This is a genomic window from Methylobacterium sp. NPDC080182, from assembly GCF_050281105.1.
Taxonomy (GTDB): Bacteria; Pseudomonadota; Alphaproteobacteria; order Rhizobiales; family Beijerinckiaceae; genus Methylobacterium.
This window is the reverse complement of sequence record NZ_JBNNWO010000001.1, coordinates 329,110-384,638: the sequence shown is the minus strand read 5'-3', so window position 1 is coordinate 384,638 and position 55,529 is coordinate 329,110. Positions and strand designations below refer to the sequence as shown.

Annotated in this window: 50 protein-coding genes and 3 tRNA genes (2 of these 53 only partly in view); 21 read left to right on the top strand and 32 right to left on the bottom strand. The window is 70.5% G+C overall.

Annotated features, from left to right (window positions below; all coding sequences use genetic code 11):
- From ACQKQD_RS01920 to aroQ, 11 genes are all read right to left on the bottom strand, one after another.
- A protein-coding gene (locus tag ACQKQD_RS01920; RefSeq protein WP_427507343.1) for a methyl-accepting chemotaxis protein crosses the window boundary here: on the bottom strand, window positions 1-1,887 show its 5' portion. Its footprint begins 189 nt before the window's first position; only the first 1,887 of its 2,076 coding nucleotides appear in the window; it begins with the start codon at window positions 1,885-1,887; the stop codon falls past the left edge of the window.
- Window positions 1,888-2,109: 222 nt separating this feature from the next.
- Complete coding sequence (locus tag ACQKQD_RS01915) at window positions 2,110-2,763, bottom strand: pyridoxamine 5'-phosphate oxidase family protein (RefSeq protein ID WP_427507342.1); 654 nt, start codon at window positions 2,761-2,763, stop codon at window positions 2,110-2,112.
- A 166-nt stretch (window positions 2,764-2,929) separates the two neighbouring features.
- Entirely contained in the window at window positions 2,930-3,949 is a 1,020-nt protein-coding gene (ilvC, locus tag ACQKQD_RS01910; protein WP_091679273.1) for a ketol-acid reductoisomerase, read from the bottom strand.
- Between the two features lie 12 nt (window positions 3,950-3,961).
- On the bottom strand, window positions 3,962-4,615 hold the full coding sequence (locus ACQKQD_RS01905; RefSeq protein WP_331294134.1) for a TetR/AcrR family transcriptional regulator C-terminal domain-containing protein: 654 nt from the start codon (window positions 4,613-4,615) through the stop codon (window positions 3,962-3,964).
- Between the two features lie 87 nt (window positions 4,616-4,702).
- Window positions 4,703-5,347: a glutathione S-transferase family protein gene (locus tag ACQKQD_RS01900; RefSeq protein WP_427507341.1), complete on the bottom strand. Its 645-nt coding sequence runs from the start codon at window positions 5,345-5,347 to the stop codon at window positions 4,703-4,705.
- Between the two features lie 120 nt (window positions 5,348-5,467).
- Entirely contained in the window at window positions 5,468-6,010 is a 543-nt protein-coding gene (gene ilvN / locus ACQKQD_RS01895) for an acetolactate synthase small subunit (protein ID WP_020090724.1), read from the bottom strand.
- Window positions 6,011-6,092: 82 nt separating this feature from the next.
- A complete protein-coding gene (locus tag ACQKQD_RS01890) occupies window positions 6,093-7,868 on the bottom strand; it encodes an acetolactate synthase 3 large subunit (protein WP_331294138.1) in 1,776 nt (591 codons plus the stop codon).
- A gap of 434 nt (window positions 7,869-8,302) precedes the next feature.
- Window positions 8,303-9,748: an amidase gene (locus ACQKQD_RS01885; protein ID WP_427507340.1), complete on the bottom strand. Its 1,446-nt coding sequence runs from the start codon at window positions 9,746-9,748 to the stop codon at window positions 8,303-8,305.
- Between the two features lie 207 nt (window positions 9,749-9,955).
- On the bottom strand, window positions 9,956-11,035 hold the full coding sequence (gene pyrC, locus ACQKQD_RS01880; RefSeq protein ID WP_427507339.1) for a dihydroorotase: 1,080 nt from the start codon (window positions 11,033-11,035) through the stop codon (window positions 9,956-9,958).
- Between the two features lie 13 nt (window positions 11,036-11,048).
- Window positions 11,049-11,750, bottom strand: coding sequence for an orotate phosphoribosyltransferase (locus ACQKQD_RS01875; RefSeq protein WP_056531596.1), 702 nt, complete (start codon window positions 11,748-11,750; stop codon window positions 11,049-11,051).
- Window positions 11,751-11,893: 143 nt separating this feature from the next.
- Window positions 11,894-12,343: a type II 3-dehydroquinate dehydratase gene (gene aroQ, locus ACQKQD_RS01870; RefSeq protein WP_427507338.1), complete on the bottom strand. Its 450-nt coding sequence runs from the start codon at window positions 12,341-12,343 to the stop codon at window positions 11,894-11,896.
- 175 nt (window positions 12,344-12,518) lie between these two features.
- Between aroQ and ACQKQD_RS01865 the strand changes: the two genes are divergently transcribed.
- The 3 genes from ACQKQD_RS01865 to ACQKQD_RS01855 all read left to right on the top strand — a co-directional run bounded on the left by ACQKQD_RS01865 (window position 12,519) and on the right by ACQKQD_RS01855 (window position 14,104).
- Complete coding sequence (locus tag ACQKQD_RS01865; RefSeq protein ID WP_091977798.1) at window positions 12,519-13,361, top strand: 3-keto-5-aminohexanoate cleavage protein; 843 nt, start codon at window positions 12,519-12,521, stop codon at window positions 13,359-13,361.
- 49 nt (window positions 13,362-13,410) lie between these two features.
- Entirely contained in the window at window positions 13,411-13,932 is a 522-nt protein-coding gene (locus ACQKQD_RS01860; RefSeq protein WP_427507337.1) for a hypothetical protein, read from the top strand.
- A 98-nt stretch (window positions 13,933-14,030) separates the two neighbouring features.
- Window positions 14,031-14,104 (top strand) — tRNA-Gly (locus ACQKQD_RS01855).
- Window positions 14,105-14,148: 44 nt separating this feature from the next.
- On the opposite strand, the gene ACQKQD_RS01850 is transcribed toward ACQKQD_RS01855, so the two are convergent.
- The 3 genes from ACQKQD_RS01850 to ACQKQD_RS01840 all read right to left on the bottom strand — a co-directional run bounded on the left by ACQKQD_RS01850 (window position 14,149) and on the right by ACQKQD_RS01840 (window position 17,770).
- Entirely contained in the window at window positions 14,149-14,901 is a 753-nt protein-coding gene (locus ACQKQD_RS01850) for a helix-turn-helix domain-containing protein (RefSeq protein ID WP_427507336.1), read from the bottom strand.
- Window positions 14,902-14,993: 92 nt separating this feature from the next.
- Complete coding sequence (locus tag ACQKQD_RS01845; RefSeq protein WP_427507335.1) at window positions 14,994-15,584, bottom strand: class GN sortase; 591 nt, start codon at window positions 15,582-15,584, stop codon at window positions 14,994-14,996.
- The gene (locus ACQKQD_RS01840) at window positions 15,581-17,770 is read right to left on the bottom strand and encodes a marine proteobacterial sortase target protein (protein ID WP_427507334.1); all 2,190 of its coding nucleotides are present in this window, start codon (window positions 17,768-17,770) and stop codon (window positions 15,581-15,583) included. The genes ACQKQD_RS01845 and ACQKQD_RS01840 overlap by 4 nt, the downstream gene beginning before the upstream one ends.
- Window positions 17,771-18,019: 249 nt before the next feature.
- Here ACQKQD_RS01840 and ACQKQD_RS01835 point away from each other — a divergent pair, with 249 nt between their 5' ends.
- The 7 genes from ACQKQD_RS01835 (at window position 18,020) to ACQKQD_RS01805 (ending at window position 25,602) form a co-directional block, all read left to right on the top strand.
- Window positions 18,020-18,751, top strand: a complete 732-nt coding sequence (locus tag ACQKQD_RS01835; RefSeq protein WP_427507333.1) for an NUDIX hydrolase — start codon at window positions 18,020-18,022, stop codon at window positions 18,749-18,751.
- A 73-nt stretch (window positions 18,752-18,824) separates the two neighbouring features.
- Window positions 18,825-19,811 carry an SPFH domain-containing protein gene (locus tag ACQKQD_RS01830; protein ID WP_427507332.1) on the top strand — a complete coding sequence of 329 codons (987 nt, stop codon included), beginning with the start codon at window positions 18,825-18,827 and terminating at the stop codon, window positions 19,809-19,811.
- 11 nt (window positions 19,812-19,822) lie between these two features.
- A complete protein-coding gene (locus ACQKQD_RS01825) occupies window positions 19,823-20,716 on the top strand; it encodes a hypothetical protein (protein ID WP_427507331.1) in 894 nt (297 codons plus the stop codon).
- A 536-nt stretch (window positions 20,717-21,252) separates the two neighbouring features.
- A complete protein-coding gene (locus ACQKQD_RS01820) occupies window positions 21,253-22,305 on the top strand; it encodes an ABC transporter substrate-binding protein (RefSeq protein WP_427507330.1) in 1,053 nt (350 codons plus the stop codon).
- Window positions 22,306-22,309: 4 nt separating this feature from the next.
- Window positions 22,310-23,239, top strand: a complete 930-nt coding sequence (locus ACQKQD_RS01815) for an ABC transporter permease (RefSeq protein ID WP_427507329.1) — start codon at window positions 22,310-22,312, stop codon at window positions 23,237-23,239.
- A complete protein-coding gene (locus tag ACQKQD_RS01810; RefSeq protein WP_427507328.1) occupies window positions 23,229-24,035 on the top strand; it encodes an ABC transporter ATP-binding protein in 807 nt (268 codons plus the stop codon). Before ACQKQD_RS01815 ends, ACQKQD_RS01810 begins: the two co-directional genes overlap by 11 nt.
- Window positions 24,036-24,060: 25 nt before the next feature.
- Window positions 24,061-25,602 carry an amidohydrolase family protein gene (locus ACQKQD_RS01805; protein ID WP_427507327.1) on the top strand — a complete coding sequence of 514 codons (1,542 nt, stop codon included), beginning with the start codon at window positions 24,061-24,063 and terminating at the stop codon, window positions 25,600-25,602.
- A 22-nt stretch (window positions 25,603-25,624) separates the two neighbouring features.
- On the opposite strand, the gene gudD is transcribed toward ACQKQD_RS01805, so the two are convergent.
- The 3 genes from gudD to kdgD all read right to left on the bottom strand — a co-directional run bounded on the left by gudD (window position 25,625) and on the right by kdgD (window position 29,437).
- On the bottom strand, window positions 25,625-26,974 hold the full coding sequence (gudD, locus tag ACQKQD_RS01800) for a glucarate dehydratase (protein WP_427507326.1): 1,350 nt from the start codon (window positions 26,972-26,974) through the stop codon (window positions 25,625-25,627).
- A gap of 94 nt (window positions 26,975-27,068) precedes the next feature.
- Window positions 27,069-28,424, bottom strand: a complete 1,356-nt coding sequence (locus ACQKQD_RS01795; RefSeq protein WP_020090743.1) for an MFS transporter — start codon at window positions 28,422-28,424, stop codon at window positions 27,069-27,071.
- A 98-nt stretch (window positions 28,425-28,522) separates the two neighbouring features.
- Window positions 28,523-29,437, bottom strand: coding sequence for a 5-dehydro-4-deoxyglucarate dehydratase (gene kdgD, locus ACQKQD_RS01790; protein ID WP_427507325.1), 915 nt, complete (start codon window positions 29,435-29,437; stop codon window positions 28,523-28,525).
- Window positions 29,438-29,544: 107 nt separating this feature from the next.
- On the opposite strand from kdgD, the gene ACQKQD_RS01785 reads away from it, so the two are divergent.
- Together ACQKQD_RS01785 and ACQKQD_RS01780 are read left to right on the top strand one after the other, a co-directional pair.
- Window positions 29,545-30,447 (top strand): LysR family transcriptional regulator, encoded by a 903-nt coding sequence (locus ACQKQD_RS01785; RefSeq protein ID WP_100250608.1) that lies wholly within the window; start codon window positions 29,545-29,547, stop codon window positions 30,445-30,447.
- A gap of 110 nt (window positions 30,448-30,557) precedes the next feature.
- Window positions 30,558-30,845 carry an MTH1187 family thiamine-binding protein gene (locus tag ACQKQD_RS01780; protein ID WP_020090746.1) on the top strand — a complete coding sequence of 96 codons (288 nt, stop codon included), beginning with the start codon at window positions 30,558-30,560 and terminating at the stop codon, window positions 30,843-30,845.
- A 153-nt stretch (window positions 30,846-30,998) separates the two neighbouring features.
- Here ACQKQD_RS01780 and ACQKQD_RS01775 read toward each other — a convergent pair whose 3' ends face one another.
- On the bottom strand, window positions 30,999-31,172 hold the full coding sequence (locus tag ACQKQD_RS01775) for a metallothionein (RefSeq protein WP_020090747.1): 174 nt from the start codon (window positions 31,170-31,172) through the stop codon (window positions 30,999-31,001).
- Window positions 31,173-31,328: 156 nt separating this feature from the next.
- On the opposite strand from ACQKQD_RS01775, the gene ACQKQD_RS01770 reads away from it, so the two are divergent.
- Window positions 31,329-33,647 carry an FdhF/YdeP family oxidoreductase gene (locus ACQKQD_RS01770; RefSeq protein ID WP_427507324.1) on the top strand — a complete coding sequence of 773 codons (2,319 nt, stop codon included), beginning with the start codon at window positions 31,329-31,331 and terminating at the stop codon, window positions 33,645-33,647.
- Between the two features lie 45 nt (window positions 33,648-33,692).
- Window positions 33,693-35,063: a pentapeptide repeat-containing protein gene (locus ACQKQD_RS01765; RefSeq protein ID WP_427507323.1), complete on the top strand. Its 1,371-nt coding sequence runs from the start codon at window positions 33,693-33,695 to the stop codon at window positions 35,061-35,063.
- 21 nt (window positions 35,064-35,084) lie between these two features.
- On the opposite strand, the gene ACQKQD_RS01760 is transcribed toward ACQKQD_RS01765, so the two are convergent.
- Together ACQKQD_RS01760 and selA are read right to left on the bottom strand one after the other, a co-directional pair.
- Window positions 35,085-35,555: a MarR family winged helix-turn-helix transcriptional regulator gene (locus tag ACQKQD_RS01760; RefSeq protein ID WP_020090750.1), complete on the bottom strand. Its 471-nt coding sequence runs from the start codon at window positions 35,553-35,555 to the stop codon at window positions 35,085-35,087.
- A 123-nt stretch (window positions 35,556-35,678) separates the two neighbouring features.
- On the bottom strand, window positions 35,679-37,133 hold the full coding sequence (gene selA, locus ACQKQD_RS01755) for an L-seryl-tRNA(Sec) selenium transferase (RefSeq protein ID WP_427507322.1): 1,455 nt from the start codon (window positions 37,131-37,133) through the stop codon (window positions 35,679-35,681).
- Window positions 37,134-37,323: 190 nt separating this feature from the next.
- Here selA and ACQKQD_RS01750 point away from each other — a divergent pair, with 190 nt between their 5' ends.
- The 3 genes from ACQKQD_RS01750 to ACQKQD_RS01740 all read left to right on the top strand — a co-directional run bounded on the left by ACQKQD_RS01750 (window position 37,324) and on the right by ACQKQD_RS01740 (window position 40,823).
- Window positions 37,324-38,754 carry a mannose-1-phosphate guanylyltransferase/mannose-6-phosphate isomerase gene (locus ACQKQD_RS01750; RefSeq protein ID WP_427507321.1) on the top strand — a complete coding sequence of 477 codons (1,431 nt, stop codon included), beginning with the start codon at window positions 37,324-37,326 and terminating at the stop codon, window positions 38,752-38,754.
- 125 nt (window positions 38,755-38,879) lie between these two features.
- The gene (locus ACQKQD_RS01745) at window positions 38,880-39,893 is read left to right on the top strand and encodes an SDR family oxidoreductase (RefSeq protein ID WP_056531553.1); all 1,014 of its coding nucleotides are present in this window, start codon (window positions 38,880-38,882) and stop codon (window positions 39,891-39,893) included.
- On the top strand, window positions 39,894-40,823 hold the full coding sequence (locus ACQKQD_RS01740) for an alpha/beta fold hydrolase (protein ID WP_427507320.1): 930 nt from the start codon (window positions 39,894-39,896) through the stop codon (window positions 40,821-40,823). It abuts the gene before it with no gap.
- Window positions 40,824-40,859: 36 nt separating this feature from the next.
- Here ACQKQD_RS01740 and ACQKQD_RS01735 read toward each other — a convergent pair whose 3' ends face one another.
- Entirely contained in the window at window positions 40,860-41,822 is a 963-nt protein-coding gene (locus ACQKQD_RS01735) for a phytanoyl-CoA dioxygenase family protein (RefSeq protein WP_100250601.1), read from the bottom strand.
- Window positions 41,823-42,186: 364 nt separating this feature from the next.
- On the opposite strand from ACQKQD_RS01735, the gene ACQKQD_RS01730 reads away from it, so the two are divergent.
- From ACQKQD_RS01730 to ACQKQD_RS01720, 3 genes are all read left to right on the top strand, one after another.
- Window positions 42,187-42,504 (top strand): GCG_CRPN prefix-to-repeats domain-containing protein, encoded by a 318-nt coding sequence (locus tag ACQKQD_RS01730; RefSeq protein ID WP_170855074.1) that lies wholly within the window; start codon window positions 42,187-42,189, stop codon window positions 42,502-42,504.
- Between the two features lie 275 nt (window positions 42,505-42,779).
- Window positions 42,780-43,019 carry a hypothetical protein gene (locus tag ACQKQD_RS01725; protein ID WP_139257062.1) on the top strand — a complete coding sequence of 80 codons (240 nt, stop codon included), beginning with the start codon at window positions 42,780-42,782 and terminating at the stop codon, window positions 43,017-43,019.
- Window positions 43,020-43,172: 153 nt separating this feature from the next.
- Window positions 43,173-43,913 (top strand): class I SAM-dependent methyltransferase, encoded by a 741-nt coding sequence (locus tag ACQKQD_RS01720; protein ID WP_081636425.1) that lies wholly within the window; start codon window positions 43,173-43,175, stop codon window positions 43,911-43,913.
- A 307-nt stretch (window positions 43,914-44,220) separates the two neighbouring features.
- On the opposite strand, the gene ACQKQD_RS01715 is transcribed toward ACQKQD_RS01720, so the two are convergent.
- The 10 genes from ACQKQD_RS01715 to ACQKQD_RS01670 all read right to left on the bottom strand — a co-directional run bounded on the left by ACQKQD_RS01715 (window position 44,221) and on the right by ACQKQD_RS01670 (window position 53,051).
- Entirely contained in the window at window positions 44,221-44,466 is a 246-nt protein-coding gene (locus ACQKQD_RS01715; protein WP_427507319.1) for a hypothetical protein, read from the bottom strand.
- A 148-nt stretch (window positions 44,467-44,614) separates the two neighbouring features.
- A complete protein-coding gene (locus ACQKQD_RS01710; protein WP_132368135.1) occupies window positions 44,615-44,923 on the bottom strand; it encodes a hypothetical protein in 309 nt (102 codons plus the stop codon).
- Window positions 44,924-45,000: 77 nt separating this feature from the next.
- Complete coding sequence (locus ACQKQD_RS01705; RefSeq protein WP_091676423.1) at window positions 45,001-45,222, bottom strand: hypothetical protein; 222 nt, start codon at window positions 45,220-45,222, stop codon at window positions 45,001-45,003.
- A gap of 356 nt (window positions 45,223-45,578) precedes the next feature.
- Window positions 45,579-45,654 (bottom strand) — tRNA-Val (locus ACQKQD_RS01700).
- A gap of 61 nt (window positions 45,655-45,715) precedes the next feature.
- Window positions 45,716-46,435, bottom strand: a complete 720-nt coding sequence (locus ACQKQD_RS01695) for an aspartate/glutamate racemase family protein (protein WP_427507318.1) — start codon at window positions 46,433-46,435, stop codon at window positions 45,716-45,718.
- Between the two features lie 83 nt (window positions 46,436-46,518).
- Complete coding sequence (gene lon / locus ACQKQD_RS01690; protein WP_427507317.1) at window positions 46,519-48,945, bottom strand: endopeptidase La; 2,427 nt, start codon at window positions 48,943-48,945, stop codon at window positions 46,519-46,521.
- Between the two features lie 246 nt (window positions 48,946-49,191).
- A complete protein-coding gene (clpX, locus tag ACQKQD_RS01685) occupies window positions 49,192-50,463 on the bottom strand; it encodes an ATP-dependent Clp protease ATP-binding subunit ClpX (RefSeq protein ID WP_020090762.1) in 1,272 nt (423 codons plus the stop codon).
- 184 nt (window positions 50,464-50,647) lie between these two features.
- Entirely contained in the window at window positions 50,648-51,274 is a 627-nt protein-coding gene (locus ACQKQD_RS01680) for an ATP-dependent Clp protease proteolytic subunit (RefSeq protein ID WP_012322036.1), read from the bottom strand.
- Window positions 51,275-51,400: 126 nt separating this feature from the next.
- The gene (tig, locus tag ACQKQD_RS01675) at window positions 51,401-52,834 is read right to left on the bottom strand and encodes a trigger factor (RefSeq protein ID WP_042672154.1); all 1,434 of its coding nucleotides are present in this window, start codon (window positions 52,832-52,834) and stop codon (window positions 51,401-51,403) included.
- Window positions 52,835-52,966: 132 nt separating this feature from the next.
- A tRNA-Leu gene (locus ACQKQD_RS01670) sits at window positions 52,967-53,051 on the bottom strand.
- Window positions 53,052-53,199: 148 nt separating this feature from the next.
- Here ACQKQD_RS01670 and ACQKQD_RS01665 point away from each other — a divergent pair.
- Complete coding sequence (locus ACQKQD_RS01665; protein WP_427507316.1) at window positions 53,200-54,702, top strand: multicopper oxidase family protein; 1,503 nt, start codon at window positions 53,200-53,202, stop codon at window positions 54,700-54,702.
- Window positions 54,703-54,718: 16 nt separating this feature from the next.
- Here ACQKQD_RS01665 and ACQKQD_RS01660 read toward each other — a convergent pair whose 3' ends face one another.
- On the bottom strand, window positions 54,719-55,529 hold the 3' portion of the coding sequence (locus ACQKQD_RS01660) for an NAD(P)H-hydrate dehydratase (RefSeq protein WP_427507315.1). Its footprint extends 692 nt past the window's final position; 811 of the gene's 1,503 nt are visible here — the last part of the coding sequence; its start codon lies off the right edge, out of view — the gene reads right to left on this strand; the stop codon is at window positions 54,719-54,721.

The window sequence follows — 55,529 nt, the reverse complement described above, 5'->3', positions numbered from 1 at the left end:
GACGATCTCCTGGGTTGCCGTGCCCTGCTGCTCGACCGCGGCCGCGATCGTCGTGGCCGCCCCGCTGATCTCGTCGACGCGCGTCGTGATGCTGCCGATCGCCGAGGCCGCCTGCTCGGTCGAGGCCTGGACGCGGGCGATCTGGCCCGCGATCTCCTCGGTGGCCCGTGCGGTCTGCTCGGCCAGCGCCTTCACCTCGGCGGCCACGACCGCGAAGCCCCGGCCGGCCTCGCCGGCGCGGGCCGCCTCGATGGTGGCGTTCAGGGCCAGCAGGTTGGTCTGGCCGGCGATGCCGCTGATCAGCGCCACAACATCACCGATCTTCATCACCGCCGCGCTCAGATCCTCCACCAGCCGCACCGTGCGCCCGGCCTCGTCGGCCGCGGCCCGCGCGAGTTGCGCGGATCCCTGGACCTGACGCCCGATCTCCTGCACCGAGCTGCCGAGCTCCTCGGCCGCCGAGGCCGCGGCCCGGACGTTGGCGGCGGCCTCCTCGGCCCCGGCCGCGACGGTGGTCGACTGGCCGGCGGTCTCCGACGCCGTGGCGGCCAGCGCCCCGGCCGTGGCCTGCAGCGCGGTGGCCGCGTCCGTGACCGTCGCGACGATGCCGCCGATGGCCTGCTCGAAGCTGTTCGCCAGGTCCGCGGTCACCCGCTTGCGGTCCCGGTCGGCCGCCGCCTGAGCCTCCGCCCGCGCCCGCGCGTCGGCCTCCGCCTGCGCCCGCAGGCCGTCGCGCAGCTTCAGCACGGCACGCCCGACCAGTCCGACCTCGTCGCGCCGCTGCGCCTCGCGCACATCCGCCCCGTAATCGCCCGCGGCCATGTCGCCGATGGTCCGGCCGAGGCCGCGGATCGGCGCCCCGACGAGACGGTGCAGCGCGCCGAAGACGGCCGCGCACCCGATCAGCACGCAGAGGACCGAGATGCCGATCAGCGTCGCGCGCGCCCGATCGGCGGCGGCCGTGAGCGTCGCCACCGGCACCGCGACGACGATGGCCCAGCGGTCAAGGGTCTCGCCCGCCTGGATATGCTGCGCCATGTAGCGCCACGGCGCACCGTCCGGACCCGGCGCGTCGGTCACCACCACGGCTCCCGCCGCGATCGCCTGCCGGGCCGCGTCGGCCGCCGACGCGTCGAAGCCGTGCATCGGCTTCCCGGCCGCCGCGCCGGTCGGATGCGCGACGGTCGTTCCGTTCGCCGAGACCACGGCGAGGTAGCCGGTCCCGAACGGCCTTACCGCCCCGAGGGCGGCGTTCAGGGACCCGAGATCGATGTCGACGCCGGCGGTGCCGCGATACGTGCCGTCCACGGTGATCGGTGCGCCGAACGACATCATGACGACGTCCTTCCCGGCCACCGGGTAGATGTAGGGTTCGATGGCGACCAAGCGGTTCAGCCGCTTCGGCAGGAGGTAATAGGCGCCGTCCGGCTCGGCCTCGTAGCCCGTGAGGACCTCGCGCTTGATCGTGCCGCTCCCGCGGTTCCAGTACGGCATGAAGCGGCCGCTCGCGTCCGAGGAGGCCGTGCCGGCGAACGCGCGGTCGCGCCCGTCCAGGGCGTCCGGCTCCCAGCCCGTCCAGGTCGCGATCAGCTCGGGGTTGGCGCGCAGAAGCTCGCGCAGCAGCGCGTCGTAGATGTCCCGGTCCTGGATGCGGCCGGCGCGCAGGGCCGACGCGGAGGCCGCGATGCTCTCGGCAGTCTTGGCCGCTACCGCGAGGCGGAAGCGGACCTCGCGCGCCTCGTTCGACAGCGTCTCCGACTGTATCTCTGCGGCCTGCTCATCGAAGGATGCGTCGATTCGGCGGGCGAGAAAAGTCGTCCCACCCGCGAACACCGTAGCGATCAGGATGCTGCAGATCAATGCGACGCGCAGCGGGAGCGAAACCATGGTCTTAACGGTCCGAGCAAAGATGCGATCGGCAAATTTGCACGAAATTTATGGCTCTGCACTCACAACGTCAAGAATTTTCTAGACCATTAAATTATAGATCAAAGAAGTTTTGATTTATCAACATTTTGTACGGTAGATTTATACTCGGAAAAATCTAATTTGACGTAAATTGAGTTCCGCACCGGCCGCCCGGGACTGCGGGGCGGCCGGAATGGACGATCAGGCCTCGCCGCGGGCCATCAGCGCCTCGTACTCCGCGACTTCCAGCCGGCCCTCCTGGGCGACGCGGGCCTTGTCGGCGTCGCTGATCACGTCGCCCGCGAGGTCGAGGCGCTTCCAGGCGGCGAGCGGGGTCTCGCGGCCGGGCCGCGGCACGTACTTGTTCTGCTCGAGCTTCTGGTACTTGTGGATGTAGCGCGGGCAGTTGATCCAGATCTTGGTGACCGCGACCTTCACGAGGTACTTGGCCTCGGTGTACTCGGACATGAGGGCATCGTCGCGCAGCAGCGTCGCGTGGCCCTGCACGCGGATGCGGTGGGGCGTCTCGAAGTCGATGAACAGCAGGCCGACCTTGGCCTGACCCTCGATGTTGCCCATCGAGTAGAACATGCCGTTGCCGTCGAAGCCCGGGAACACGAGCGTGTTGGCGTCGAGCACCTTCACGAAGCCCGTGGGGCCGCCCTTGTAGGAGACGGTCGGCATGCCGTCGGGGTCGACGGTCGAGAGGAAGAACATGTCGCGGGAGCCGATGAAGGCGGCCTCGTCCGGCTGGACGCTCTCGTGGACCCAGTCCTCGTCGAGGCGCACGGCGAGCTTGGTGGTGCCGAACTCCTCCTGCAGCGCCCGGTGCGCGTCGGAATAGAGCGATGCCATGGGTGTCCTCTCCGCTTGCCGGTCCTCGTGCAGGCGAGACCGCTGCCGGGCTTATGGCCGGGATTTCCGGTGCCGGACAACCCGGAACGCGAAGGGCCGGCCACGCCTTCGCGCGACCGGCCCTCAAGCGCGGCCGAGCAGAGCCCGGCCGCGCGATCCGAAGCAATCAGTTGCGGGTCTTGTCGACCAGCGCCTTCTCGGAGATCCACGGCATCATGCCGCGGAGCTTGGCGCCGACCTCCTCGATCGGGTGGGCGGCGAGCTTGGCGCGGGTCGCCTTGAACGAGGTCTGGTTGACCCGGTTCTCCAGCATCCAGTTGCGGGTGAAGATGCCCGACTGGATGTCGTTCAGCACGCGCTTCATCTCGGCCTTGGTCTCGGGCGTGACGATGCGCGGGCCGGTGACGTACTCGCCGTACTCGGCCGTGTTGGAGATCGAGTAGTTCATGTTGGCGATGCCGCCCTCGTAGATGAGGTCGACGATCAGCTTCACCTCGTGGAGGCACTCGAAATAGGCCATCTCGGGGGCGTAGCCCGCCTCGACCAGGGTCTCGAAGCCGGCCTTGATCAGCTCGACGAGGCCGCCGCACAGCACGGCCTGCTCGCCGAACAGGTCGGTCTCGCACTCCTCCTTGAAGGTCGTCTCGATGATGCCGGCGCGGCCGCCGCCATTCGCCGAGGCGTACGACAGGCCGAGGTCGTGGGCGTTGCCGGAGGCGTCCTGCGCGATGGCGATCAGGGTCGGCACGCCGCCGCCGCGGAGGTACTCGGAGCGCACGGTGTGGCCGGGGCCCTTCGGGGCGACCATCAGGACGTCGAGGTCCTTGCGCGGCTCGATCAGGTTGAAGTGGACGTTGAGGCCGTGGGCGAACAGGAGCGCGGCGCCCTGCTTCATGTTGCCCTCGAGGGACTCGCGGTAGATGTCACCCTGCAGCTCGTCGGGGGTCAGCATCATCACCACGTCGGCCCACTTGGCGGCCTCGGCGACCGACAGGACCTTGAAGCCCTCGTGCTCGGCCTTCTTGGCGGTGGCGGAGCCCTCGCGCAGCGCGATGACGATGTCCTTCACGCCGGAATCGCGCAGGTTGAGCGCGTGGGCGTGGCCCTGGCTGCCGTAGCCGACGATGGCGACCTTCTTGCCCTTGATCAGGTTCAGGTCGGCGTCGCGATCGTAATACACCCGCATGTCTGTCTCCTCTTAAGATCGGTGGTTCGGGTCGGGTTTGGCCCGGCCGTAGAGGGCCAGGAACTGCTCGACGGCGCGGCCCGCATCGCGCCGGATCTCGGCCCCGTCGAGGTCGAGGGTCTCGCCGAGCAGAAGTCGGATCTGGATATCCCGGCCGACGAGGCCGAAGAAGGTGCGGAACGCGGCCTCGCTGTCGGCGAAGGTGAGCAGGCCGGCGGCGCGCCCCGCCTCCAGCACGGGCTTCACCCGCTCGCCGATGGCGAAGCGGCCGTTCGCCAGGACGATGCCGCCGAGATTGCTCTTGCGCGAGCCCGCATGCGCGATGGCGATGCGGTTCAGCGCCACCGAGGTCGGGCCGGTGATGACCTCCAGCCACGTCACGGCGAAGTCCTGCAGGCGCTCCCGCAGGGTCGCGCCGTCGAGCACCTGCGCGGCGTCGTGCCCGGCATGGACCCGGGAGGCCTGCCAGCGCACGGTCGCGGTCAGCAACCCGTCGCGGTCGCCGAACCACTTGTAGAGCGTTTCCTTCGAGCAGCTCGCCCGTCGCGCGACGGCGTCCATGGTGACTTGCTCGCCGTCCTCGACCATGAGGCCGAGCACGGCGTCCAGCACCGCCTGCTGGCGGGCCGACGGGGCTTCCTGCTCTGCTGTAGCGCTGGCCTGCATCGTCTCGAAATGGCGTACCGTACCGTACGGTACGCCCTCTAGGCCGATTCGGCGGCCGCGGCAAGGGGCTGCCGCGGCCGAACCGCGTCAGCGCGGCAGCGGCAAGCCCTCGCGGGCGAAGACGGCCTGCACGGCCGGGCGCTCGGCGACGCGGCGGGCGTGGGCGGTCCAGGCCGGGAAGCGGCCGGCCATGTCGAATCGCAGCACCGGACCGTTGGCCCAGAACCAGAAGACCATCAGGTAGGCGTCAACGACACTGAAGCGGTCGCCCACCGCCCAGCCGCCGTGCGAGAGGCGCACCTCGGTCATGGTGGCGAGGTCGGCGTAGGTGTTGGCCGCCTTCGCCTTGATGCCCGGAAAGGCGCTCTCGTCGTCGGAGTAGCGCTCGGGACGGCGGACATGGGCGTAGGTCACGTGGTGGTTGCAGGCGAGCCAGCCCAGCCACTCGTCCGCGGCCGCCTGCTCGCGCAGGTCCGCGGGCCACAGCCCCGTCTCGGGCACCTGACGGGCGACGTGGCGCATGATGGCCGCGCACTCGGTGAGGACCCAGCCGTCCTCGGTCAGGGCCGGCACGCGGCCGCGATCGTTGATCGCGAGGTATTCCGGCCGGCGCTGGTCGCCCGCGGCGAGGTCGAGCTTGATGCCCTCGTAGGGCAGCCCGGACTCCTCCAGGATGATGTGGGCGGCGAGCGAGCAGGCGCCGGGGGCGTAGTAGAGGGTGCGGGCGGTCATGAGAGATCCTTGATCGACGAAGTCGGGCGCCGCAAGTCCGCCACGGCGAGGCGACCGCAATCGGCTCGCCTCATCAATACAGCCGGCTCCCCGCAACAATGTTCGGCCTGGTGGCCAGATTTAGAGCGGCTCCGCCCCGCGTCCCATCGCGGAGATGCCGGTCCGGCAGATCTCCACCAGACCGATCACGCTCATCAGGCGCACGAACCGGTCGACATCCTCGGTGGCGCCGGTCAGCTCGAACACGAAGGAGTTGAGCGTGGCGTCCAGCGTCTTGGCGCCGAAGGCGGCGGCCAGTCGCAGGGCCTCGCTGCGGTGCTCGCCCTCGCCCTTCACCTTCACGAGGCAGATCTCGCGCTCGATGGCGTTGCCCTGGAGCGTGAGGTCAACGACCCGGTGCACCGGCACCAGCCGGTCGAGCTGCGCCTTGATCTGCTCGATCACGGCGTTCGTTCCGGTGGTCACGATGGTGATGCGCGAGATGTGGCGCGCCTCCTCGGTCTCGGAGACGGTCAGGCTCTCGATGTTGTAGCCGCGGCCGGAGAACAGGCCCGAGATGCGGGCGAGCACGCCGGGCTCGTTGTCGACGATCACCGCGAGCGTGTGCCGGTTCACCGGCTCGACGCGGACCGCATCGGGGTAGTGGGTGTTCATCGCGTTCATCGCCGGCCTCGTCCTCGTCGTTCGACCCATCGCCGCCGCAGCGGCGGATCGCGGCCCGGCGGTGACGCCGGGCCGCCCGCCCTCACACCAGCATCTTGCCTTCCTCGGAGATCACGTCGCCGAGCTCGACGCCGGTCTCACCGAGGTAATCGGACAGGAGCATCTCGTTGTGCGCCTTGCCCGACGGGATCATCGGGAAGCAGTTCTCGGTCTTGTCGACGATGCAGTCGAAGATCACCGGGCCGTCATGGGCGAGCATCTCCGCGATGGCGCCGTCGAGGTCGCCCGGCTTCTCGCAGCGCATGCCCTTGGCGCCGTAGGCCTCCGCGAGCTTCACGAAGTCCGGCAGGCTCTCCGAGTAGCTCTGCGAGTAGCGCGAGCCGTGCAGCAGCTCCTGCCACTGCCGGACCATGCCCATGTACTCGTTGTTCAGGATGAACACCTTGATCGGCAGGCGGTACTGCACCGCCGTCGACATCTCCTGCATGTTCATCAGGATCGAGGCCTCGCCGGCGATGTCGATCACGAGCCCGTCCGGGTGCGCGAGCTGCGTGCCGATCGCCGCCGGCAGGCCGTAGCCCATCGTGCCGAGGCCGCCCGACGTCATCCAGCGGTTCGGCTCGTCGTACTTGAAGTACTGGGCGGCCCACATCTGGTGCTGGCCGACCTCGGTGGTGATGTAGGTCTCGCGGCTCTTGCAGGCCTCGTAGAGGCGCTGCACGGCGTATTGCGGCTTGATGATCGTGCCCGACGGCCAGTAGGCGAGGCAGTCGCGCGCCTTCCAGGCGCTGATCTTCTGGAACCACGGATCGAGGTTCGACTTGTCGGGCCGCGACGGCAGGGCGCGCCACGCCTCCAGCATGTCGGCGAGCACCGAGGCGCAGTCGCCGACGATCCCGACATCGACCTTCACGACCTTGTTGATCGAGGAGGCGTCGACGTCGATGTGGATCTTCTTGGAGAAGGGCGAGAACGCGTCGAGCCGGCCGGTGATCCGGTCGTCGAACCGGGCGCCGACACAGATCATCACGTCGCACTCGTGCATCGCGAGGTTGGCCTCGTAGGTCCCGTGCATGCCGAGCATGCCCAGGAACTTCTCGTCCGTGCCCGGATAGGCGCCGAGGCCCATCAGGGTCGAGGTGATCGGGAAGCCGGTCTCGCGGACGAGCTCGCGCAGCAGGCGCGAGGCCTCGGGACCCGAGTTGATCACGCCGCCGCCGGTGTAGAAGACCGGCCGGCGCGCACTCGCCATCAGCTCGACGGCCGCGCGGATCCGGTCGGAATCGCCCTTCACGGCCGGGCGGTAGGTCTTGTGGCTCGCGATCTCGGGGCGCTCGTAGAGGCCGGAGGCGAACTGGATGTCCTTGGGCAGATCGACCACGACGGGGCCCGGCCGGCCGTTCGCCGCCACGTAGAACGCCTCGTGCAGGATGCGCGGCAGGTCGTCGATCGATTTGACGAGGTAATTGTGCTTCGTGCAGTGGCGCGTGATGCCGACCGTGTCGCATTCCTGGAAGGCGTCGGTGCCGATCAAGTGCGTCGGGACCTGGCCGGTGATGCAGACCAGCGGGATCGAGTCCAGCATCGCGTCGGTCAGCCCGGTGACGATGTTGGTCGCGCCGGGGCCCGAGGTGACGAGGACGCAGCCGACCTTGCCGGAGGAGCGGGCATAGCCCTCCGCCGCGTGGACGGCGCCCTGCTCGTGGCGGACGAGGATGTGCTTGACGGCGTTCTGGTGGAAGAGCGCGTCGTAGATCGGAAGTACGGCGCCGCCCGGGTACCCGAACAGCGTGTCAACACCCTGATCCTGGAAGGCCCGGATGACCATCTCGGCCCCGGTCATGACCTCGCCGCCCATGCTCGTCTCCTCGCGCTCTCCGGAGCCACCGCGATCCCGTGATCGCCGCCCTGCCCCGTCCTCTCTCCCGGCACCCCCGTCACGCGGGGCGGTCTCCGCCTCGCCCGAAGGTGCCTCTCGCCCCGGATCTCCGTGCGTCCCAGTCCTGTCCGCCCGGACGCGGGCAACAAAAAAGGGCCCCGAGGGACCCTGCATGCGCCACCGCTCGGATCGCGACCCTCGTTCAGGGCCGCCCCGTCGGTGACGCTACCGCTACAATAAGGACCGTCGTCATCGGAAACCCGAAACTGCCCCGCGGCGGCCCCATGATCCGGAACTGGCTCATAGTCGGCGCGCGAAGTGTCGGGCCTCTTAGCGGAGAGCGCGGAGCCGGTCAACGCGTCCGTGCGTGCAATCGCGCTGGTTCCGCGCCGGTTGAGTGCCGGAGCCGCGGCTCACTGCAGCGGCGGCGGGTAGCGGCGCCCCCAGCCGCTCGCCGCGTCGTAGGCGGCGCCGAGCTGCAGGCAGGCGAGCTCGCCGTGGTTCGGACCGACGATCTGGATGCCAGTGGGCAGACCGGCCTCGCCGAAGCCCGCCGGCACGGCGAGCGACGGGAGGCCCGACATCGTCGCGGGGATCGTGATCTGCATCCAGCGGTGGTAGGTGTCCATCGCCCGTCCGCCCACCGTCTCGGGCCAGCGCAGGCCCTTGTCGAACGGGAAGACCTGGGCGCTGGGCATGACCACGTAGTCGTAGGTCTCCATGAAGCGGCGCAGGGTCTCGTACCAGCGGGTGCGCCCCTCCAGCGCCGCGATGATCCGGTCGGCGCCGAGCGCCAGCCCCCGCTCGACCTCCCAGGCCGCCTCCGGCTTCAGCAGGGCCCGGTGGCGGGGCTCGTCGTAGAACGGGCGGAGGTTCGCCGCGACGGTGAAGGCCCGCAGCACCAGCCAGTCCTGCCAGAGGGTCTCCATGTCGTAGCGCGGCATCGCCTCCTCGACGGTGCAGCCGATCTCCGCGAAGGTGGCGAGCGCCGAACGCCCGACGTCGAGCACGCCGGGATCGAACGGGATCTGGCCGCCACAATCCCCGAGCCACGCGATCCGGGTCCCGCGGAAGTCGCGGGCGAGCGGGCTCGCGAAGGCGGACGGGTCCTGCCGAATGGCGTTCGGGCAGCGCGGGTCGTAGCCCGCCAGCACCGAGAGCATCAGGCCGATATCGCCGGGCGTGCGCCCGATCGCCCCGAGCACGCCGAGGTTCGGGCTGAACACGTCCTTGGCCTCGGCGGGGATCCGGCCCCAGCTCGGGCGCAGGCCGTAGCAGTTGTTGAAGGCCGGCGGGTTGCGCAGGGAGCCGGCATGGTCGCTGCCGTCGGCGACCGGCTGCATCCGCAAGGCGACTGCGACCGCGGCGCCGCCGCTCGACCCGCCCCCGGTCTTGGCCGGATCGTAGGCGTTGCCGGTGGCGCCGTAGACCGGGTTGAAGCTGTGCGAGCCGAGGCCGAACTCGGGGATGTTGGTCTTGCCGATGAAGATCGCCCCGGCGGCGCGCAGGCGCGTCACCATGATCGAGTCGGTGTCGGCGACCCGGTCGGCGAAGATCGGGGAGCCCTGCGTGAACCGCAGGCCGCGGACCGGATCGAGATCCTTCACGGCCAGCGGGAAGCCGTGCAGCGGCCCGACGGCGTCCCCCCGCGCCAGCGCGGCGTCGGCGGCCTCGGCCTCCCGCAGGAGCGCGGCATCGTCGGCGAGGCCCACGAGGGCGTTCACCTGCGGGTTGATCCGATGGATCCGCTCCAGATAGGCGCGCATCACCTCCGCGCAGGAGACGACCCGACCGCGAATGGCGGCCGCGAGGTCCACCGCGCCCATGGCGGTGATGCCGTCCTGTCGCGCGTCCTGCATCTTGCCCTCCCCCGGATCAACGGAAGATCGGTAACCGGAGGTTGGATCCAGGCAAAGATGGCTCTGGCTGATTGCATGGAGTGCCGATCATCGTCGTTGCGAGCGCAGCGAAGCAATCCAGTGTCGCGCGACGATCACCGATGTCGCGCATCCCTGGGTCGCTTCGCTGCGCTCGCGATGACGGAGCGCACCCATCGCCCTGATTCGCTATACCACCGACCAGGGCAGCGTCTCCTCGCCGCGGAACACGACGACTGCCGTGTCGTCGACCGCGACGGCCTCGGCGATGCGGCTCTCCCGCCGCTCCAGGGTCACGGTCCCGGCATTCGGCTCCAGCCCGTGGAAGCGGGCTCCGTTGAGCGACGCGAAGGCCTCGAACTTGTCGAGCGCCCCCTCCTCGTCGAAGACCTGCACGTAGGTCTGGAGCGCGGAAGGCCCGCAGAACACGCCGGCGCAGCCGCAGGACGCCTCCTTGGCCCCGCGGACATGCGGCGCGGTGTCGGTGCCGAGATAGAAGCAGGCCTCGCCGGAGGTCGCGGCCTCGCGCAGGGCCAAACGGTGCCGCTCGCGCTTGGCCACCGGCAGGCAGTAGAGGTGCGGGCGCAGCCCCCCCTGGAAGATGTGCGTCCTGTTGATCACAAGGTGGTGCGGCGTGATCGTCGCCGCGCACCGACTCCGGTGCTCCCGGACCACGTCGAGGATCTCCGCCGTGGTGGCGTGCTCGACGGTGACCTTCAGCCCCTGATGGCGAGCGAGCAGCGGGATCAAGCTGCCCTCCATGAAGGCGGCCTCGCGGTCGAAGATGTCGATCTCCGGGTCGGTCGCCTCGCCGTGGATCAGGAGCGGCATGCCGATCCGCTCCATGCGCTCCAGGACGGGGGTAATGCCGACGAGGTCCGTGACGCCCGCGTGCGAGTTCGTGGTCGCGCCGGCCGGGTAGAGCTTGGCGGCGACCCAGACCTTCTCGGCGAAGCCCCGCTCGATCTCGTCCGGGTCGGTGTCGTCCCGCAGGTAGCAGGTCATCAGCGGCGTGAAGTCCTGGCCTTCCGGCATCGCGGCGAGGATGCGCTCCCGGTAGCCCTGCGCCGCGGCGACCGTTGTCACCGGCGGCACGAGGTTCGGCATGATGATGCCCCGGGCGAACTGCGCCGCCGTGTAGGGCAGCACCGCCTTCAGCATCGCGCCGTCGCGCAGGTGGATGTGCCAGTCGTCCGGCCGCCGGATCGTGATCCGGTCGACGGTCTTCGCGGCCTGGCGCTCGGCGGGGAACAGGTCGGCGACGCTCATCGCGGGATGCCCCTCAGGCCTGGCCGAAGGCGGAGATGCCGCCGTGGGCCGCCGACCACTCCGCCGGCGCGTTGAGGAAGCGCTCGACCTCGGCCAGCGTCTTCGGGTCGAAGGTGCCCATCTCCTTGGCCACAGCCAGCACGTCCCACCACGTGGTGAGGTAGTGGAGCTTGATCCCGATCTCCTCCATCAGCGCGGCGCTGTCGGGGAAGATGTCGTAGTAGAACAGCACGAAGCAGTGATCGACCTGGGCGCCCGAATCGCGCAGGGCCTTGCAGAAATTGACCTTGCTGCGCCCGTCGGTGGCGAGGTCCTCGACGAGCAGCGTCCGGGCGCCCTCGACGATCTCGCCCTCGATCTGGGCGTTGCGGCCGAACCCCTTGGGCTTCTTCCGGATGTACTGCATCGGCAGCATCATCCGGTCGGCGATCCAGGCCGCGAACGGGATGCCGGCGGTCTCGCCGCCGGCGATGTGGGTCAGCTTCTCGTAGCCGATCTCGCGCACGATGGTGGCGGTGGCGAAATCCATCAGCGTCGAGCGCAGGCGCGGGAACGAGATGATCTTCCGGCTGTCGGTGTAGACCGGGCTCGCCCAGCCCGAGGTGAACTTGAACGGCTCGTCCTTGTAGAAGAGCACCGCCTCGATCTCGAGGAACATCTTGGCCGCCTCGCGGGCGATCACTTTCCGGTCGAGGGGCAGGAAGGGGCTGGTCATGCGGCGTGCGCGCTCCGCTCGGGGCGTCCTCCGCCGGTCCGGATGACCGGTCCGGCCGGGAGAACGCGTTGAATAAGGGCCTGACCGCCCTCCTCCGCCCTGTCTTCGCCAGCGTCAACCCTGATCGCGGCGCTATCCGCGCTTCACGCAGTCCTGCCCGCCCGCAGATGCGCGAGGTGCCGGATCGCCAGCGCGTAGCCGTGCGTGCCGAATCCTGCCAGCACGGCCGTGGCCGCGAGCGAGATGTAGGAATGGTGGCGGAAGGCCTCGCGGCGGTGGACGTTCGAGATGTGGCACTCGATCACCGGCACCTCGCAGGTGTTCAGCGCGTCGAGGATGGCGACCGAGGTGTGGGTGTAGGCGCCCGCATTGATGACGATGCCGGCCGAACCGACGCGGAACTCGTGGATCGCGTCGATCAGCACGTGCTCGGCGTTGCTCTGGCGGAATTCGACCGCGAGGCCGAGGCCGGCGGCCGTCTCGCGGCACAGGGCCTCGACGTCGGCCAGCGTCTCGCGGCCGTAGATCTCCGGCTGGCGCTTGCCGAGCAGGTTCAGGTTCGGCCCGTTCAGGACCAGGACGGTGTCGTTCATCGTGTGCCTCGCGGGTCGAGAGGTGCGGCAAGCGCCCGCAAGACTCAAGTCCGGGCTGTCATCCGGCCGGAGATGTCCCGCACACGGAGCTGCCGCCCGCGCCGGGCGGTTCAGATCCGGATCCCGCGGCGCTATCCCGGTCGCGGAAGCCCGATGCGGCAGGGAGGACAGGCGAATGGCAGGATCCCGGAGCGACGCGCCCGTGGTGATCGCGGTGGCGATCACCGGCTCGGTGCCGCGCAAGACCGACAACCCGGCCGTTCCGGTCACCGTGTCCGAGCAGGTCGAGTCGACGCAGCAGGCCTTCGAGGCCGGCGCCACGCTCTGCCACATCCACGTGCGCAACGACGACGAGTCGCCCTCCTCCGATCCGGACAGGTTCGCCGCCGTGCAGGAGGGGCTGCGCCGGCACTGCCCGGGGATGATCGTGCAGTTCTCGACGGGCGGGCGCGGGCGCGACCCGGCCGCACGCGGCCTCTCGCTCAAGCACCGGCCCGACATGGCCTCCCTGTCCACCGGCTCGGTGAACTTCCCGACGATCGTCTACGAGAATTCCGCGAGCCTCGTGACCGACCTCGCCGGCCAGATGAAGCAGTACGGCGTCCGTCCCGAGATCGAGATCTTCGACCTCTCGCACCTGCACGGCGCCAAGCGCCTCGTGGAGGCGGGCCTGATCGACGCGCGCCCGCACGTGCAGTTCGTCATGGGCGTCCAGAACGCGATGCCGGCCGAGGAGCACCTCCTCGATATCCTGCTCGCCGAGACCCGGCGGATCCTGCCGGAGGCGACCTGGACGGCGGCCGGGATCGGGCGCAACCAGGCGATCGTGATGGACTGGGCGCTCGCCCGCGGGGCGGACGCGGTCCGCACCGGCCTGGAGGACAACATCCGGGTGACGAAGGACCGCTTGGCGGCCAGCAACGCCGAGCTCGTCGGCCTCGCCGCCGAGGCGGTGGCGCGCCACGGCCGCCGCGTCGCCACGCCCGCGGAGGCCCGCGCCGCCCTGGGCCTGGGTTGAGCGGGCACGGATGTTGCCGCGGTCGCGCGGTGGAGACAGCGCCGGATCCATGCGCCTCACGGCACGCACGCCGTCCCGACCGCGATCCCTGATCGTCGGCTGCGCCGCCGCGGCCTGCGCGTTCCTGGTCGTGTCCTCGGAGGCTCCCGGTCAGGCAGGTCCGGGATCGGCGGAGGCGCTCGTGAACGGGATCCAGACCATTCGGCGCGGCGACACCGTCACGAAGGTCGACCGGACCGGCAAGGGTGCGGTGCTGTGCATGCGCGGCATCCTGCAGGCGATGCGCGCCGTCGGACTGGCGTGCCACGACGGCGTCGACCTGGACTTCCAGCAGGAATTGCGCGCCGCGCTCGCGCGCATCGATCGGTTCATCGCCGACAACGCCCCGGACAGGGCCGTCCCGTCGCGCGATGGGACGGCGGAACCGGAGCAGCGGCCCGGCGCGGTCTGCGGCCGCGACGCGGAGGCCATGTACGAGGCCCTGCGGACCGGCGGCGCCGCGGGCCTGCGCGCCCAGGTCGACGACCTGCTCTCGATCCCGCGCGAGCCGGTCATGAATCCGTGCCTGTGAGCCGGCCAGCGACGTCGCGGTTTCGGGACGGCGCCCGCGCGGCGGTGATCCCGCCCCACCTTCTCACGGCCATCCCGGCGTGCTAACGATCCGCCCGCGCGGGTGTAGCTCAATGGTAGAGCAGCAGCCTTCCAAGCTGAATACCCGGGTTCGATTCCCGGTACCCGCTCCAAGCCCGCCGCGCTCCGCGCCTTCGGGCCCACCCGTCAGACCCCGTCAGGCGACGCCCGTGAAGAAGGTGGCGTAGCCGTCGTCGTGCACCCGGGCGAGATAGGCCCGGTACGGCGCGTAGCCCGGCTCCTCCGGCCCGATCCGCCCGTACCCGTGCGCGCCCGCCTGCTCGGGCAGCAGCGCCAGGGGCGCCGCGGCCGGGGTCAGCTGCGTGCCGCGCCCGGCGTGGAGCGTCGTCAGGACCCCGTACATCTCGCCCTGAATGTTGGGGCGGCACAGCACCGCGAGGCGGTGCTGTCCGTGCCAGTTGGTCACGAGGTAGATCATGCCCGACTGGCTCGGCACGGCGACGCTGCCGGACTGCGCGAAGGGCGCGTCGAGCCGCTCGGCCTCGCGGAACACGAGGCGGGCCGCATCCGCGTCCCAGGCGATCTCGGTCCGGTAGGCGAAGATCGCGCCCGCCGACCCGAACGAGGGCCGCAGGGTGAGGTAGCGCCCCTCGATCCAGGCGACGCTCTCCCGCGAGTAGGAGCCGAGCTCGTCGGGCGCGTGACGGGCCGCCTCCGGGGCCGGGCGCGCCGTCTCCTGGCGCAGGGACTGGCCCAAGGCTTCCTCCAGGCGGATCGTCGTCGCCAGGGTGAAGGGCCGGCGGCCGGCGAGCGCCTTCTCCAGGGTCGAGATGCTGATCCGGGCCTCCTCGGCCAGCGTCTGCCGCGAGATGCGCCGGCGGGCCAGCGCCTCGCGCACGGTCTGGGCAATGGCGCGGCTCTGCGCCTCGGACAGTTCGATCTCGCTCACAGGCACGGCTCGCACGGGCTTGACCCGCACAGATCCGCACGAAACCGCACATTCGCGCAAGCGCGGCCAAGCTGGCCGTCCACGCCGAGCCGTCAGGAACGCTCCGGCTCCGGGGCCATCTCGGTCTCGACGATCAGCCGGAGCGGGCCGGCCTGCAGCGCCTCCAGGGGCCAGCAGGTGACGAGGTCGAGATGCCGCCCCGGGGCCTGCGGGTCGATGCCCGAGGCATCCCAGCGGGCCACCCGCGTGCCGGTGACGCGGAAGCGCAGGGTTCGGCCGTCGCGGCCGGTCACCGTGACGGGATCGCCGGGCCCGAGCTGTCCCAGCACCCCGAACTGCGTGTCGCGGTGGGCGGCGATGACCGCGGTGCCGGGCGCGCCGGCCACCGGGGTGCCGTCCAGGTGGCCGGGGCCGAAGGCCAGGGCCTGGCCGCTCCCGCCCCGCAGCACCACGAAGCTGCGGCCCGCGACGGTGAGCCGGGCGACCGGCTCGGTGTCGGCCCAGGGCCAGGGCCGGGCGGGCCGACCCTCGGCCAGGGTGCGGGCGAAGGCGCGCTCCAGCAGCAGCTGGGCCAGGGCGGCCTTGGCGGGGATCCAGGCGGCCTGCGCCGCGAGCCCGAGCCCCGCGAGGGTGAGGAGGGCCGCGAGGGCCCTCCCCAGTCCGGTCACCGTGCGCCGGCTCATCGCGCGTCCCCGGTCCGCCGGCCGCCGATCGTCAGGCCGGTGCCGAGCAGGAGACCCAGCAGGGCGAGGAGCAGGCCCAGGCCGAGCTGCGCCACGATGCCGGCCCCGGTCCGCGGCAGGTCGACCGCCGCGCCCTCGGCCCGGATCGGCACGATCCGCGCTGCCCCGTCGTCGGCGGGCGTGGCGCCCGGCCGGTCCGTGCCGAACACCTTGGCGAAGTCCCAGCCCGCCGGCAGGTTCAGCGGCAGGTCGGCGGCGACGAGGGGCGTGCCGGGCGCGCGGCGCGGCGTGGCGTCGACGGCCACGAGGCTGGTCAGCCGCGTCGTCAGGCCGTGCTCCAGGGCCAGCGCCAGGATGGCGGCGTCGGCCGCGTCCGCACCGAGGCGCCCCGTGATGCGCGCCGTCTCGGTCTCGCCGATCCGGGACCGCGCCCAGACCTTGGAGATGCCGGCGCCCGCACCCGCCTCGGCGAGGGGGAGCGTCCGGGTCCATGTCCGGCCGCCCACCCGGCCCGAGACGGTCACGGTCCCGCGGGCCGTTTCCTCGGCCGCTCCCGGCAGAAGCGCGGCGAAGACCAGCGGCTCGCCGCGATACAGATCGGGCAGCGCACCCGGCGTGACCTCGACGCCCAGGACCGAGAAGGTCGCGGTCAGGTCGGTGACAGCGGGGGATTCCAGCTTCTCGTAGAGCGCGCGGGTCCGCTCGCCGACCTGCGCGAGGTCGCGGATCTCGGTGAAGCTGCCGCGGCCGATCTCGGCGGCGTGGCGCATCAGGTGGCCGTTGGGCGCCGAGCCGATGCCGACCATGAACAGGCGCGTGCGCCCGAGATTGGCGTGGATCGCCGCGAAGATCCGCTCCTCGTCGCCGACGGCGCCGTCGGTGAGGAACACGACCTGCCGGACGCGCCCGTCCTCGGGGTGCGGGTCGGCGAGGGCCGCCTTGAGCGGCGCCAGCATCTCGGTGCCGCCGCGGGCTTCCAGAGCGGCGACGAAGGCCTGGGCCTGCGCCAGGGCCTCCGGCGTCGCCGGGACGGGCGCGGGATGAAGCGCGTCCCAGGTGTCGTCGAAGCGGATGACGTTGAAGCGGTCCGACGGGGTCAGGCGGGCGAGACCGGCGAGCAGCCCGGCCTTGGCCTGCCGCATCGAGGCGCCCGACATCGAGCCGGAATTGTCGATGACGAAGGTGACGTCGCGCGCCGGCCGGGCGGCCGTGTCGGTCTCGATCGCCGGCGGGCTCACGGCGGCCAGCAGGTAGGTCCGGCCCGCCACGGTCTCGCGGAACAGGCCGAGGCCGGGCACCCGGCTCGGGACCGGCGCCCAGGTCAGCTCGAGGTCGCGGTCGGCAGGGACGACGCCGTCGGTGAGCGTGACGGTCCGCGCCTCCGGGCCGGTCTCGGTCACGCGGATCGCGTGGGTCGCGCTGCGGACGTCACCGACGGGGAAGCCCGCCTTCAGCCGCACGGTGACGGCGACCGGGTTGGTCGGCGACGCCAGGGCCGGGTCGAGCACCGGCGGGCTGATTCGGGCGCGATCCGGAACCGGGTCGCGGGCCTCTCCGGCCACGCCGTCGAGGGAGACCGCGTCCACCGGGGCGGGGGCGGGATTGTAGCGGGGCGCGACCACCAGGGGCAGGCGTAGCGTCCACGTCTCGCCCGAGACGGGGATCGTCTGCTGATAGGTGATCTGGACCACCACCGTCTCGCCGGGGCCGATATTGGCGACCGCGTTGGTGAAAACGTTGGGCCGCTCCTGCGCGGTCAGCGCCGCCGACTGCCCGGCCGCCTTCGCGGCCTCGTAGGCGCGCTTGGCCGCCGCTCTCTCGCGGATGTCGGCGACGATCACGCGGGAGCCGACGACGAGCTTCATCCCGTCGACGGCCGCGTCCTCCGGCAGGGGGTACACGTAGGTGCCCTCGACCCAGTCCGCCGTGACGTTGCGGAAGGCCTGGGTGACGGTGGCCCGGGCGGTCGGGCCGCTGACGTCGACGCTGATGTCGGTCGCCAACTGGACGGCCTCGACCGGCGCGGTGCCGGCCGGCCCGCGCAGGGTGAGGCCGCCCCGGTCTCGGCCCGGCGCCGCGTGGGCCGAGGCCAGCATGATGAGCAGCGCCAGCAGCGCGAGGAAGAGCGGTGACAGCGCGGCGTTGCGGGGGGGCTCGACCGCGGATCGTGGAGCGAAGAACGGCATCGGGGAAACCTCCTGCGCCGGCGGATCGATGCCGGCTCGCCGCTGAAGCTCCCGCGCCAGCCCCTCCGTCGCCACGAGAAGCTTCGCCCTTTTCTAGGCTCGGACCGCACCGGCCGGCCGTGCCCGGGCGGATCTGTGCGGAGCCGGTGCGGAGCTGTGCGTTCCGCGGCGCTTCCCGGCGAATCCGCTCTCGGCTTGACATATGCGCAATCTGCGTCTTAGTTATGCTCAACTTGAGCAGAAAGACCGATGACCGAGTCCGAGTTCCTGGCAGGCTATGATCCTGCGGCCTACGAGCGGCCCGCCCTGGCGGTCGATCTCGTCCTGCTGGGGATCCGGGCGGGCCGGCTCGCCGCCCTCCTGCTGCGGCGGGGCCAGCAGCCGCAGGCGGGCCTCTGGGCCCTGCCGGGCGGGTTCGTGGGCATCGCCGAGACCCTCGACGCCGCCGCGGAGCGCGTCCTGCGCGACAAGGCCGGCATCGGGCGGGCGCGGCTCGAGCAGCTCTACACCTTCGGCGCCGTTGATCGGGATCCGCGGATGCGGATCGTCTCGGTGGCCTACCTCGCGCTGCTGCCGGAGGCGGCCTTCGTCGAGGCCCTGGCGGGCGGTGCCGGGCTCGCGGCGGCGGCGCTGGTCGTGCCCTGGGCGGGCGAGTCCGGCGGCCCGGTCTCGGCCGAGGCGGAGGACGGCGCACCCCTCGCCCTCGCGTTCGACCACGCCGACATCCTCGCGCTCGCCGTGAAGCGGCTGCGCGGCAAGCTCGACTACACGGATGTCGGCTTCGCGCTGCTCCCGGAGCACTTCACCCTCCGGCAGCTTCAGGACGTGCACGCGGCGATCCGCGGCGCGCCCCTCAACAAATCCGCCTTCCGGCGCCGCATGCGCGACCGGGGCTGGATCGCGCCGACGGGCGCCCGCGAGGCCGGGACGGCGTTCCGCCCCGCCGAACTCTTCCGCTTCGACAGGTCAGGCCAGTTCTAAGCCTTTGTTTCAACGCGCTCTCTTGAGCCGAACCGGTATTCACTTCGGCGGAGAGCGCTTCGAGGAGCCCATCATGGCCACGGTCCGCAACATCGGTGTCATCGCCCAGCTCCGGAGCGAGGCGAGCAGCCACGTCATCCGCTTCCGCAACGGCCGGGTCCGGCAGAGCGGGCGGGGTCTGGTCTTCTGGTTCCGGCCCGAGACCGCCAGCATCAGCGAGGTGCCGGTGGACGACCGCGAGATGACGCTCTTCGTCCGCGGCCGCAGCCGGGACTTCCAGACCGTCGTGGTCCAGGGGACGATCGGCTGGCACGTCGTCGATCCGGAGCTGCTGGCGAGCCGCGTCGACTTCTCGATCGACCTCCGAACCGGGCGCCTGCAGGGCGAGCCGATCGAGCGGATCGAGGCGCGCCTCGGCGGCATCGCCAGCCAGGCGGCGCTCCAGTATCTCGGGGCGAGCCCGATCGGCGCCCTCCTCGACGCCGGGCCGGAGCCGCTGCGCGCCGTGCTGGAACGGGTGCTGTCCGACGCCCCGGCGCTGGCCGAGATCGGCGTGGCGACGGTGTCGGTGCGGCTCACCAACCTCGCGCCGACGAGCGAGCTGGAGCGCGCCCTGCAGACCCCGACCTTCGAGGCCCTGCAGCAGAAGGCCGACGAGGCGACCTTCGCGCGGCGCGCCCTGGCGGTCGAGAAGGAGCGCGCCATCGCGGAGAACGAGCTCGCCACGAAGGCCGAGCTGGCCCGGCGCGAGACCGTGCTGATCGCCCAGGAGGCCGAGAACGCCCGCGACCGCGCCGCCGGCGTCGCGGAGGCGCGGGGCCTGGAGGCGGCCGCGGAGGCCGAGCGGATCCGCCTCGTCGAGGGAGCCCGGGCCGACGCGGAGCAGCGCCGCGCCGCCGTCTACCGGGACATGCCGCCCGCCGTCCTGCTCGGGCTGGCGGCCCGGGAACTCGCCGGCAAGCTGGAGACGATCGAGCACGTCAACGTCACGCCGGATCTGCTGGCGGCCGTCCTCGGCGAGTTCCGGGGCGCGCTGTCCCCGCGGCTCGCGCCGCGCTGAGGAGGTCCGCCGTGCCGGCCATCACACCCCGCGTGGTCTTCGTGATCCGCGACACGGACTACGAGTTGCTCATCGCCCGGCACGCGACCCGCGGCCAGGTCCGGTTCTTCCTGGAGAGCAGGGGCCAGACGCTCGCCGAGGTCGAGGCGCGCCACGCGCAGTTCCAGGCCGTGCTCGCCGAGGCCCGGTCCGCCGTGCCGCTGGACTGGCGGCAGGCCCTGGTGCGGCGCCCCGACCTCGACCGCTTCCTGTTCGCCCCCGAGGACGTGGTCGTGGCCGTGGGGCAGGACGGGCTCGTGGCCAACGTCGCCAAGTACCTCGACGGGCAGCCGGTGGTCGGCGTCAACCCGGCGCCCGACCTCTACGACGGCGTGCTGGCCCGGGCGCGGGTCGAGGCCCTGCGCGCACTCCTGCCCGCCAGCGCGGCCGGCGCCGTGCCCCTTCAGCGGCGCACCATGGTGCAGGCGACCTTCGACGGCGGCGAGCGGCTGCTCGCCCTGAACGAGATCTTCGTCGGCCATCGCAGCCACCAATCGGCGCGCTACCGCATCGACGACGGGGCGCGGGCGGAGGACCACTCGTCGAGCGGGCTGATCGTGGCCTCGGGCACCGGCCTGACCGGCTGGGCGCGCTCGATCAGCGAGGCGACGCACCTCACCGTGGAGGTTGGCATCGAGGAGGCGGCCTTCGGCTACTGGGTGCGCGAGCCGTTCCCGAGCGTCGCCACCGGCACCGACCTCCGCGGCGGCAAATTCGCCGGATCGCCCCTCACCGTGGTGTCGCGGATGAACGAGGGCGGCGTGGTGTTCTCGGACGGGATCGAGCAGGATTTCGTCGCCTTCGACTGGGGGCGGCGGGTGAGCCTCGCCCCGGCCGACCGCACCTTCAACCTCGTGGCCGCGTAGCGCGGCGCCGACCGGGCGCCCGACGACCGCCTTTGCGGGAGGCTCGGGATGCTGCCCCAGGGCCCGCTCCGCGCGTTCTTCGCCCGCGCGCGATCGGCATTGTCCGAAGAGCCCGGCTGAATACGCCGGCGGCATTCCGCTGCTTTCGCGGGCGTCGGACCGGTCGATGCGACACCTTCGTCATCACGAGCGCAGCGTAGTGACCCAGGGCAGCGCGACGTCCGGAGGCCTGGCGCGGCTGCATTGCTTCGCTCCGCTCGCAATGACGGCGGTGCCGTTCCTCGACAGCGCCGACGGGCGAGGTGCGCCGCCAACACCGCAGATTCCCGCGTCTGGCACGCTTCTTGGTTCGTATTCACCAGCGCAGCGTCGCCCCGGCGGCGGCTAGAGGTTGGCGTGCCGTCGATGTGGTGAGGTGCCGGGCGACCGGATCTCCGCGACTGCCTTGAGCCTGTCCCGAGCTCCGATCCCTCCGTTTCAGCACCGGCACGCGCCGTCCGGCGGATCGCGCGATCCGCCCTCTGAGGAGAGTCGATATGTGCGACCGTCACGGCGATTATCGCGTCCCGGATCTCACGCGGTTCAAGCCCAGTCGCAGGCGCTTCCTCGGCGGGACCGCCGCCGCGCTGACCCTGGCGGTGGGCCCGGGCCTGACCGGCCCGGCCGCGGCGGCCACCGGCATCCGCGCGACCCACGGCTCCGGCTTCTGCAACCTCAACTTCTTCCTGGCCGAGGCGATGCAGCTCGCCATGGATGACGGGCTGACGATCGACTTCGTCAACACGCCGACCTTCTCGGATCAGGTCACCTTCCTCGGCATGGGCCAGGTCGATGCCGGCGTGATGCCCTACACGAGCTTCATGGCCCTCTACGACGCGGGTGCTCCCGTGAAGATCGTGGCCGGCGGCGGCATCGAGGGCTGCGTGCTCGTGGCCCAGCCCGGCCTCGACAGCCCGGGGAAGCTCAAGGGCAAGACGCTCGGGACCTTCCAGCTCGATACGCTGGAGGTGCTGCCCTACGACTGGCTGAAGAAGAACGGCGTCGCCTTCAAGGACATCACGGTCCGCTACATGGGCTCGACCCCCGAGGCCGTGGAGGCGTTCCGCGCCGGTGCGCTGGACATCATCTCGACGATCGAGCCCTACGGCACCGCGCTGCTCACCGACGTGAAGGGCGCCGTGAAGCTCTCCGACGGCACCGACATCTACGGCAAGGGCTACACCGACTGCGTGCTGGCGGTCCGCAACGAGCTGATCGCCAAGAACCCGGGCGCCGTGAAGGCCCTGATCAAGGGCATGATGAAGGCCCAGGCCATGGCGGAGGGCGCCCCCCAGGTCGCCCTGAACAAGCTCGTCGGCTCCTACTACAAGACCTCGATGAGCAACGCCCAGCTCGCCATGGGCCGGCAGCCCTCGGTGGTCGACGCCCGCAACCAGACGCAGTTCATCCTCGACCGGACCGATTCCGTCGCCGAGATGGGCTACATCAAGAAGAAGCCCGGCCGCGACGCGATCGACTGGACCCTGCTGGAACAGGTCATCGCCGAGAACCCGGACCTCTACGGCAAGCTCAAGCTGAAGTCGGCCTGAGCGGATGGCCACCTTCCTCGCCCGCGCCGCCGCCGTCCCGCAGGACCGGCCGCGCCTCCCGCTCGGTCAGCGCCTCGCGCTGCCCGAAGGGCTCGTCCCCCTGCTCCGCCGGATCGGCTGGATGCTGGTCTCGGTCGGCTGCTTCGCCGGCCTCTGGGAGCTGCTCTGGGCGCTCGGCATCGCCGACGCCAAGCTCCTGCCGCCGCCGCACATCTTCCTCGGCAACCTCGCCGAGCAGGCGCGCTTCTTCAACACCGCGCAGCGCTGGCAGATCGGCACCGGGATGAATACCGGCCCCAGCCCCGCCATGGCGGTGCTGATCACCGTGCTCGCCTCGACCGGCCGGGTGCTGGCGGGCCTCGCCCTGGCGGCCTCCCTGTCGATCCTCGTCGGGGTGGCGATCCGCTACGTCGTGCTGTTCGAGCGGCTGACCCTGCCGACGATCACGCTCCTGGCGCCGGTCTCGCCGATCGCGTGGCTGCCGGTAGCGATCTTCATGTTCGGAATCGGCAACGCCCCGGCGATCTTCATGGTGTTCGTTGCCCTGTTCTTCACGATGGTGCTCTCGACCATCCAGCAGATCGACGGGGTCAACCGGAACTACATCAACGTCGCCCGGACCATGGGGGCGACGAAGCGCCAGATCTACGCGCGGGTGATCGTGCCGGCGATCCTGCCGGGGCTGCTCGCGGTGCTGCGCCTCAACCTGTTCGGCGCCTGGATGGTGGTGCTCGTCGCCGAGGCGACCGGCGTCGGCTACGGGCTCGGCCAGGTGATCATGCTGGCGCGCAACACCTTCAACCCGTCGCTCGTCTTCTTCACCATCACGCTGATCGGCCTGCTCGGCTTCGCCTTCGACCTGCTGTTCCGGCTGGTCCAGCGGCGGCTGCTGTACTGGCTGCCGCGCGACGCGGGGTCCTCCCTTGGCCTCTGATCCCGCATCCGACGCCGCCGTCTCGTGCCGCGGCGTCGTCAAGGTCTGGGCGGCCGGCACCGCCCGCGCCCACGAGGCGCTGCGCGACATCGACCTCACCGTGCGGCCGGGCGAGTTCGTGGTGTTCCTCGGCCCCTCGGGCTGCGGGAAGAGCACGCTGCTCTACCTGATCGCCGGGCTCGAACCCGCCTCCGGGGGCGAACTCCTGGCCTTCGGCGAGGCCGTCACCGGCCCGTCGCCGGAGCGCAGCCTGATCTTCCAGGAGACCTCGCTGCTGCCCTGGCTCAGCGTCTGGCAGAACGTCAGCTTCGGCCTGTCGCTGAAGGGCGTGTCGGAGGCCGAGCGCCGGAGCGTCGCCCGGGCGGCGCTCCAGCGCGTCGGCCTCGCCGAGGCCTTCGACAAGCGGCCGGACGAGCTGTCCGGCGGCATGCGCCAGCGCGTGGCGGTGGCGCGGGCGCTGGCCATGCGCCCGAAGGTCCTTCTGATGGACGAGCCCTTCGCGGCGCTCGACGTCCAGACCCGCCAGAAGATGCAGGACTTCCTGCTCGACGTCTGGCGCGACAGCGGCGCCTCGGTGCTGTTCGTGACCCACCACATCGACGAGGCGGTGGCGCTCGCCGACCGGGTGGTGGTGTTCACCGCCCGCCCCGGGCGGATCAAGACGATCGTCCGCAACGACCTCGCCCGCCCCCGCGACCCGTTCTCGCCCGAGGCGGAGGCGTTGCGGCGGCACCTCACCGAGCTCCTGCGCGACGAGGTCGACCGGGCCTTCGCCGAGCAGGAAGCGCTCGTCTGACCCCCTCCCCAACACGGACACGACCATGGCCACATCGCTGATCCGCAGCCGGCGGATGATCACCCGCACCCTCGACCACGACCGCTGGGAGGAGATCGCCGACGGCGCGGTCCTCCAGAAGGACGGGGTCATCGCGGCGGTCGGCACCTACGCGGACCTGCACGCCCGCTACCCCGATGCCCCCGTGATCGGCTCGGGCCGCGAGATCCTGCTGCCGGGCTTCGTCAACGGCCACCACCATGTCGGCCTGACGCCGGTGCAGCTCGGCTCGCCCGACATGCCCCTGGAGCTGTGGTTCGTCACCCGGATGGTGGCGCGCAACCTGAACCTCTACCTCGACACCCTGTACTCGGCCTTCGAGATGGTCGGCTCCGGGATCACCACGGTCCAGCACATCCACGGCTGGATGCCCGGCAGCCTGGAGGAGGTCGAGGCGCGCTCCAACGAGGTGCTGCGCGCCTATCGCGACATCGGCATGCGGGTCTCGTACTGCTTCGCGGTCCGCGACCAGAACCGCCTCGTCTACCAGGCCGACATGGACTTCGTGGCGAGCCTGCCGGCGCCGCTGCAAGACCCGATGAAGCGCTGGTTCGAGCGCTTCCAGATGTCCCTGGAGGACAATTTCTCGCTCTTCCGCAGCCTGCATGCCGGCCAGGAGGGCGCGTCGCGGGCGAAGATCCAACTCGCACCCGCCAACCTGCACTGGTGCTCGGACGCGGCCCTCGAGGGCTTGGCCGGCCTGTCCGAATCCTACGACGTGCCGATGCACATGCACCTCGTCGAGACCGCCTACCAGAAGGCCTACGCGGAGAGGCGCGGCGGCGGCACCGCCCTGGAATACCTCGACCGGTTCGGCATGCTGGGACGCCGCCTGACGCTCGGCCACGGGGTCTGGCTCAACGAATCCGACATCGAGCGGGTCGCGGCGACCGGCACCTGCATCTGCCACAATTGCTCGTCGAACTTCCGGCTGCGCTCCGGCGTGGCGGCGCTCAACCGCTTCGAGGCCAAGGGGATCAACACGGCGATCGGCCTCGACGAGGCCGGCATCAACGACGACCGCGACATGCTGCAGGAGATGCGCCTCGTGCTGCGCGCCCACCGGGTTCCCGGCATGGACGAGGCCGACGTGCCGAGCATGGCGCAGGTGCTGCGCATGGCGACCGTCGGCGGCGCCCGTACCACCCCCTACGGCGACAGCCTCGGCACGATCGAGGTCGGCAAGGGCGCCGACATGGTCCTGATCGACTGGGACCAGATCGCCTACCCGTATCTCGACCCGGAGACGCCGCTCCTCGACGCGGTGATCCAGCGGGCCAAGACCGGCGGCGTCACTGCGGTGCTGTGCGAGGGCGAGGTGCTCTACGCCGACGGGCGCTTCACCCGGGTCGACAAGGACGCCGCCCTGAAGGCGCTCCACGACGACCTGTCGCGGGCGCTGTCGGACGACGAGGTCGAGCGGCGCCAGCTCTCGAAGGCGCTGCTGCCCCATGCCCGCCGCTTCTACGCCGACTACATCGACCCGTCGCGGCACGAGCCGTTCTACCGCCCGAGCTCGCGCGTCTGACGGCGCGCGCCCGGGCCGGGCGTCAGCGGACCAGGCAGGGCTTCTTGTTGTCGAAGGTCCAGCCGGGGATCAGGAACTGCATGGCGGCCGCGTCGTCGCGGGCACCGAGGCCGTGGTCGCGGTAGAGCGCGTGGGCCTCCTCGACCGCCGACATGTCGAGCTCGATGCCGAGGCCCGGCCGCTCCGGCACCCGCACGAGGCCGCCGCGTATCGCCAGCGGCTCCTTGGTCAGGCGCTCGCCGTCCTGCCAGATCCAGTGCGTGTCGATCGCCGTGACGTTGCCGGGCGCCGCCGCAGCCACGTGGGTGAACATCGCGAGCGACACGTCGAAGTGGTTGTTCGAGTGCGAGCCCCAGGTCAGGCCGTGGTCGCGGCACAGCTGGGCCACCCGGACCGAGCCGGCGAGCGTCCAGAAATGCGGGTCGGCCAGCGGGATGTCGACGGCGCCGAGCTGGATCGCGTGGTTCATCTGGCGCCAGTCGGTGGCGATCATGTTGGTGGCGGTGGGCAGGCCGGTGGCGCGGCGGAACTCCGCCATGATCTCGCGGCCCGAGAACCCGCCCTCGGCGCCGCAGGGATCCTCCGCGTAGGCCAGGACGTGGCCCTGGCCCTTGCAGAGGCGGATCGCCTCCGCGAGGGACCACGCGCCGTTCGGGTCGAGCGTGACCCGCGCCTTGGGGAACCGCTCGTGGATCGCGGTGACGGCGGCGATCTCCTCCTCGCCGCGCAGCACGCCGCCCTTCAGCTTGAAGTCGTTGAAGCCGTACCGGTCGTAGGCGGCCTCGGCGAGCCGGGCGACGGCCTCCGGGGTCAGCGCCTCCTCGTCGCGCAGGCGGAACCAGCCGTCGCGGGCGGTCGGCGCACGGTAATCGAGATCCGTGCGGGTGCGGTCGCCGACGTAGAACAGGTAGCCCAGCATCTCGACGGCGTCGCGCTGCTGGCCCTCGCCCAGGAGCGCGGCCACCGGGACGTCGAGGTACTGGCCGAGCAGGTCGAGGAAGGCGGATTCGACGGCCGTGACCGCGTGGATGGTGATGCGCATGTCGAAGGTCTGCAGGCCGCGCCCGCCGACGTCGCGGTCGGCGAAGCGCGTCCGCATGGCGTTGAGCACCGCGTTCCAGGCGCCGAGCGGCTGCCCGACGACGAGGTCCCGGGCATCCTCCAGGGTCTTGCGGATGCCCTCGCCGCCGGGGACCTCGCCGAGGCCAGTGGCGCCGGTGGAGTCGGTCAGGATCACGAGGTTGCGGGTGAAGTACGGGCCGTGCGCGCCCGAGAGGTTGAGCAGCATGCTGTCGTGGCCGGCCACCGGCACGACCTTCATGGCGGTCACGGTCGGCGTGTGGCGGGCGGCGTGGCGACTGTCATTCAGCATGGCGTCCTCCTCGGGGGCCCCCGGCCGGTCTGCGCCGGGCGCGAGGCGGGATCGATGCGGGGCCGGACCGGCCGGGGCCGGTCCGGCGTGCGGGTCAGTGGGCCTTGAGTTCGACGCGGCGGATCTCGCCGACCACCACGAGGTAGCAGAAGCAGGCGACGAGGGCGTTCAGGCCGACGAAGACCAGGGCGCCGTTGAACGAGCCCGTGCTCTGGACGATGTAGCCGATCGCGATCGGCGTGGTGATGCCGGCGGTGTTGCCGAAGGTGTTGAACAGGCCGCCCGAGAGGCCGCCGCTCTCCCGGGGCGAGGTGTCGGCGACGACCGCCCAGCCGAGCGCGCCGATGCCCTTGCCGAAGAAGGCGAGCGCCATCAGGCCGACCACCAGGGCGTCCGCCTGGACGTAGTTGCAGCCGATGATGCTCATCGACAGCAGCATGCCGCCCACGATCGGGATCTTGCGGGCCGCCGTCAGCGAGAAGCCGCGGCGCAGGAGCAGGTCGGAGATCACGCCCCCGAGGATGCCGCCGATGAAGCCGCAGAGCGCAGGCAGCACCGCCGCGAAGCCGGCCTGCAGGATCGACAGGCCGCGCTCCTTGACGAGGTAGACCGGGAACCACGTCAGGAAGAAGTAGGTCAGCACGGTGATGCAGTACTGGCCGATATAGATGCCGAGCAGCATCCGGTTGGCGAGCAGCTGGCGCAGCGTCCGGCCAGCATCGCCCTGCTTGCTCCGGCTCTGGCCGTCCATGTCGAGCAGGGCGCCGCCGGCCTCGATGTAGTCCCGCTCCGCCTGGTTCATCGACGGGTGGTTCTTCGGGCTGTCGACCACGCGCAGCCAGAGGACCGCGAAGGCGATGCCGAGCAGGCCCATGCTGGTGAAGACGTGGTGCCAGCCGAAATTGTGGACGATCCACGCCATCAGCGGCGTGAACAGCACCGTGGCGAAGTACTGCGCCGAGTTGAAGAACGCCGAGGCCATGCCGCGCTCGCGGGTCGGGAACCACGCGGCGACGATCCGGGCGTTGGCGGGGAAGACCGGCGCCTCGGTGAGGCCGACGGCGAGCCGCAGGGCGAAGAGCAGCACCACGGCGGTCAGGCCGGTGAAGAAGCCGACGGCGCCCTGGACCAGCGTGAAGGCCGACCAGAGGGCGACGGCGGCGGCGTAGACCCACTTGACGCTGTAGCGGTCGAGGAGCCAGCCGCCCGGGATCTGGGCGAGGACGTAGGACCACGCGAAGGCCGAGAAGACGTAGCCCATCTGGACCGGCGAGAGGCCGAGTTCCTTGGCCATGTCGGGGCCGGCGATCGAGATGGTCGCGCGGTCGGCGTAGTTGATGGTGGTCGCGGCGAACAGCATCGCGACGATCAGCAGGCGGACGCGGGTGCGGCGACCCGCGTCGGCGGCGGCGAGCAGGGTGCTCGGCGCGCCGGTCGAACTGGCACTCATGGACGTTCTCCCAGGCTCGTCGCCGCCCGGTTGATCCGGGAGGCGGGTCGTGGCCGCCGTTGGCTCGGCGGGTCTGTCTTGGGTGTCGAGGCGGGGGCTCAGCGGCGGTCGCCGATCAGGGCCGTCAGCTCGGCGCGCTCGGCCGCGTCGAGTTCGGTCAGCGGCGGCCGGACCGGGCCGGCGTGGCGGCCGACGGCGCTCATGCCCGCCTTGACGATCGAGACCGCGTAGCCGCGCTTGCGGTTGCGGATCGCGATGTAGGGGAGGACGAAGTCGCGCAGCTCCCGGTAGACCGCGTCGCGGTCCCGGCGGCGGACGCTGTCGTAGAAGGACAGCGCCCATTCGGGCAGGAAGTTGAAGATCGCCGAGGAGTAGGTGGTGACGCCCATCTCCAGGTACGGCAGCGCGAAGGTCTCGGCGGTGGGCAGGCCGCCCACATAGGTCAGGCGGTCGCCCAGAGCGGCGTAGACCCGGGTCATCAGCTCGACGTCGCCGACGCCGTCCTTGAAGCCGACGAGGTTCGGGCAGCGCTCGCACAGGCCCGCGAGCGTCTGCTCGTTGAGCTGGGCGTTGGCGCGGTTGTAGACGATGACGCCGAGCGAGGTCGCGCGGCAGACCGCCTCGATATGGGCGGCGAGACCGGCCTGCTCGGAGCCGACGAGGTAGGGCGGCAGCAGCAGGATCCCGTCCGCGCCGGCGGCCTCGGCGGCCCGGGCCATCTCGACCGCGAGGGCGGTGCCCTGGCCGGCGGGGGCGATGACCGGGGTCCGGCCGCGGGTCTCCTCGACGGCGGCGCGCAGGACGCGGTCGATCTCGGCGGGCGTCAACGAGAAGAACTCGCCGGTGCCGCCGGCGGCGAACAGGCCCGATACCCTGTAGTCGGCCAGCCGCCCGAGATTGTCCCGGTAGGCGGTCTCGTCGAAGCTGAGATCGTCGCGGAAATGCGTGACCGGGAAGGACAGCAGCCCGGAGCCCAGCACGCGCGCCATCTCGGCCGGGGTCATGCTCGCCATCGATTCTCTCCCTGGAACGCACCGTTCGGTGTCGCGTCCGGGGTTAGGCGCCGGCGTTAAATGCGTCCAACGTTGATTTTGGCTGGGTTATCCCGGATCCTGCATCAATGTTCGATCTCGGCCACGCCCGCAGCTTCGTCGCCGTCGCCGAGGAGATGCATTTCGGCCGGGCCGCGGCCCGGCTGCACCTGACCCAGTCGCCCCTGTCGCGGCAGATCCAGATGCTGGAGCAGACGCTGGGCGTGACGCTGCTGGAGCGGACCACCCGGGCGGTGCGCCTGACCCCGGCGGGCCGCACCTTCCTGGCCGAGGCCTACCGGGTGCTGGCGGCGGCCGAGAACGCGGCGCGCATCACGCGGCGCGCCGCCCTGGGCGAGAGCGGGGTGCTGCGCCTCAGCTTCACCGCCGCCTCGGCCTACCGGACGCTGCCGCAGGTCGTCGCCCATGTCCGCCGGACGCTGCCCGAGGTCGATCTCGTGCTGGAGGAGATGGTCTCGGACGAGCAGATCCTGGCGCTGGGCGAGAACCGCACCGATCTGGCGATCCTGCGGCCGGCCCCGGTCCTGCAGGATCCGAAATCCGCGATCGCCACGGCGCCGCTGGCGCGCGAGCGGCTCCTGCTCGCGGTCCCGCGCGGGCACCGCCTCGCGGCGGCGCGCGCCCCGACCCTGCGGGACCTCGACGGCGAGGCCTTCGTGACCTGGTCGCCTCGGGGCGGGCGCTACTTCATCGACCTGCTCGACCGGCTGTTCGAGGCCGGGGGCGTGCAGCCGCGGATCGTGCAGCGGGTGAACCAGGTCCACGCGATGCTGGCCCTCGTCGGCGCCGGCATCGGCGTCGCGCTGGTGCCGGGCAGCGCCCGGGGCAACAGCATGGCCGACATCCGGCTCCGGCCGATCGCCCTGCCGGCCACGACCGGGCCGGAGCTGTGGCTCGCGTGGCGCAGCGACAACGCCAATCCCTGCCTGCCCTCGGTGCGGGCGGCGGCGCTGGAGACCGGCGAGGCGTGACCGCCGGCGCCGGCCTGGAAAGTCGGTGCGGCCGGCGATAGGCTGCGCGCTCGCCCCGCTTCCGGTCGCGCAGCCGGCCGGGGCCGCCCCTCCCGGATCAGGCAGGCACCATGAGAGTTTCGGCCGACCTCTGCATCGTGCCGATGGGCGTCGGCCCGTCGGTCTCGCCCTACGTCCGCGAGCTCAAGGGGATCATCGAGTCGAGCGGGCTCACCGCCACGATGCATCCCAACGGCACGAACATCGAGGGCGAGCTGTCGGAGATCTGCGCGCTGGCGGAGCGGTGCGAGGCGAGGCTCGCCGAGCTCGGCGTCCAGCGGACCTTCTTCACGCTGATCTTCTCGACGCGCCGCGACAAGGACCAGTCGATGGCCGACAAGCTCGCCGCGGTCTCCTGACCGCGACCGCCGCGGCGCGTCATCCCGGGGTCTTTCTCCGGGCCCGCGCCGAATGAGGTGCGGGTCCCTGCTCGTGCAGGATAGGGGGCGCGTCGCGGCTGGCTCGACCGGTGACGCGTCCTCCGGACCGTCGCGACGCGACCGGGAAAAGCCCTAGCCGTGGCAGGCGCAGCCGGCGTGCTCGCAGCCGGCGTGATCCTTGTGGCCGTTCGCGCAGTCGTCGCAGCAATAGGCCTTGCCGTCCCGCGACACGGCCTTGGCGACCGGGATCACGCAGACGCAGTCCTGGCAGGCGCACTTCACCATCTCGACGTCGACGCTGGCCATGATTTCCTCCTCCGGCGGGACAGTCCGCATGTCGACGTTAGAGCCGCTGCGGCGGCGAGGAAACCCTTCTCCGGGCGCGGTGACGCGCCCGTGATCCCATTCGCCCGCTCGCGCGTTCCCCAGGTCCGGTGCTCGCTGCGCCGGGTGGAGGGCGCCATGGCCGATCAGAACACCGACGACGTCCGGATCGAGCCCTACGACGGGCCTGCGGGCGGCTGGGGCTCGGCCCGCTCCCTCGTCGAGATCCTGACCCGCGAGGGCGTGCCGGTCACCGGGTCGGCGATGCTGCTCAAGCAGAACAAGCCGGACGGCTACATGTGCACTTCCTGCGCCTGGGCGAAGCCGGCCAAGCCGCTGGCGTTCGAGTACTGCGAGAACGGCGCCAAGGCGACGGCCTGGGAGCAGACGCGCCGCCGCGCGACGCCGGACTTCTTCGCCGCGCACACGGTGACGGAGCTTCTCGGCTGGAGCGACTACGCCCTGGAGGAGCAGGGCCGCCTGACCCACCCGATGCGCTACGATCCGGCGACGGACCGCTACCGGCCCGTCGCCTGGGCGGAGGCCCTGGCCGAGATCGGCCGTGAGCTGAAGGAGCTGCGCGCGCAGGACCCGCGGTCGGTGGTGTTCTACGCCTCCGGTCGGGCGTCGCTGGAGACGAGCTACATGTGGGCCCTGCTCGCGCGGCTCTACGGCAACAACAACCTGCCCGACTCCTCCAACATGTGCCACGAGCCGACTTCGGTGGCGCTGCCGCAATCGATCGGCGCGCCGGTTGGCACGGTGCTGCTGGAGGATTTCGAGACCACCGACCTGATCTTCTTCTTCGGACAGAACGTCGGGTCGAACTCGCCGCGGATGCTGCACCCGCTCCAGGAGGCGCGGCGCCGGGGTGCGCAGATCATCACCTTCAACCCGCTGCGCGAGCGCGGGCTGGAGCGCTTCACCGACCCGCAATCGCCGGTCGAGATGCTCACCCGCTCGTCCACGAAGATCTCGACGCAGTACCATCAGGTGAAGGCCGGCGGCGACCTCGCGGCGCTCACCGGGCTGTGCAAGGCGCTGATCGCCCTCGACCGGGCCGCGGAGGCTGCCGGCCGGCCGCGGGTGCTCGACCACGCCTTCATCGCCGAGCACACCCACGGCTTCGAGACCTTCGTCGCCTTCTGTGACGGTCAGGACTGGGCCGCGCTGGAGCGGCGTTCCGGCCTCACCCGGACTGCCCTGGAGGCCGCCGCCGAGGTCTACGCCCGCGCGAAGGCGGTGATCGGCATCTACGGGATGGGCCTGACCCAGCACCGCAAGGGCACCGAGACCGTCCGGATGCTCGTGAACCTGCTGCTGCTGCGCGGCAATATCGGGAAGCCCGGAGCCGGGATCTGCCCGGTGCGGGGCCACTCGAACGTGCAGGGCCAGCGCACCGTCGGCATCACCGAGAAGCCGGAGCTGGCGCCGCTGGACAAGCTGCGGGAACTCTACGGCTTCGAGCCGCCGCGGGAGAAGGGCCTCAACACCGTCGAGACCTGCGAGGGCGTTCTCGACGGGCGTGTGAAGGCGTTCATCGGGCTCGGCGGCAACTTCCTGCGGGCCGTGCCCGACACCGCCCGGATGGAACCGGCCTGGCGGCGGCAGCGGCTCACCGTGCAGATCTCGACCAAGCTCAACCGCTCGCACCTCGTGACCGGCGCCGTCGCCTACATCCTGCCCTGCCTCGGCCGGATCGAGATCGACCGGCAGGCGAGCGGCCCACAGGCCGTATCGATGGAGAGCTCCACCGCCCAGTTCCACGGCTCGCGGGGCGTGGCCGACCCGGTCGGACCGCACCTGCGCTCCGAGCCCTGGATCGTGGCGGAGATCGCCAAGGCGACCCTGCCGCCCAATCCCTGCATCGACTGGGATGCCTGGGTCGCCGACTACGCCCGTGTGCGCGACGCGATCGAGGCGACCTATCCGAGCGTGTTCCACGACCTGAACGGCCGCATGTTCCACCCGGGCGGCCTGCTGAAGCCGCTGGGCGCCCGCGACCGCAAGTGGGAGACCGACACCGGCAGGGCGAATTTCGCGGTCCCCGAGGGCCTGGAGGCCGATCCGGACCTGCCCGACCGGGGTCCGGAGGTGCTCGACCTCATCACGCTGCGCTCGAACGACCAGTTCAACACCACGGTCTACGGCTACGACGACCGCTTCCGCGGGGTGAAGGGCACCCGGGACGTGCTGTTCATGAACCGCCGGGACATCGCGCGGCTGGGGCTGAGGGACGGGATCAGCGTCGACGTGGCGACCGAGGCGGACGACCAGGTGACGCGGCGCGTCGGCGGGCTGCGGGTGATCGCCTACGACATCCCCGAGGGCAACTGCGCCGGATACTACCCGGAGTTGAACGTCCTGCTGCCGCTCTGGCACTACGACGAGCAGTCCAAGACTCCCGCCGCCAAGGCGATCACCGTGCGGGTGACGGCCGCGACCGCCGCACCCTGAGCGGAGCGTCTGGCGTCCGGTCGCGCCTTCCGGCAAGGAACGACCATGGACCAGGCGACTCCTCCCGACGCGCGACCGGACGCTCCGGTGGAATCGCGGCTGCGCGCGCTCGTCGGCCGGATCGCCGCCGGGGCGCCCCTGAGCGAGCCGGGCGCGGACCTGTCGCAGCTGAGCGCCGGGCCGGGCGCCCTCGCGGATGTGCCGGAGGCCGGCCTCGTCACCGACGCCGAATCCGGCGGCCTCGCGCTCGCCGGCGCGGACCTGTCCCGCGCCCGCATGGAGGAGGCCGATCTCTCCGGCGCGAACCTGCGCGGGGCGAGCCTGTCCGGCGCGGTCGGGCGCTCGACCCGCTTCACCGGGGCGATCCTGGAGGCGGCCGACCTGTCGGAGGCCGATCTCTCGGGGGCGGACTTCACCGGCATCGTCGCCGGGCAGGTGAAGTTCGCCGGGGCGATGCTGGAGGATGCCCGGTTCGGCCAGGCCGCGATGCGCTTCGCCGACCTGTCCGGCGCCCTGCTCGACGGGACCGACTTCGCCGGCGCCGATCTGTGGGGCGCGGATTTCTCCGGGGCGGACGCGGACGACACGGTCTTCCGCGGGGCGCGGCTCGACGAGGCCAAGCTCGCCGACGCCAACCTGACCCACGCGGATTTCGCCGAGGCCAGCCTGACCAAGGCGAGCCTCGCCGGCTCGCGGCTGCGGGGCGCGCACTTCACCGGCGCGAAGCTCGACGGCGCCGATCTCTCGGGGGCGGATCTCTCCGACACCGACCTCGTGCGGCTCAACCTCGCGACCTGCCGGCTGCGGCACGCGCGCTTCGCCGGCGCGTGGCTGAACGGCACGCGGATGAGCGTCGAGCAGCTCGGCGGCGCGGTCGGCGAGGAGGTGGCCGGCGCCTACGACGCCGCCCAGGCCAGCTACCTCGCCCTGGAGCAGAACTGGAAGAGCATCGGCAGCCACGACGCGGCGAGCTGGGCCTACAAGCGCGGCCGCCGGATGGGCCGGTTCCATGCCGGGCAGCAGGCCCGCGCCGCCTGGTCCGACCGGGACTGGTCCGGATTCCTGCGGCACGGCTATCGCTGGACTGCCGACCGCTTCGTCGAGTGGCTGTGCGATTACGGCGAGAGCCTGTCGCGCATCGCCCGCGCCTTCGCGCTGCTGATCGTGCTGTTCGGCGGGCTCTTCGGCCTGACGGGCGGCCTGTTCATCGTGGAGGGACCGGAGGCCGGGCCGACCTACAATCCCCTCGACCTCCTGAGCTACAGCGCGCTCAACATGATGACCGCGAACCCGCCCGAGATCGGCCTGAAGCCCACCGGCCGCGTCACCAACCTGCTGGTCGGCATCGAGGGCGGCGTCGGCATCATCCTGATGGGGCTGTACGGCTTCGTCCTCGGCAACCGCCTGCGGCGGTGACCCCGATCGCGTCCGGGCCGCTCAGTCGTTCACGCTGAGCCGCTCGATGACGAGGCTCAGATCCTTGCGCAGGGCGCGGATCTCCGGCTCGCTGAGTTCGAGCTGGCACATCACGCTCTCGCGGACCGAGACCGCGTCGGCGCGCAGGGCGGCGCCCTCCGGCGTCAGGGCGATCTCGACCTCGCGCTCGTCCGACTGGCGCCGGGTCCGGAGCAGGAAGCCCGCGCTCTCCAGGCGCTTGAGCACCGGTGTCAGCGTGCCGGAATCGAGGCGCAGGCGCCGGCCGATCTCCGAGACCGTGACGCCGTCCTGTTCCCAGAGCACCAGCAGGACCAGATATTGCGGATAGGTCAGTCCGAGCCGCTCGAGCAGCGGCCGGTACGACTTGGTCATCCGATGCGCGGCAGCATAGAGCGCGTAGCAGAGCTGATTATCGAGAAGCAGCGGATCCGTCTCCGGCTGCGCCTCAGCCGTATCGGCAATATACGCCATATCGTTTGCCCATCGCGGTCCACGCACCGCCATTCTCGACCGCGACCGCGGGTTCGTCACCATACCATAACACGGGATACCGGCGCGCAAGCTCCGGTCGTCCGGCCCGTTCTCTTAACAACCCTATGGGGTTCGTCTCGGTGTTCGTCCCCCGCCCGCGACGGGCGGGAGCGCCGCCAGGCTGTCGAGGAAGCCGGCCTCGTCCTCGAGCGTCCGGAGATCGAGGCGGACGGCCTCGTCGCTGATCCGGCCGATCACCGGCACGGGGAGCCGGCGCAACTCCTCGGCGAGCCGCCGGCACCGGCCGCCCGCGCCGCGGCTGCCCGCCGAGGCCGGCGTCAGGACCAGGGCGGCGCTGGGCAGAGTCTCCACCGGCAGTGCGCCGGATCCGATCTGGCTGATGCACTCGGCGACCGTGACCGCGGCGCGGCCGGCGAGCCGCTCCGCCACCGCGGGGGCGAGGCGCTCGGCCTGGGCGGCGATGCTGTCGCGGTCGCGGGTGAGGAGCCGCAGGGTCGGGAGCTCCGCGCGCAGCCGCTCCGGGTGCAGGTAGAGCCGCAGAACGGCCTCGAGGGCCGCGTAGGTCATCTTGTCGACGCGCAGGGCCCGCTTCAGCGGATTCTTTCGCACGCGGGCGATCAGGTCCTTCCGGCCGGCCACGATGCCGCACTGGACCGCGCCGAGCAGCTTGTCGCCGCTGAAGGTGACGACGTCGGCCCGCTCCAGGGCGGCGCGGATGGTGGGCTCGGGGGGCAGCCCGTAGGCCGCGAGGTCGACGAGGCTGCCGCTGCCGAGATCGTCCGCCAGCGGCACGCCGCGCTCCCGGCAGAGGGCGTGGAGGGCCACGGGATCGGCTACCGCGGTGAAGCCCGCGATGGCGTAGTTGCTCGGATGCACCTTCATCACGAGGCCGGTGCGGGGCCCGAGGGCCTCCGCGTAGTCGCGCAGGTGGGTGCGGTTGGTGGTGCCGACCTCGCGCAGGCGGCAGCCGGCCCGCACCATCACGTCCGGCACCCGGAACGAGCCGCCGATTTCCACGAGCTCGCCGCGAGAGACCACCACCTCCTTGCGCATGGCGAGCGCGTTCAGCACCAGCAGCACCGCGGCCGCGTTGTTGTTGACGACCACCGCGGCCTCGGCGCCGGTCAGGCGGCAGATCAGGCCCTCGACATGGTCGTCCCGCTCGCCCCGGGCGCCGGTCTCGAGATCGAACTCGAGGTTGCTCGCCTGCACCATCACGGCGGCCACGGCCTCCGCGGCCGAGCGGGGCAGCAGGGCGCGGCCGAGATTGGTGTGCAGCACCGTCCCGGTCAGGTTGAAGACCGGCCGCAGCGACGGGCGCCGCTCGGCAGCGAGCCGCGCCGACGCCGCGGCCCGGATCGACTCCGCGTCCGGGACGGGGCCGCCCCCGGCCCGGATCTCGGCCAGCACCGCCCGGATCGCGTCCGTGAAGGCCGTCCGCCCGTAGGCGTCGAGGTCCGCCGGCGGCGCGCCGCCGACGAGGCGCTCCACCGCGGGAATCCGGCGCGGGGACGGCGCCGGGTCGTCGGCCTGCGGGGTGGGGACGGGCGCGTTCATGGCAGGCCAGAGATAACCATCCCGGTGCACGGAGCCAGCCCGTCGACGCGCGGATAATGCGCGCAGGTTGTTCCGGTCCCGGCCCGACGGTAAGGGCAGATCCTGAAATCGGCGCCCGAGAGTCCATCGCACCCGCGCGGGGCGGGCTCGGCCGCGCCGACCCCGCCGAGCCCTCTCGGGAGACGTCACCATGTCCCGATCTTCGATCCAGATCCACCCGATGATCCTGTGCGGGGGGACGGGGACGCGGCTGTGGCCGGCCTCGCGGGAGAGCATGCCCAAGCAGTTCGCCCGGCTGGTCGACGCCGAGCGCTCCACCTTCCAGGCGACGCTGGCGCGGGTGTCGGACGCCACCGTCTTCGCCACGCCCACCGTCATCGCCTCGGCCGAGGCCCGCTTCATCGTGGCCGAGCAGCGCGACCAGCTCGGTCTCTCCGCCGACATCCTGCTCGAGCCGCAGGGCCGCGACTCCGCCGCCGCCGTGGCGGTCGCGGCGCTGCACGCTGCCGCCAGCGACCCGCAAGCCGTGGTGCTGATCATGGCCGCCGACCACGTCGTGCCCGACACGGCGGCCTTCGTCGACGCCGTGCGGCGCGCGGCCGCCGGCGCCCAGGCCGGCTACACGATGACGCTCGGCATCGAGCCCGACAGGCCGGCCACCGATTACGGCTACATCCGCCGCGGCGAGCCGATCGCCGAGGCCCCGGGCGCGGCCCGCGTCGCCCGCTTCGTCGAGAAGCCGGACCGGGCCGGCGCCGAGGCGCTGATCACCGACGGCGCCCTGTGGAACTCGGGCTACTTCCTGTTCCGCGCCGACCTGATGCTGGCCGAGCTGGAGGCGTTCGTCCCCGAGGTGCTGGCGGCCGCGCGCGCGGCCCTGGAGGCGGCGGTGACCGACCTCGACTTCGTGCGCCTCGACGCGGCGGCCTTCGCCCAGGCGCCCAAGATCTCGATCGACTACGCGGTGATGGAGCGGACCGCCCGGGCCGGCGTGCTGCCGGTGTCGTTCGCGTGGTCGGATGTCGGCACCTGGGACGCGGTCTGGCAGGTGCTGGACCACGACGAGGCCGGCAACGCCGTGCGCGGCCGGGTGTCGCTGATCGGGACCAAGAACAGCCTCGTGCACAGCCAGGGCGAGGGCCTGACGGCGGTGGTGGGCCTGGAGGACGTCGTGGTGGTCTCGACCCCCGACGCGGTGCTGGTGGCCTCCAAGGCGCATTCGGGCAAGGTGAAGGAGCTGGTCGGCGCCCTGCGGGCGCAGGGCGCCCCGGAGGCGGACGCGCACCTGCGGATGTATCGGCCCTGGGGCTGGTACCAGCGCATCGACCTTGGCGAGCGCTTCCAAGTGAAGCGGATCCAGGTGGTGCCGGGCGGGCGGCTGTCGCTGCAGAAGCACTACCACCGGGCGGAGCACTGGGTGGTGGTGCGCGGCACCGCCGAGGTCACGATCGACGAGCGGGTGGTGCTGGTCCACGAGAACGAGGCGGTCTACCTGCCGATCGGCTCGATGCACCGGCTGGCCAACCCCGGCAAGATCCCGCTGGAGTTGATCGAGGTCCAGGTCGGCTCCTACACCGGCGAGGACGACATCATCCGCGTCGAGGACATCTACGGCCGCTGAGCGCCCGGCCGGGCAGCCTGCGACCCGATCACCCGCAGGCGCGCCCGGAACATGCGGCCACCCCGATCGATAGCCTAGCGTGTGGCCGCTCCCGTGCGGCCGCGCCACAGCGTCGGGGATACCGCATGAAGCACAAGCCGCTCCGCGAGCAGGTCATCGTGATCACCGGCGCCTCGTCGGGCATCGGTCTCGCAACGGCCCGGATGGCGGCCGAGCGCGGCGCCCGGGTGGTGCTGGCGGCGCGCAGCGGCGACGCCCTGGCGCGCATCCGCGCCGAGATCGAGGGCGTCGGCGGCAAGGCGATCGACGTCGTCGCCGATGTCGGCCGGCGGGCCGACGTGCAGGCGGTCGCCGACCGGGCCGAGGCGACCTTCGGCGGCTTCGACACCTGGGTGAACGTGGCCGGCGGCTCGATCTACGGCCGGCTGCGCGAGATCAGCGACGCCGACCACGAGCGCCTGATCCAGACGAATTTCTGGGGGACCGTCTACGGCTCCCTCGTGGCGACCGAGCATCTCCGCCAGCACGGCGGCGCCCTCATCAACGTCGGCAGCATCGCCTCCGACCTCGCCTTCCCGTTCCAGGGCATGTACGCGGCCTCGAAACACGCCGTGAAGGGCTTCACCGACGCACTGCGCATGGAACTGATGGACGAGAACGCGCCGATCTCGGTGACGCTGATCAAGCCGGCCTCGATCGACACCCCCCTGCCCCAGCGGGCGCGCAACTACATGGACCGCGAGCCGAGCCTGCCGCCGCCGATCTACCCGCCGGAGGAGGTGGCGAACGCCATCCTGCACGCGGCCGTCCACCCGCAGCGCGACATCTTCGTGGGCGGGGCCGGCAAGGCCTTCGTGGCCGGCAAGGAATTCGCGCCCGGCGCCTACGACTATCTCGGCCCGGCCATCATCGCGCTCCAGAAGCGCCGGAGCGCGCCCCGCAACCCGGACGGCGCGCTGCACGCGCCGGTCTCGGCGGGCGAGACGCGGGGCGACCCGCCCGTCCCGGTCATGCGGACCAGCGCCTATACCCGCGCGACCCTGCACCCCCTCGCGGCGGCGGCCGGCCTCCTCGGCGTCGGCGCGGCCACGGCCTTCGCGGTGCTCGGCACCTCGTCCGGGCGCCGGCGGCGCCTGTAAATGGCTGTCGCGACGGAGACCCTGCCCGGCCCCGCCCGACCGGCACGGGAGGCCGGGAGCGGGACCGGCGCCGAGGCCGATCCCCGGATCGTGCCGCGCCGGATCGTGTCCCTGGCCGACGACCGGACGATCGCCTACGCGGAGACCGGCGCCGGGCCGGACCTCGTGGCGATCCACGGCACGCTGATGTGCCTGGAGGACGTCTGGCTCGGCCCCGTGCCGGCGCTGGCCGAGCATTTCCGCGTGGTCGCCGTCGACCGCCCGGGTCACGGCTTCAGCCGGCGGCCGCGCGGCGGTGCGGCCGACATCTGGGATCAGGCGGCCTCCATCCGGGAGGCGGTGCGGCGCCTCGGCCTGGACCGCCCGGTCATCCTGGGCCACTCGTTCGGGGCCGCGGTCGCCCTCGCCTACGGCATGCTCCATCCGGACGAGGTGGCCGGCATCGTCGCCCTCGCGCCGATCTGCTTCCCCGAGCCGCGGCTGGAGCAGGTGCTGTTCGGGCCGCGGGCGCTGCCGTTCGGCGGCGACACCCTGTCGGCGCTTCTCGGCGCGAGCAGCGACCGGGCGCTGCTCCCGCTCCTGTGGAACGCGATGTTCTTCCCCGAGGCGATGCCGGCGCGCTTCGCGCGGGACTTTCCCTTCGCCCTCGCGGGCCGCCCGGCGCAGATCACCGCCGAGGGCGAGGATGCGGGCTGGCTCTGGCCGGGGCTCACGCGCAGCGTCCTCGGCTACCCGTCCCTGCGCCGCCCCACGCGCATCCTGGGCGGTAGCGCCGATCTGGTGGTGAACACCACCCTGCACGGCCGGCGCGCGGCCGGCCTGATCCCCGGGGCGCGGTTCGAGTCCCTTCCGGGGGCCGGCCACATGCTGCACCACCTGCAGACCGACGCGGTCGTGCGCGCGGCCCTGGCGGTGCGGTCGGAGGCCTGACGGACCCGGTCACGAGCCCCGCGGGCGGGGCCTCCCTCAGCGGATGAGCGCCTTGATCTGCTGCTTGGCGCCCGCCTTCAACCGGGCCAACCCGCCGCGGGCCTGCCGCTCGCGCTCCTGCCGCAGCGTGCGCTTCTCGGCGTTCCAGGGATGCTCGTGGCGGAGCGTGTGCTCCGGCGCGCGGACCCCGAAGCCGAGGGCATAGGCGCGCCGCGGTCCGGCGCTGAGATTCGGCCCGGCGCAGTGCAGGGTCCGGCAATCGTGGAAGGTGGCGCCGCCCGCCGGGAGCGGACACGGGACCGCGCGCTCCACCGGAACGCCGAGGGCCTCGAGCCCGTGGATCCGCGGGTCGCCGCCGATGCTGCGATGGGGGAGGAGCGGCTCCCGGTGGCTGCCCGGGACGTAGAGCATGCAGCCGTTCTCCGGCGAGACGTCCTGCAGGGGCATCCAGACCGTGATCGCCCGGTAATTCGTGTAGGCGGCGTAGAACGCCTCGTCCTGGTGCCACGCGGTGGCGGCGCCGATCTTCGGCGGCTTGCGGATCGCGTGCTCGAAGACGAGGGCCGCGCGGTTCCCCAGGAGCTGGCGCGACATGGCCAGGGCGTTGGCCCGGAACAGGATGTCCCGGAGCAGCGGCTCGAAGCGGGACGGGTTGAGGAGCTGGGGCGAGCGCGCCTCGTTGGCGCCGCGGTCGACGTCGACGAGGTCGAACAGGCTCCCGTCCTTCCAGCCCCGCGCCTCCTCGAACAGACGGTCATAGGCGCCGCGCAGGGTGTCGAGCTCCTCGGCGGTGGTGATCGCCGGGACGGTGACGAACCCGTCGCGCCGGAACGCGGCGATCTCGTCGTCGGTCAGGATCCGCGTCGGGACGCGCGCCGCCGCGCGATTACCCACGATCCAGCGGACGAGCCGCGACCGTGCCTCGGCCGCGCGGGCGGAGAGGCCGTTCCCGGCATCGGCGACGCCGAGCCCCAGGCGATCCGGAATCGTGACTGGCATCGCACCCTCCGCTTCGAAGTGATTCCGCGAGGATGCCCACGTCTATTCCGAGGCTTACAGTACCGATTCTTAGGTATGACTGAGCGTTGGGGCCTCGGGCATTTGCCTTCAGCTTCATCATGAACCACCTCCGGTTGAGATTTCCGGTTGCAGCTCTTTCTGGGGCCGGACGCGGCTGCCGGCCGCCAGCGGCGCTCCCGCTGACGGGCGATGCCGGCGCGGAAGCGCCGCGCCAATGCATCGGATTGATCGCATTTCCGGAACCATTTTCTTTCATGGCCGATATTTAATGCATCTGCGGGAGGTATTGATGAGTTCTGTGAAAGATCGGGGCGATCAATAAGGACCGATTTCCCGGAGAGTGATGATGAATATCTTAACGAAAGCTGCCGCGGCCGTAGCCCTGGCGGCGCTGCCGGTCTCGGCCGCGCAGGCGATGCCGGTCGTGGCCGATCCGGGCCTCGCGGCGCCGATCACGCTCGTGGCGGGGGGATGTGGGCCGGGCGCCTGGCGCGGCCCCTGGGGCCACTGCCGCAGCACGCCCTATGTCGGTCCGCTGCCCGGCGGCTGGTATCAGGTGCGAGCGGGGAACGGCTGCCCGCCCGGCTACTGGCGCGGACCGTGGGGCCATTGCCGCAACACGCCGTATCACGGACGGCTGCCGAACGGCGGCTACCGGTAGCCGCCCTCCCTCACCGTCGACGGAGGCCGGCGCCGGAGCGCCGGCGGGCGGTGAGGGACTCGAACTCCTGACCCTCTCCGTGGAAGGATTGGCGTTCCCAGGCCGTAGAGCGACGGCACAGGAAAAAAACGTAGCGGGCCATCTGGAGGCCCGTCGGGCCTTCGTTTCCGGAAAATGTCCGGAGACCTGTTCCGGGCCGGTTCGTCGGATCCCCCCTGTGTTCTACAGCGCACCCATGTCGGCCCGTAATTGGTCACGCGGTCGTCGCACCCGGCTTGTCGCTCGACGGCTTCGGCCTTGTCGCCATCGTCTCTATCGCCGCACCGGGTACAGACGCTGTCGAGCGCGGAACAGCACCTGACGCCGCCGGCCACATTGCGCCCGCCGGTGCGCCGTATATCGCACCCGACCTCCCGGCACGTCGCGATCGCCGCAATCCGTTCCAACTGCGCGACCCCGGCGCGGATCTCGGCCAGCTTGTCGGCAAGCTCTCGCATAGACCTATGGACGATTGAAAAACCCTATTGGCGGACCTCTGACTTCTTGACTGTTGTTTGTTTATTTGTCACTCATCAATGCTGATTTTTCCATATTTTGAGCATCAAAATCTGCTGACGGATCGGCTCTAAGCCGATTCCGAAAATGCCTATAACAACGCAGGCGACAGAATGGAGCTTCCGAACATGACACATACTCGAGAGGCCGTCGCCGGACTCAGCAAACAAAATGTTTCTTCTCTGAGGTATAACAGCAGAAACAATAATCGATACGAAAGCACGGGATTATTGATTTCGTTTATGAAAAAAAACAAAAAGCTATTAGATGTTGGATGCGGAACAGGGACGATCACATCCACACTGAGAGACGCTCTCTCGCTTGATGTAGTTGGCGTTGAGCCTCATCCCGAGAGAGCCGAGCAAGCGCGCACAGAAGGATTAAATGTCATCACTGGTGTTTATGATCAAACTTTCGCACAGAGAAACGAGAAATTTGACTACATCTTATTTGCAGACGTTTTAGAGCATCTTGTAGACCCAGCAGAAATGTTGAGAGAAGTAAAAAATTCGCTGGCGCCAGATGGTCGTGTGCTGGCCTCTATTCCAAATGTTGCGCATTGGACCGTAAGAGCGCAATTATTATTCGGAAATTTTAACTACAAGCCGACCGGGATAATGGATGCCACACATCTCCGATGGTTCACGCGCAGGAGTGTACGTCGTTTGTTCGAGGCGGCGGGATATGAAGTTGAAGATATTCGCGGCGCCGCGGGTGGTTGGATGGGCGTATACCGCTACACGCCCTTTCGCTTTCTCCCTCAAGATCAGAAGAGTTTTGTGCTCGGCCAGCTCTGCCGGATCGCGCCCGCCCTTTTTTCAGTTCAACATGTGATAAAAGCGCGGCCAAAGTGATATTCAAGCCGTAATTAAGGTTATTATTCTGCACTTATGTGCATGATCCTGTGTCGCTTTTCGACGGAGTTCCTGTCTGCTTTCCGCCCGACCGCCCCGAGACACGGTCTCCACAACGCCGCGCAGATGCTCCGAGAGGTGGTGGCCATAAACCTGCTCCACGACCTGCTCGTTGGTGCCGAGCGCTCGAGCAACCTTGCCGAACGGCACGCCCGCCCTCATGCCCCCCCGTCGCGAAGGTGTGGCGCAGTGCGCGCGGCAGTTCAGCCAGGTCGTGTTGGCGCCCGACAATGCCTGATTGAACTCATCAATAATAGTGACGACGAATGACCAGCGCGACGAGGGCAGAAACGGCTCCCAAGGACGCCCCGATTAGCGTGAAAAGCAAAACGACCATATAGCCGGCCGTGCCTTCGCGCTGAGTTACCTTCATGATGTCAATATACCAAGCACCGACGAGAAAACCCAGTATTCCACCCACCACCGTCCCGCAAATAGTGGTAACTAGATACACAAAAATCGAAAATAAAATCTGATTGAACGCCATTGACACGCGAGCCTGCTCTCGAATCAGGGCGAAGCATCCGAAGATCCTCCTGTTTTTGCAACAGGCCCACTCTCTAATTGTGTCCTAGTACTGATATTCGCCTTCGCCAGATTTATCGGTGCCTCGACAGGCGCGCCGCATCGTGGCGGGGCAGCTAGCGTCCCGTTCGCTTCAACGTCCCTTGGAACTCACACGAGGCGCCGTGCCACATCGTGCAGCCCTGTTCTTCCAGGACGACGGACCGGAAATCCGAAGCGTAGCGGGCGGTGATCCGGCAGGTTTGCCCACCGTCGGTTTTGCTGAAGACGACCGTGTCGGGTCCGGTCGGCCGCCCTTTCATCGTCACCTCACCGCCGCAGCCCTTGGTTCCCGTTGAGAACTGGGCCGTGAAGCCGGCTGCGCCCGCGGCCTTCACCTCGACGCCCTGCTCGTAGCCGTCCTCCTGGTGCTCGAAGGTGCCCACCGCCCTGGCTCCGGGGCCCGCAGCGTGCGCGACCGTGGAGACGAGCAAAGGGAGGAGGATCGCGAGCCGGCGGAGCATTACCGCACCTTATCAGATCGAGGAGAGCGATAGCCCTGGGCGGCCCGCACGATGATCGCCACGAAGCTGACGGCCAGCAGAAGGATCAACGCCTCGTAAGCCCACGGCCCGAGCCACGATGCGACCGCGTCCGGCATGTGACGCACGAGCGTACGCACGATGCCCGCGGCGAGCGCGATCAGCGTGACGAGGCCGAGGGCGAATTGAAGCCAGCGGGGCATGCGGCTTAGGTTAGCACGCCCCGCCAAGCCGGTCAGCGGGCAGCCTGCCGCTCGAACTGGATCCCGCATTTCTTCTGGACGGAGACCTTTTCCAGCGCCTTCATCTCGCCCTTGAGGCGCACCAGCTCGGTTCGGCTCGGCGTGTCCTAGGACCGGGCCGTGGAGGCGCAGCAGCGCAAGCGCGACGGCCAGAAGTTGACCGAGGCGCTCGAGCCATCGACCGCGGCTTCATCAGTCCTCTCCTGTGGGCCGCGGCCTAGCCGGAACACGGTGCCGTAAGGCGCCGTCAGAACGGTTGTTGAGGCCGGAATTTGCCGGCCTCACATCAGCAAACAATGGAAAACGAGAAACAATCTTGGTGGGCGGTGAGGGACTCGAACCCCCGACCCTCTCCGTGTAAAGGAGACGCTCTACCAACTGAGCTAACCGCCCGGCTGGCGACCGTTACGGCATGGTCCCGGTCCGGTGCAAGGGTCCGCACCCCGGATCCTTATCAGGGGTCGATGAGCCGCGTCGCCAGCGCGGGTGTCAGGCCGATGCTCTCGACAGGGTCGGGCCTTGACGGGGCCTGCCCAAATGCGCCCGCGGCCAGAACCGCGCGGGTCCCCGCCTCGACCGAGCAGATCACCGGAACGGGAACCTGCGGGGCGATCCGCACGGCGAGCCCGGCCAGACCGGCACCGCCCAGGATGACCGACTCGGCGCCGGCCCCCGCGCAGGCGCGGCAGGCTTCGGCGAGGATCTCCAGGGCCGCGTCCGGGTCACGGGCGATGGTGCCGCCGCTCGGAGCCACCGTGCGGAGGGCCGCGAGGGCGTCGGCGAGGCCGAGCGCCGCCACGAACTCCCGCAGCATCGGCTCCCAGGCCGCGCCCCCGGTGACGATCCCGAAGCGACCGGACGCAGCGGCCTCGCGGCAGGCCGCTTCCGCCATGCCGATGACCGGTACCCGCGACAGCTCACGCAGGGCGAGGAGGCCCGGATCACCGAAGCAGGCCAGGTAGACCGCATCGCAGCCGGCGCCGTGCTCCGCGAGAGCGTCGAGGGCCGCGTGGCCGGCGATCGCCGCCGCCGCCCGGCTCGCGATGTAGCGGGCTCCGAACCGGCCGGTGACGGCGCGCAGCTCCGCACGGCCGCCGAGCTGAGTGCGGACATGGCCGGCGACGAGATCGGTGACGTGCGCACTCGTGTTCGGGTTGATCAGCAGGATGCGCATCCGGGCCTCCGCGCTCGCGTCCGCGCATGAAAAAGCCCCCGGGGCTCGGGGCACCGGGGGCTCGTCTCAATCGATCGGGCGGCTCAGTGCGCCACGAAGGCGGCGCCGTCCTCTTCGGTCCGGGCGGGCTTGGCCACCGGGAGCGGCTCCTCCCACTCGATCGCCTCGGGCTGACGGACCAGCGCCTTCTCCAGCACCTGATCCATCCGCGACACAGGCACGATCTCCAGCCCGTTCTTCACGCTGTCGGGCACCTCGGCGATGTCCTTGGCGTTCTCCTCGGGGATCAGCACCGTCTTGATGCCGCCGCGCAGCGCGGCCAGCAGCTTCTCCTTCAGGCCGCCGATCGGGAGGACCCGGCCGCGGAGCGTCACCTCGCCGGTCATCGCGACGTCGCGACGGACCGGGATCCCGGTGAGCGTCGAGATGATCGCGGTGGCCATGGCGATGCCGGCCGACGGACCGTCCTTCGGGGTCGCCCCTTCCGGAACGTGGACGTGGATGTCGCGCCGATCGAACAGCGGCGGCTCGATGCCGAAATCGATCGCCCGGGAGCGGACGTAGCTCGCCGCCGCCGAGATCGACTCCTTCATCACGTCTTTCAGGTTGCCGGTGACCGTCATCTTGCCCTTGCCGGGCATCATGACGCCCTCGATCGTCAGCAACTCGCCGCCGACCTCGGTCCAGGCCAGACCCGTCACCACGCCGACCTGATCGTCCGCGTCGATCTCGCCGTAGCGGAACTTCGGCGGGCCGAGGAAGACCGGAAGGGTGTCCGGGGTCACCGCGACCGACTTGGTCTTGGTGATCAGGATCTCCTTCACCGCCTTGCGGATCAGGTTGGACAGCTCGCGCTCCAGGTTGCGGACGCCGGCCTCCCGCGTGTAGCGGCGGACCAGCATCATCAGGCCATCGTCGTCGATCGACCACTCGTGCGTCCCGAGGCCGTGCTTCTTCAGGGCGTTCGGGATCAGGTGCTTGCGCGCGATCTCGACCTTCTCCTCCTCGGTGTACCCGGCGATGCGGATCACCTCCATCCGGTCCATGAGCGGGCCCGGGATGTTGAGGGTGTTGGCCGTGGTCACGAACATCACGTTCGAGAGGTCGTAATCCACCTCCAGGTAGTGGTCGTTGAAGGTGCTGTTCTGCTCAGGGTCGAGAACCTCGAGGAGCGCCGCCGACGGATCGCCGCGGAAGTCCATGCCCATCTTGTCGATTTCGTCGAGCAGGATGAGCGGGTTCGAGGTCTTGGCCTTGCGCATCGACTGCACGATCTTGCCGGGCATCGAGCCGATATAGGTCCGGCGGTGACCGCGGATCTCAGCCTCGTCGCGCACGCCGCCGAGCGACATCCGGACGAACTCGCGACCCGTCGCCTTGGCGATGGACTTGCCGAGCGAGGTCTTACCGACGCCGGGAGGACCGACGAGGCACAGGATCGGGCCGGTGAGCTTGTTCGCGCGCTGCTGCACCGCGAGGTACTCGACGATCCGCTCCTTGACCTTGTCGAGGCCGAAATGGTCGTCGTCGAGCAGCGCCTGGGCACCCAGCAGGTCCTTCTTGATCTTCGAGCGCTTGCCCCACGGGATGCCGAGCATCCAGTCGAGGTAGTTGCGCACGACGGTCGCCTCGGCCGACATCGGCGACATCTGGCGCAGCTTCTTCAGCTCGGCCGTCGCCTTGTCGCGGGCCTCCTTGGAGAGCTTGGTCTTCTCGATCTTCTCTTCCAGTTCGGCCAGCTCGTCGCGGCCATCCTCGGAGTCGCCCAGCTCCTTCTGGATCGCCTTCATCTGCTCGTTCAGGTAGTACTCGCGCTGGGTCTTCTCCATCTGCCGCTTGACGCGGGTCCGGATGCGCTTCTCCACCTGGAGCACGGAGATCTCGCTCTCCATCAGCGACAGCACGCGCTCGAGGCGCTGCGCCACCGTGGGGGTCTCCAGGATGCCCTGCTTGTCGGAGATCTTGACGAGCAGGTGCGAGCCGATCGTGTCGGCGAGCTTGGACGGCTCGTCGATCTGGGTCACGGCGGAGACGACCTCGGGAGAGATCTTCTTGTTCAGCTTGACATAGTTCTCGAACTCCGAGAGCACGGAGCGCGCGAGCGCCTCGGCCTCGACGCGGTCGCCGAGCTCGTCGTGGAGCGCCTCGGCGGTCGCCTCGTAGAACTCGTCCGAGCGGGTGAAGTCGACGACCTTGGCGCGGCCGACACCCTCGACCAGCACCTTCACGGTGCCGTCGGGCAGCTTCAGCAACTGGAGCACCGAGGCGAGCGTGCCGATCTTGTAGATGGCGTCGGTCGCCGGGTCGTCGTCGCCCGCGTTGATCTGGGTGGCGAGCAGGATGTGGCGGTCGGTGCGGACGGCCTCCTCGAGGGCGCGGATCGACTTCTCGCGGCCCACGAACAGGGGCACGATCATGTGCGGGAAGACGACGATGTCGCGCAGGGGGAGGACGGCGTAGGTGCCCGTCGAACCCGGGACCACCGGCTGGCGCGATTTCGACTGTGACATGTGACTTCCTCTCAGGGACGCCCAGGTTCGACGCCCCCATGCACGGAGCGCGCCTACAGCCGGGTGCCGACCGGGCCGCGAGGGTCGGATTTCGCTAACTTTGCGGCTGGCGACGCGGACCGGACCTCGAAGGAGCGTGCGGCCACCGCGCTGAGCCTGAGGTGGCTGCGAGGAAGCGCGTTTTCAAGGCGATCCCCGCAGCGCGCCCGGCCTGGGCCGGGCGCCTGATGCAACCCTGCCGAGTGCCTACGCGCTGACGCTCGCGGGCGTGTCCTTGTTGCGGTCGCCGTGGATGTAGAGGGGGCGCGACTTGCCCTCCACCACCTCCGGACCGATGACCACCTGCTCCACGGACTCGAGGCCCGGCAGGTCGTACATCGTGTCGAGCAGGATGGTCTCCAGGATGGAGCGCAGGCCGCGGGCGCCGGTCTTGCGCTCGATCGCCTTGCGGGCGACGAGCGACAGCGCCTCGTCCTGGAACGTCAGGTCGACGTTCTCCATCTCGAACAGCCGCTGGTACTGCTTGACCAGGGCGTTCTTCGGCTCCTGCAGGATCTTCTTCAGCGCGGCCTCGTCGAGGTCCTCCAGGGTCGCCAGAACCGGCAGACGGCCGACGAACTCGGGGATGAGGCCGAACTTCAGCAGGTCCTCCGGCTCGACCGAGCGGAAGATCTCGCCGGTGCGGCGGTCGTCCGGGGCCTGCACGGTCGCGCCGAAGCCGATCGAGGTGCCCTTGCCGCGCTGGGAGATGATCCGCTCCAGCCCCGCGAAGGCGCCGCCGCAGATGAACAGGATGTTGGTGGTGTCGACCTGCAGGAATTCCTGCTGCGGGTGCTTCCTTCCGCCCTGGGGCGGGACGGAGGCGACCGTGCCCTCCATGATCTTCAGGAGCGCCTGCTGCACGCCCTCGCCCGACACGTCGCGGGTGATCGACGGGTTGTCGGACTTCCGGGAGATCTTGTCGATCTCGTCGATGTAGACGATGCCGCGCTGGGCCCGCTCGACGTTGTAGTCCGAGGCCTGGAGCAGCTTGAGGATGATGTTCTCGACGTCCTCACCGACGTAGCCGGCCTCGGTGAGCGTCGTGGCGTCCGCCATGGTGAACGGCACGTCGAGGATCCGGGCCAGCGTCTGCGCGAGCAGGGTCTTGCCCGAGCCGGTCGGCCCGATCAGCATGATGTTGGACTTGGCCAGCTCGACGTCGTTGTGCTTCGTCGCGTGGGCGAGCCGCTTGTAGTGGTTGTGCACCGCGACCGAGAGGACCTTCTTGGCGAAGTCCTGGCCGATGACGTAGTCGTCGAGGACGCGGCGGATCTCCTTGGGCGTCGGCACGCCGTCGCGGCTCTTCACCAGCGAGGATTTCGACTCCTCGCGGATGATGTCCATGCACAGCTCGACGCACTCGTCGCAGATGAACACCGTGGGGCCGGCGATCAGCTTGCGGACCTCGTGCTGGCTCTTGCCGCAGAACGAGCAATACAGCGTGCTCTTCGAGTCGTTGCCGCCAGTCTTGCTCATATCGGTCTCCGATTCCTCGCGTCCGCCGCCGGCAAGGGGCGGACGCGCATCGCATGAATGTAGGGGGCCCGTTTAAAGAAACAGTGTGCTGCGCGCCTTTGACCGAAGGGCCCGAACCTCGATGCAAACACGCTGCCGCGGCGGGATCAAGGCCGCGCCGCGGCGGTCAGGCGACGCGGGCCGGTCAGGCGGCCGCCGGCTCGGGACGCTTCTCGATCACCTCGTCGATGAGCCCGAACTCCTTGGCCGCGTCGGCGGTCATGAAGTTGTCGCGCTCCAGCGCCGTGTGGATCGTGTCGTAGTCGCGGCCGGTGTGCTTCACGTAGATCTCGTTCAGGCGCCGCTTCAGCGCCTCGATCTCGCGGGCGTGGATCAGGATGTCGGTCGCCTGCCCCTGGAAGCCGCCGGACGGCTGGTGGACCATGATCCGGGCGTTCGGCAGGGCGAAGCGGTGGCCCGGCTCGCCGGCGGTGAGCAGCAGGGAGCCCATCGAGGCGGCCTGGCCGACGCAGAGGGTCGTCACCGGGCAGCGGATGAACTGCATCGTGTCGTAGATCGACAGGCCCGAGGTGACCACGCCGCCGGGGGAGTTGATGTAGAAGGAGATTTCCTTCTTCGGGTTCTCCGCCTCGAGGAAGAGCAGCTGCGCCACGATCAGCGACGCGCCGTAATCCTCCACGGGGCCGGTGAGGAAGATGATGCGCTCGCGGAGCAGGCGGGAGTAGATGTCGAAGGCGCGCTCGCCGCGGCTCGACTGCTCGACGACCATCGGCACGAGCGCGTTGTTGTAGACGTCGATCGGATCTCTCATCTCATCCTGCCCCGGAGTGAGGCCCGGGGCTGCCGCGAATCAGGGCAGCCCCGGGCATGTCAGCGAACACCGGCGATGCTTAACCATCGCCTAACCCTTGCCCGCCGTCCTGGGACAGAGCGGGACTCAGTCGGCCTTGGCTTCGGTCTTGGCGTCGGTCTTGGACTCGCCCTTGGCCTCGGCCTTGTCTGCCGGCTTGCCGCCGGTCGTGTCGTCGTCATCTTCGTCCGCGAAAAGCGCCTCTTTCGAGACGGGCTCCTCGACGAGCTTGACCTGCCCGAGGACGTGGTCGACGACCTTCTCCTCGAACAGGGGCGCGCGGAGTTCCGCGAGCGCCTGCGCATTCTTCCGGTAGAAGTCCCAGACCTGCTGCTCCTGGCCCGGGAACTGCCGGACCCGGGCGATGAGGGCCTGGTTCACCTCCTCGTCCGAGACCTTGATATCGGCGCTCTCGCCGACCTGCGCAAGCACGAGACCGAGACGGACGCGCCGTTCCGCGATCTTCCGGTACTCGGCCTGGGCCTTCTCCTCGGTGGTGTCCTCGTCCTCGAAGGTCTTGCCGCGGGTCTTGAGGTCCTGCTCGACCTGGGCCCACACGGCGGCGAATTCCTGCGCGACCAAAGACGGGGGCAGCTCGAAGGCGTACTTGCCGTCCAGCGCGTCGAGGAGCTCCTTCTTGAGCCGGCGGCGCGAGGCGGCCTCGAAATCCCGGCCGATCGCCTCGGACACGGCTTCGCGGAGCTTCTCCAGCGACTCCATGCCCATGGACTTGGCGAGCTCGTCGTCGATCTTGGCCTCGCCCGCCGCCTGGATCTTCGTGACGGTCACGTCGAACTCGGCGTCCTTGCCGGCGAGGTGCTCGGCCCCGTACTCGGCCGGGAAGGTGACCTTCACGAGGCGCTTGTCGCCGACCTTGGCGCCGACGAGCTGCTCCTCGAAGCCCGGGATGAACGAGCCGGAGCCGAGCTCCAGGTCGATGCCCTCGCCCTTGCCGCCCTGGAACTCCTCGCCGTCGATGCGGCCGACGAAGTCGATGGTGACGCGGTCGCCGCTCTGGGCCTCGGCGCCCTCCTCGCGCTCGGTGAACGGACGGCTCTGGCCGGCCATGCGCTCCAGGGCCTCGTCGACCTCGGCGTCGGCGGGCTTGGCGACGAGCTTGGTCAGGCTGACGTCGGAGAGGTCGGCGAGCTCGAAGCTCGGCATCACCTCGAGGGCGACCTTGAAGGCGAGGTCGCCCTTGGCGTCGAGCGCCTTCTCGACCTCGGCCTGATCGGTCGGGAATTCGACCTGCGGCTCCAGGGCGAGCTTGAGGCCGTTATCGGTGACGATCTGGCGGTTCGCCTCGTTGACGGCGTTCTGCACCACCTCGGCCATCACGGAGCGGCCGTAGACCTTGCGCAGGTGCGCGACCGGCACCTTGCCGGGACGGAAGCCCTTGAGCTGCACCTTGTCCTTCATGCCGGACAGCTCGTTGGTCAGGCGCTCCTCGAGTTCCTGGGCGGCCAGCAGAACCTGAAACTCGCGCTTCAGCCCCTGGGCGTTGATCTCGGTCACCTGCATCGTCGTCGTCGCTCTTCAAAGAAACCTGGGTTCGCCGGCCGGGCCGGCGTCGTGCTCGCGCGGACCGGGATGCCGAGATGTCGGGTAACGGGGCGGAGGGTCCCGAGGAGACCGCAACCTCAGCAGAGGTCCTGGTGCGGGCGGAGGGGCTCGAACCCCCACGTCTTGCGACACTGGAACCTAAATCCAGCGCGTCTACCAGTTCCGCCACGCCCGCGCGCGCCGACATCCGGCGCATCGCCGGCCGCCGGAAGCGCGCCCTATAGCATGGGCCGGCGGGCCCGCAGCAAAAAACTTGCCCCTGTGGCGCGGGAGCCCGCGCGCCGCTAAGGAGCGGGTCCGTCGCGAGCCGCAGCCGAGATCCCATGCCGCCATCCCGCACCGTGCCGCCGATCGATTCGCGCGCCGGCATGCCGTCGCGACGAACCCTTCTCGCCGCCGCGGCGGCCTTCGGGCTCGCGCCGGAGGCCGCGCGGGCCCAGGGGCCGGCCGCCGCGCCTGGGACATCCGCGCCCGTCCAGCCTGAGCCCGCGGCCGCGCCGACGGCCCTGCCGGCGGCACCCGGCAAGGCCCGGTTCAGGCCGGACCCCGCACCCGAGACGCCGGTCTGGTGCTTCGACGGCAAGGCCCTGCCGCCCGTGGTCCGGGTTAAGCTCGGGCAGGCGTTGCGCCTCAAGGTCGAGAACCGGACCGACAAGCCGCTGTCGCTCCATTGGCACGGGGTGCGCAACGTCAACGCCATGGATGGCGTCGGCGGCGTGACCCAGGCGCCGATCCCGCCGGGCGGCGACTTCCTCTACACTTTCACGCCGCCGGATGCCGGCTCCTACCTGATCCGGCCCCTGGTCGTCGGCGGGGCGAGCGAGCCGTCGGGCCGGGGCCTCGCGGGCATGCTGGTCGTCGAGGAGACGAACCCGCCCGCAGTCGATGCCGACGTCAGCGTCGTCCTGCAGGACTGGCGGCTCCAGGACGACGGCACCCTCATGCCGTTCGGGCAGACGGCGCTCGCGGCCGCGAACGGGCGCCTCGGCAACCTCGTGACCGTCAACGGCAAGCCGGTGCCGGGCGCCTTCGAGGCGAGGCCCGGCTCCCGAATCCGCCTGCGTCTCGGCAATGCCTGCAACGCCCGGGCAACGCGCATCAAGTTCGAGGGCGTGAAGGTCTACGTGGCGGCGGTCGACGGCCAGCCCACCGACACGTTCGAGCCCCTGCGGGCGACCCTGCCCTTCCCGCCGGGCACCCGCTACGACCTGCTCGTCGACCTGCCGGAGGAGGAAGGCGCCACCTGCGAGATCCACGCGCTGATCGGCAAGGGCCTGGTCCTGGCGAGCGTCGTCACCAAGGGTGCCCGGATCACCGAGAAGCGGCCCCCGATCGGGCCGATCGGCGAGAACAAGCGCCTGCCGGCCGAGATCAAGCTCCAGAACGCCCTGCGCCGCGACGTGGTGATCACCGGCGGCGCCTTCGTGCCGAAGGGCAAGGACGGAGTGAAGGACGGAGCCAAGGACGGCCCCGCGCCCGATCCGGTCTACACGGGCGACCCGCAGAAGATCTGGTCGGTGAACGGCGCGAGCGGCACCGCCGGCCTCGCGCCGATCTTCTCGGTGAAGCGCGGGCAGGTGGTGGTGCTGGCCCTGCGCAACGAGACCGCCTTCCCGCAGGCCCTGCACCTGCACGGCCACTGCTTCCGCCTGCTCCATCCCCTGGACGACGGCTGGGAGCCCTACTGGCTCGACACGTTCCAGCTCCTGGAGGGGCGGACGGCCCGGATCGGCTTCCTGGCGGACAATCCGGGGCGCTGGCTGATCAGCGCCACGGTGCTGGAGCGGTTCGACACCGGCCTCTGGACGATGTTCGAGGTCACCTGAGCGGTCAGCCGCCGGGTCAGCCCCCGGTCGACGCGACGAGGTCGCGCAAGACCGCCGGCATCAGCTCGGGGATATCCTCGGCGATCAGGCCCGGCCCGTGGCGCAGGCCCGCATCCCCGTGGAGCCAGACGCCGGCCGCGGCGGCCGCGAAGGGCTCCATGCCCTGCGCGAGCAGGCCGGCGATCAGGCCGCCGAGCACGTCCCCGGACCCGGCCGTCCCGAGATAGGGGCTGCCGTGGTCGTTGATGGCCGCACGGCCGTCGGGGGCCGCGATCACGGTGTCAGCCCCCTTGAAGACCACCACGGCGCCGGTGAGCGCGGCCGCCGCGCGGGCCCGGGCGACCTTGTCGGCGCCCTCAACCATCGCGTCCGTCCCGTCGAAGAGCCGCGCGAACTCGCCGGCATGCGGTGTCAGCACGGCCCGCGCGTCCCCGTCGGCGAGATGGGCGGCGAGCAGCGGCGCTTTGCCGGCGAAGCTCGTCAGCGCGTCGGCGTCGAGGACGAGGCCGCGCCCGGCCGCAGCCGCGACGGCCACGCGCTCCCGGGTCGGCTCGCCGGTGCCGAGCCCGGGTCCGGCCAGGATCACGTTCAGCCGCTCGTCGGTGAGCAGGTCGTCGAGGTCGTCGGTGCTCTCGCAGGGCCGCAGCATGATCGCCGTGAGGTGGGCGGCGTTCTCGGGCAGCGCGGCTGCCGGGGACGCGACGGTGACGAGCCCGGCGCCGACCCGCAGGGCGCCGCGGGCGGCGAGCCGGGCGGCGCCGGTCTTGGTGGCCGGCCCGGACAGGACCAGGGCGTGGCCGCGGGTGTACTTGTGGCTCGCGCCGGTG

Coding starts and splice junctions, on each gene's coding strand:
- ACQKQD_RS01915 (WP_427507342.1), bottom strand. CDS start 2,763: ATGGCATCGCTCTATTCCGACGCGCACCGGGCGCTGCAGGAGGAGTTC.
- ilvC (WP_091679273.1), bottom strand. CDS start 3,949: ATGCGGGTGTATTACGATCGCGACGCCGACCTGAACCTGATCAAGGGC.
- ACQKQD_RS01905 (WP_331294134.1), bottom strand. CDS start 4,615: ATGCAGGCCAGCGCTACAGCAGAGCAGGAAGCCCCGTCGGCCCGCCAG.
- ACQKQD_RS01900 (WP_427507341.1), bottom strand. CDS start 5,347: ATGACCGCCCGCACCCTCTACTACGCCCCCGGCGCCTGCTCGCTCGCC.
- ilvN (WP_020090724.1), bottom strand. CDS start 6,010: ATGAACGCGATGAACACCCACTACCCCGATGCGGTCCGCGTCGAGCCG.
- ACQKQD_RS01890 (WP_331294138.1), bottom strand. CDS start 7,868: ATGGGCGGCGAGGTCATGACCGGGGCCGAGATGGTCATCCGGGCCTTC.
- ACQKQD_RS01885 (WP_427507340.1), bottom strand. CDS start 9,748: ATGCAGGACGCGCGACAGGACGGCATCACCGCCATGGGCGCGGTGGAC.
- pyrC (WP_427507339.1), bottom strand. CDS start 11,035: ATGAGCGTCGCCGACCTGTTCCCCGCCGAGCGCCAGGCCGCGAAGACC.
- ACQKQD_RS01875 (WP_056531596.1), bottom strand. CDS start 11,750: ATGACCAGCCCCTTCCTGCCCCTCGACCGGAAAGTGATCGCCCGCGAG.
- aroQ (WP_427507338.1), bottom strand. CDS start 12,343: ATGAACGACACCGTCCTGGTCCTGAACGGGCCGAACCTGAACCTGCTC.
- ACQKQD_RS01865 (WP_091977798.1), top strand. CDS start 12,519: ATGGCAGGATCCCGGAGCGACGCGCCCGTGGTGATCGCGGTGGCGATC.
- ACQKQD_RS01860 (WP_427507337.1), top strand. CDS start 13,411: ATGCGCCTCACGGCACGCACGCCGTCCCGACCGCGATCCCTGATCGTC.
- ACQKQD_RS01845 (WP_427507335.1), bottom strand. CDS start 15,584: ATGAGCCGGCGCACGGTGACCGGACTGGGGAGGGCCCTCGCGGCCCTC.
- ACQKQD_RS01840 (WP_427507334.1), bottom strand. CDS start 17,770: ATGCCGTTCTTCGCTCCACGATCCGCGGTCGAGCCCCCCCGCAACGCC.
- ACQKQD_RS01835 (WP_427507333.1), top strand. CDS start 18,020: ATGACCGAGTCCGAGTTCCTGGCAGGCTATGATCCTGCGGCCTACGAG.
- ACQKQD_RS01830 (WP_427507332.1), top strand. CDS start 18,825: ATGGCCACGGTCCGCAACATCGGTGTCATCGCCCAGCTCCGGAGCGAG.
- ACQKQD_RS01820 (WP_427507330.1), top strand. CDS start 21,253: ATGTGCGACCGTCACGGCGATTATCGCGTCCCGGATCTCACGCGGTTC.
- ACQKQD_RS01815 (WP_427507329.1), top strand. CDS start 22,310: ATGGCCACCTTCCTCGCCCGCGCCGCCGCCGTCCCGCAGGACCGGCCG.
- ACQKQD_RS01805 (WP_427507327.1), top strand. CDS start 24,061: ATGGCCACATCGCTGATCCGCAGCCGGCGGATGATCACCCGCACCCTC.
- gudD (WP_427507326.1), bottom strand. CDS start 26,974: ATGCTGAATGACAGTCGCCACGCCGCCCGCCACACGCCGACCGTGACC.
- ACQKQD_RS01795 (WP_020090743.1), bottom strand. CDS start 28,424: ATGAGTGCCAGTTCGACCGGCGCGCCGAGCACCCTGCTCGCCGCCGCC.
- kdgD (WP_427507325.1), bottom strand. CDS start 29,437: ATGGCGAGCATGACCCCGGCCGAGATGGCGCGCGTGCTGGGCTCCGGG.
- ACQKQD_RS01785 (WP_100250608.1), top strand. CDS start 29,545: ATGTTCGATCTCGGCCACGCCCGCAGCTTCGTCGCCGTCGCCGAGGAG.
- ACQKQD_RS01780 (WP_020090746.1), top strand. CDS start 30,558: ATGAGAGTTTCGGCCGACCTCTGCATCGTGCCGATGGGCGTCGGCCCG.
- ACQKQD_RS01775 (WP_020090747.1), bottom strand. CDS start 31,172: ATGGCCAGCGTCGACGTCGAGATGGTGAAGTGCGCCTGCCAGGACTGC.
- ACQKQD_RS01770 (WP_427507324.1), top strand. CDS start 31,329: ATGGCCGATCAGAACACCGACGACGTCCGGATCGAGCCCTACGACGGG.
- ACQKQD_RS01765 (WP_427507323.1), top strand. CDS start 33,693: ATGGACCAGGCGACTCCTCCCGACGCGCGACCGGACGCTCCGGTGGAA.
- ACQKQD_RS01760 (WP_020090750.1), bottom strand. CDS start 35,555: ATGGCGTATATTGCCGATACGGCTGAGGCGCAGCCGGAGACGGATCCG.
- selA (WP_427507322.1), bottom strand. CDS start 37,133: ATGAACGCGCCCGTCCCCACCCCGCAGGCCGACGACCCGGCGCCGTCC.
- ACQKQD_RS01750 (WP_427507321.1), top strand. CDS start 37,324: ATGTCCCGATCTTCGATCCAGATCCACCCGATGATCCTGTGCGGGGGG.
- ACQKQD_RS01745 (WP_056531553.1), top strand. CDS start 38,880: ATGAAGCACAAGCCGCTCCGCGAGCAGGTCATCGTGATCACCGGCGCC.
- ACQKQD_RS01740 (WP_427507320.1), top strand. CDS start 39,894: ATGGCTGTCGCGACGGAGACCCTGCCCGGCCCCGCCCGACCGGCACGG.
- ACQKQD_RS01735 (WP_100250601.1), bottom strand. CDS start 41,822: ATGCCAGTCACGATTCCGGATCGCCTGGGGCTCGGCGTCGCCGATGCC.
- ACQKQD_RS01730 (WP_170855074.1), top strand. CDS start 42,187: ATGATGAATATCTTAACGAAAGCTGCCGCGGCCGTAGCCCTGGCGGCG.
- ACQKQD_RS01720 (WP_081636425.1), top strand. CDS start 43,173: ATGGAGCTTCCGAACATGACACATACTCGAGAGGCCGTCGCCGGACTC.
- ACQKQD_RS01705 (WP_091676423.1), bottom strand. CDS start 45,222: ATGCCCCGCTGGCTTCAATTCGCCCTCGGCCTCGTCACGCTGATCGCG.
- ACQKQD_RS01695 (WP_427507318.1), bottom strand. CDS start 46,435: ATGCGCATCCTGCTGATCAACCCGAACACGAGTGCGCACGTCACCGAT.
- lon (WP_427507317.1), bottom strand. CDS start 48,945: ATGTCACAGTCGAAATCGCGCCAGCCGGTGGTCCCGGGTTCGACGGGC.
- clpX (WP_020090762.1), bottom strand. CDS start 50,463: ATGAGCAAGACTGGCGGCAACGACTCGAAGAGCACGCTGTATTGCTCG.
- ACQKQD_RS01680 (WP_012322036.1), bottom strand. CDS start 51,274: ATGAGAGATCCGATCGACGTCTACAACAACGCGCTCGTGCCGATGGTC.
- tig (WP_042672154.1), bottom strand. CDS start 52,834: ATGCAGGTGACCGAGATCAACGCCCAGGGGCTGAAGCGCGAGTTTCAG.
- ACQKQD_RS01665 (WP_427507316.1), top strand. CDS start 53,200: ATGCCGCCATCCCGCACCGTGCCGCCGATCGATTCGCGCGCCGGCATG.